Annotated in this window: 66 protein-coding genes and 1 riboswitch (2 of these 67 only partly in view); of the genes, 45 read left to right on the top strand and 21 right to left on the bottom strand. The window is 37.9% G+C overall.

Annotation, left to right across the window (positions count from 1 at the left end; all coding sequences use genetic code 11):
• The 4 genes from ACSKT4_RS14465 to ACSKT4_RS14450 all read left to right on the top strand — a co-directional run.
• Window positions 1-559, top strand: the 3' portion of a protein-coding gene (locus tag ACSKT4_RS14465) for a DUF4430 domain-containing protein (protein WP_186869474.1). The gene continues 290 nt to the left of window position 1, outside the view; 559 of the gene's 849 nt are visible here — the last part of the coding sequence; its start codon lies beyond the left edge, outside the window; it ends in the stop codon at window positions 557-559.
• Between the two features lie 99 nt (window positions 560-658).
• Window positions 659-1,537, top strand: a complete 879-nt coding sequence (locus ACSKT4_RS14460; protein WP_186869475.1) for an energy-coupling factor transporter transmembrane component T — start codon at window positions 659-661, stop codon at window positions 1,535-1,537.
• Entirely contained in the window at window positions 1,519-3,207 is a 1,689-nt protein-coding gene (locus tag ACSKT4_RS14455) for an ABC transporter ATP-binding protein (RefSeq protein ID WP_186869476.1), read from the top strand. Before ACSKT4_RS14460 ends, ACSKT4_RS14455 begins: the two co-directional genes overlap by 19 nt.
• Entirely contained in the window at window positions 3,177-3,884 is a 708-nt protein-coding gene (locus ACSKT4_RS14450) for an ECF transporter S component (protein ID WP_246521588.1), read from the top strand. Before ACSKT4_RS14455 ends, ACSKT4_RS14450 begins: the two co-directional genes overlap by 31 nt.
• Before the next feature lie 81 nt (window positions 3,885-3,965).
• On the opposite strand, the gene ACSKT4_RS14445 is transcribed toward ACSKT4_RS14450, so the two are convergent.
• Complete coding sequence (locus ACSKT4_RS14445) at window positions 3,966-4,178, bottom strand: hypothetical protein (protein ID WP_186869477.1); 213 nt, start codon at window positions 4,176-4,178, stop codon at window positions 3,966-3,968.
• A 120-nt stretch (window positions 4,179-4,298) separates the two neighbouring features.
• Here ACSKT4_RS14445 and ACSKT4_RS14440 point away from each other — a divergent pair, with 120 nt between their 5' ends.
• Window positions 4,299-5,369 carry a C45 family autoproteolytic acyltransferase/hydolase gene (locus ACSKT4_RS14440; protein WP_186869478.1) on the top strand — a complete coding sequence of 357 codons (1,071 nt, stop codon included), beginning with the start codon at window positions 4,299-4,301 and terminating at the stop codon, window positions 5,367-5,369.
• 44 nt (window positions 5,370-5,413) lie between these two features.
• Here ACSKT4_RS14440 and ACSKT4_RS14435 read toward each other — a convergent pair whose 3' ends face one another.
• Complete coding sequence (locus ACSKT4_RS14435) at window positions 5,414-5,845, bottom strand: YugN family protein (protein ID WP_186869479.1); 432 nt, start codon at window positions 5,843-5,845, stop codon at window positions 5,414-5,416.
• A 128-nt stretch (window positions 5,846-5,973) separates the two neighbouring features.
• On the opposite strand from ACSKT4_RS14435, the gene ACSKT4_RS14430 reads away from it, so the two are divergent.
• The 7 genes from ACSKT4_RS14430 to ACSKT4_RS14400 all read left to right on the top strand — a co-directional run bounded on the left by ACSKT4_RS14430 (window position 5,974) and on the right by ACSKT4_RS14400 (window position 11,886).
• Window positions 5,974-6,591, top strand: coding sequence for a class I SAM-dependent methyltransferase (locus tag ACSKT4_RS14430; protein ID WP_186869480.1), 618 nt, complete (start codon window positions 5,974-5,976; stop codon window positions 6,589-6,591).
• A gap of 225 nt (window positions 6,592-6,816) precedes the next feature.
• The gene (locus ACSKT4_RS14425) at window positions 6,817-7,119 is read left to right on the top strand and encodes a metal-sensing transcriptional repressor (protein WP_186869481.1); all 303 of its coding nucleotides are present in this window, start codon (window positions 6,817-6,819) and stop codon (window positions 7,117-7,119) included.
• A gap of 14 nt (window positions 7,120-7,133) precedes the next feature.
• Complete coding sequence (locus ACSKT4_RS14420) at window positions 7,134-9,521, top strand: heavy metal translocating P-type ATPase (protein WP_186869482.1); 2,388 nt, start codon at window positions 7,134-7,136, stop codon at window positions 9,519-9,521.
• 71 nt (window positions 9,522-9,592) lie between these two features.
• A complete protein-coding gene (gene copZ, locus ACSKT4_RS14415; RefSeq protein ID WP_186869483.1) occupies window positions 9,593-9,799 on the top strand; it encodes a copper chaperone CopZ in 207 nt (68 codons plus the stop codon).
• A gap of 283 nt (window positions 9,800-10,082) precedes the next feature.
• Window positions 10,083-10,691 (top strand): SAM-dependent methyltransferase, encoded by a 609-nt coding sequence (locus ACSKT4_RS14410; protein WP_465823631.1) that lies wholly within the window; start codon window positions 10,083-10,085, stop codon window positions 10,689-10,691.
• A gap of 51 nt (window positions 10,692-10,742) precedes the next feature.
• On the top strand, window positions 10,743-11,117 hold the full coding sequence (locus tag ACSKT4_RS14405; protein WP_186869485.1) for a VOC family protein: 375 nt from the start codon (window positions 10,743-10,745) through the stop codon (window positions 11,115-11,117).
• A 16-nt stretch (window positions 11,118-11,133) separates the two neighbouring features.
• Window positions 11,134-11,886, top strand: coding sequence for a GNAT family N-acetyltransferase (locus tag ACSKT4_RS14400; RefSeq protein ID WP_186869486.1), 753 nt, complete (start codon window positions 11,134-11,136; stop codon window positions 11,884-11,886).
• 124 nt (window positions 11,887-12,010) lie between these two features.
• Here the strand turns inward: ACSKT4_RS14400 and ACSKT4_RS14395 are convergent, their stop codons facing one another.
• Window positions 12,011-13,045 (bottom strand): flavin-containing monooxygenase, encoded by a 1,035-nt coding sequence (locus tag ACSKT4_RS14395; protein ID WP_186869487.1) that lies wholly within the window; start codon window positions 13,043-13,045, stop codon window positions 12,011-12,013.
• 113 nt (window positions 13,046-13,158) lie between these two features.
• Between ACSKT4_RS14395 and ACSKT4_RS14390 the strand changes: the two genes are divergently transcribed.
• From ACSKT4_RS14390 to ACSKT4_RS14375, 4 genes are all read left to right on the top strand, one after another.
• Window positions 13,159-13,548: an ArsR/SmtB family transcription factor gene (locus tag ACSKT4_RS14390; protein ID WP_186869488.1), complete on the top strand. Its 390-nt coding sequence runs from the start codon at window positions 13,159-13,161 to the stop codon at window positions 13,546-13,548.
• Window positions 13,535-15,631, top strand: a complete 2,097-nt coding sequence (locus ACSKT4_RS14385) for a heavy metal translocating P-type ATPase (RefSeq protein WP_465823630.1) — start codon at window positions 13,535-13,537, stop codon at window positions 15,629-15,631. Before ACSKT4_RS14390 ends, ACSKT4_RS14385 begins: the two co-directional genes overlap by 14 nt.
• 138 nt (window positions 15,632-15,769) lie before the next feature.
• Entirely contained in the window at window positions 15,770-16,399 is a 630-nt protein-coding gene (locus ACSKT4_RS14380; protein WP_186869490.1) for a Type 1 glutamine amidotransferase-like domain-containing protein, read from the top strand.
• A gap of 239 nt (window positions 16,400-16,638) precedes the next feature.
• Window positions 16,639-17,097 carry a MarR family winged helix-turn-helix transcriptional regulator gene (locus ACSKT4_RS14375; RefSeq protein ID WP_186869491.1) on the top strand — a complete coding sequence of 153 codons (459 nt, stop codon included), beginning with the start codon at window positions 16,639-16,641 and terminating at the stop codon, window positions 17,095-17,097.
• A gap of 231 nt (window positions 17,098-17,328) precedes the next feature.
• Here ACSKT4_RS14375 and ACSKT4_RS14370 read toward each other — a convergent pair whose 3' ends face one another.
• From ACSKT4_RS14370 to ACSKT4_RS14360, 3 genes are read right to left on the bottom strand one after another with little or no spacing between them, the layout of a single operon-like run.
• Entirely contained in the window at window positions 17,329-17,910 is a 582-nt protein-coding gene (locus tag ACSKT4_RS14370; protein WP_186869492.1) for a 5' nucleotidase, NT5C type, read from the bottom strand.
• Window positions 17,911-17,918: 8 nt separating this feature from the next.
• The gene (gene ribD, locus ACSKT4_RS14365; RefSeq protein ID WP_186869493.1) at window positions 17,919-19,013 is read right to left on the bottom strand and encodes a bifunctional diaminohydroxyphosphoribosylaminopyrimidine deaminase/5-amino-6-(5-phosphoribosylamino)uracil reductase RibD; all 1,095 of its coding nucleotides are present in this window, start codon (window positions 19,011-19,013) and stop codon (window positions 17,919-17,921) included.
• On the bottom strand, window positions 19,006-19,761 hold the full coding sequence (locus tag ACSKT4_RS14360; RefSeq protein WP_186869494.1) for a GTP cyclohydrolase II: 756 nt from the start codon (window positions 19,759-19,761) through the stop codon (window positions 19,006-19,008). The genes ribD and ACSKT4_RS14360 overlap by 8 nt, the downstream gene beginning before the upstream one ends.
• 242 nt (window positions 19,762-20,003) lie before the next feature.
• Between ACSKT4_RS14360 and ACSKT4_RS14355 the strand changes: the two genes are divergently transcribed.
• From ACSKT4_RS14355 to ACSKT4_RS14330, 6 genes are all read left to right on the top strand, one after another.
• Window positions 20,004-20,339 carry a PadR family transcriptional regulator gene (locus ACSKT4_RS14355; protein WP_186869495.1) on the top strand — a complete coding sequence of 112 codons (336 nt, stop codon included), beginning with the start codon at window positions 20,004-20,006 and terminating at the stop codon, window positions 20,337-20,339.
• A 1-nt stretch (window position 20,340) separates the two neighbouring features.
• Window positions 20,341-20,853, top strand: a complete 513-nt coding sequence (locus ACSKT4_RS14350) for a DUF2812 domain-containing protein (protein WP_186869496.1) — start codon at window positions 20,341-20,343, stop codon at window positions 20,851-20,853.
• Window positions 20,854-21,117: 264 nt separating this feature from the next.
• A complete protein-coding gene (locus ACSKT4_RS14345) occupies window positions 21,118-21,990 on the top strand; it encodes a CPBP family intramembrane glutamic endopeptidase (RefSeq protein WP_186869497.1) in 873 nt (290 codons plus the stop codon).
• Window positions 21,991-22,213: 223 nt separating this feature from the next.
• Window positions 22,214-22,537: a PadR family transcriptional regulator gene (locus tag ACSKT4_RS14340; RefSeq protein WP_186869498.1), complete on the top strand. Its 324-nt coding sequence runs from the start codon at window positions 22,214-22,216 to the stop codon at window positions 22,535-22,537.
• Window positions 22,530-23,090: an HAAS signaling domain-containing protein gene (locus ACSKT4_RS14335; protein ID WP_186869499.1), complete on the top strand. Its 561-nt coding sequence runs from the start codon at window positions 22,530-22,532 to the stop codon at window positions 23,088-23,090. The genes ACSKT4_RS14340 and ACSKT4_RS14335 overlap by 8 nt, the downstream gene beginning before the upstream one ends.
• Window positions 23,083-23,892 (top strand): DUF4097 family beta strand repeat-containing protein, encoded by an 810-nt coding sequence (locus ACSKT4_RS14330; RefSeq protein WP_186869500.1) that lies wholly within the window; start codon window positions 23,083-23,085, stop codon window positions 23,890-23,892. Before ACSKT4_RS14335 ends, ACSKT4_RS14330 begins: the two co-directional genes overlap by 8 nt.
• A 52-nt stretch (window positions 23,893-23,944) precedes the next feature.
• Here ACSKT4_RS14330 and ACSKT4_RS14325 read toward each other — a convergent pair whose 3' ends face one another.
• Window positions 23,945-24,535 (bottom strand): TetR/AcrR family transcriptional regulator, encoded by a 591-nt coding sequence (locus ACSKT4_RS14325; protein ID WP_186869501.1) that lies wholly within the window; start codon window positions 24,533-24,535, stop codon window positions 23,945-23,947.
• 168 nt (window positions 24,536-24,703) lie between these two features.
• Between ACSKT4_RS14325 and ACSKT4_RS14320 the strand changes: the two genes are divergently transcribed.
• The 9 genes from ACSKT4_RS14320 (at window position 24,704) to brnQ (ending at window position 34,925) form a co-directional block, all read left to right on the top strand.
• The gene (locus ACSKT4_RS14320; protein ID WP_186869502.1) at window positions 24,704-25,612 is read left to right on the top strand and encodes an ABC transporter ATP-binding protein; all 909 of its coding nucleotides are present in this window, start codon (window positions 24,704-24,706) and stop codon (window positions 25,610-25,612) included.
• Entirely contained in the window at window positions 25,613-27,214 is a 1,602-nt protein-coding gene (locus ACSKT4_RS14315; protein ID WP_186869503.1) for an ABC transporter permease, read from the top strand.
• Window positions 27,215-27,347: 133 nt separating this feature from the next.
• Entirely contained in the window at window positions 27,348-28,472 is a 1,125-nt protein-coding gene (gene yfkAB / locus ACSKT4_RS14310) for a radical SAM/CxCxxxxC motif protein YfkAB (protein ID WP_186869504.1), read from the top strand.
• 620 nt (window positions 28,473-29,092) lie between these two features.
• Window positions 29,093-30,019: a metal ABC transporter solute-binding protein, Zn/Mn family gene (locus tag ACSKT4_RS14305; RefSeq protein ID WP_255488106.1), complete on the top strand. Its 927-nt coding sequence runs from the start codon at window positions 29,093-29,095 to the stop codon at window positions 30,017-30,019.
• Entirely contained in the window at window positions 30,020-30,775 is a 756-nt protein-coding gene (locus tag ACSKT4_RS14300) for a metal ABC transporter ATP-binding protein (protein ID WP_186869506.1), read from the top strand. It abuts the gene before it with no gap.
• A complete protein-coding gene (locus tag ACSKT4_RS14295; RefSeq protein ID WP_186869507.1) occupies window positions 30,759-31,682 on the top strand; it encodes a metal ABC transporter permease in 924 nt (307 codons plus the stop codon). Before ACSKT4_RS14300 ends, ACSKT4_RS14295 begins: the two co-directional genes overlap by 17 nt.
• Window position 31,683: 1 nt before the next feature.
• Entirely contained in the window at window positions 31,684-32,559 is an 876-nt protein-coding gene (locus tag ACSKT4_RS14290) for a metal ABC transporter permease (protein ID WP_186869508.1), read from the top strand.
• Window positions 32,560-32,650: 91 nt separating this feature from the next.
• Window positions 32,651-33,373 carry an EcsC family protein gene (locus ACSKT4_RS14285; RefSeq protein WP_465823629.1) on the top strand — a complete coding sequence of 241 codons (723 nt, stop codon included), beginning with the start codon at window positions 32,651-32,653 and terminating at the stop codon, window positions 33,371-33,373.
• Between the two features lie 202 nt (window positions 33,374-33,575).
• Entirely contained in the window at window positions 33,576-34,925 is a 1,350-nt protein-coding gene (gene brnQ / locus ACSKT4_RS14280; RefSeq protein WP_186869510.1) for a branched-chain amino acid transport system II carrier protein, read from the top strand.
• 38 nt (window positions 34,926-34,963) lie between these two features.
• Here brnQ and ACSKT4_RS14275 read toward each other — a convergent pair whose 3' ends face one another.
• Window positions 34,964-35,635 (bottom strand): GntR family transcriptional regulator, encoded by a 672-nt coding sequence (locus tag ACSKT4_RS14275; RefSeq protein ID WP_186869511.1) that lies wholly within the window; start codon window positions 35,633-35,635, stop codon window positions 34,964-34,966.
• A 156-nt stretch (window positions 35,636-35,791) separates the two neighbouring features.
• Here ACSKT4_RS14275 and ACSKT4_RS14270 point away from each other — a divergent pair, with 156 nt between their 5' ends.
• Window positions 35,792-36,088 (top strand): iron-sulfur cluster assembly accessory protein, encoded by a 297-nt coding sequence (locus tag ACSKT4_RS14270; RefSeq protein ID WP_186869512.1) that lies wholly within the window; start codon window positions 35,792-35,794, stop codon window positions 36,086-36,088.
• Window positions 36,089-36,143: 55 nt separating this feature from the next.
• Complete coding sequence (locus tag ACSKT4_RS14265; RefSeq protein WP_186869513.1) at window positions 36,144-36,368, top strand: hypothetical protein; 225 nt, start codon at window positions 36,144-36,146, stop codon at window positions 36,366-36,368.
• Window positions 36,369-36,389: 21 nt separating this feature from the next.
• On the opposite strand, the gene ACSKT4_RS14260 is transcribed toward ACSKT4_RS14265, so the two are convergent.
• Entirely contained in the window at window positions 36,390-38,009 is a 1,620-nt protein-coding gene (locus tag ACSKT4_RS14260; RefSeq protein WP_186869514.1) for a catalase, read from the bottom strand.
• 172 nt (window positions 38,010-38,181) lie between these two features.
• Between ACSKT4_RS14260 and aac(6') the strand changes: the two genes are divergently transcribed.
• The gene (aac(6'), locus tag ACSKT4_RS14255) at window positions 38,182-38,622 is read left to right on the top strand and encodes an aminoglycoside 6'-N-acetyltransferase (protein WP_186869515.1); all 441 of its coding nucleotides are present in this window, start codon (window positions 38,182-38,184) and stop codon (window positions 38,620-38,622) included.
• A 104-nt stretch (window positions 38,623-38,726) separates the two neighbouring features.
• Window positions 38,727-39,314: a lysophospholipid acyltransferase family protein gene (locus ACSKT4_RS14250; protein WP_186869516.1), complete on the top strand. Its 588-nt coding sequence runs from the start codon at window positions 38,727-38,729 to the stop codon at window positions 39,312-39,314.
• A gap of 43 nt (window positions 39,315-39,357) precedes the next feature.
• Here ACSKT4_RS14250 and ACSKT4_RS14245 read toward each other — a convergent pair whose 3' ends face one another.
• Complete coding sequence (locus ACSKT4_RS14245) at window positions 39,358-39,843, bottom strand: QueT transporter family protein (protein ID WP_186869517.1); 486 nt, start codon at window positions 39,841-39,843, stop codon at window positions 39,358-39,360.
• Between the two features lie 7 nt (window positions 39,844-39,850).
• A riboswitch (PreQ1 riboswitch) is annotated at window positions 39,851-39,895 on the bottom strand.
• A 193-nt stretch (window positions 39,896-40,088) separates the two neighbouring features.
• On the opposite strand from ACSKT4_RS14245, the gene ACSKT4_RS14240 reads away from it, so the two are divergent.
• Window positions 40,089-40,952 carry a VOC family protein gene (locus ACSKT4_RS14240; RefSeq protein ID WP_186869518.1) on the top strand — a complete coding sequence of 288 codons (864 nt, stop codon included), beginning with the start codon at window positions 40,089-40,091 and terminating at the stop codon, window positions 40,950-40,952.
• Window positions 40,953-41,003: 51 nt separating this feature from the next.
• Here ACSKT4_RS14240 and ACSKT4_RS14235 read toward each other — a convergent pair whose 3' ends face one another.
• The 8 genes from ACSKT4_RS14235 to ACSKT4_RS14200 form a co-directional block, all read right to left on the bottom strand.
• Entirely contained in the window at window positions 41,004-41,606 is a 603-nt protein-coding gene (locus tag ACSKT4_RS14235) for an alpha/beta hydrolase (RefSeq protein WP_186869519.1), read from the bottom strand.
• 15 nt (window positions 41,607-41,621) lie between these two features.
• Window positions 41,622-42,233 carry a flavin reductase family protein gene (locus ACSKT4_RS14230; protein ID WP_186869520.1) on the bottom strand — a complete coding sequence of 204 codons (612 nt, stop codon included), beginning with the start codon at window positions 42,231-42,233 and terminating at the stop codon, window positions 41,622-41,624.
• Window positions 42,234-42,251: 18 nt separating this feature from the next.
• On the bottom strand, window positions 42,252-43,190 hold the full coding sequence (locus ACSKT4_RS14225; RefSeq protein ID WP_186869521.1) for a ring-cleaving dioxygenase: 939 nt from the start codon (window positions 43,188-43,190) through the stop codon (window positions 42,252-42,254).
• 17 nt (window positions 43,191-43,207) lie between these two features.
• Window positions 43,208-43,636, bottom strand: coding sequence for a MarR family winged helix-turn-helix transcriptional regulator (locus ACSKT4_RS14220; RefSeq protein ID WP_186869522.1), 429 nt, complete (start codon window positions 43,634-43,636; stop codon window positions 43,208-43,210).
• Between the two features lie 286 nt (window positions 43,637-43,922).
• Complete coding sequence (locus tag ACSKT4_RS14215; protein WP_186869523.1) at window positions 43,923-44,855, bottom strand: aldo/keto reductase; 933 nt, start codon at window positions 44,853-44,855, stop codon at window positions 43,923-43,925.
• Window positions 44,856-44,955: 100 nt separating this feature from the next.
• Window positions 44,956-45,711, bottom strand: coding sequence for an ABC transporter permease (locus tag ACSKT4_RS14210; protein WP_186869524.1), 756 nt, complete (start codon window positions 45,709-45,711; stop codon window positions 44,956-44,958).
• A complete protein-coding gene (locus ACSKT4_RS14205; protein ID WP_186869525.1) occupies window positions 45,708-46,430 on the bottom strand; it encodes an ABC transporter ATP-binding protein in 723 nt (240 codons plus the stop codon). Before ACSKT4_RS14205 ends, ACSKT4_RS14210 begins: the two co-directional genes overlap by 4 nt.
• 198 nt (window positions 46,431-46,628) lie before the next feature.
• Window positions 46,629-47,045: a universal stress protein gene (locus tag ACSKT4_RS14200; RefSeq protein ID WP_186869526.1), complete on the bottom strand. Its 417-nt coding sequence runs from the start codon at window positions 47,043-47,045 to the stop codon at window positions 46,629-46,631.
• Between the two features lie 266 nt (window positions 47,046-47,311).
• On the opposite strand from ACSKT4_RS14200, the gene ACSKT4_RS14195 reads away from it, so the two are divergent.
• From ACSKT4_RS14195 to ACSKT4_RS14160, 8 genes are all read left to right on the top strand, one after another.
• The gene (locus tag ACSKT4_RS14195; protein WP_186869527.1) at window positions 47,312-48,790 is read left to right on the top strand and encodes a SulP family inorganic anion transporter; all 1,479 of its coding nucleotides are present in this window, start codon (window positions 47,312-47,314) and stop codon (window positions 48,788-48,790) included.
• 146 nt (window positions 48,791-48,936) lie between these two features.
• Window positions 48,937-49,329 (top strand): VOC family protein, encoded by a 393-nt coding sequence (locus tag ACSKT4_RS14190; protein ID WP_186869528.1) that lies wholly within the window; start codon window positions 48,937-48,939, stop codon window positions 49,327-49,329.
• 18 nt (window positions 49,330-49,347) lie between these two features.
• A complete protein-coding gene (locus ACSKT4_RS14185) occupies window positions 49,348-50,193 on the top strand; it encodes a DUF2785 domain-containing protein (protein WP_186869529.1) in 846 nt (281 codons plus the stop codon).
• 12 nt (window positions 50,194-50,205) lie between these two features.
• Window positions 50,206-50,766, top strand: coding sequence for a GNAT family N-acetyltransferase (locus tag ACSKT4_RS14180; RefSeq protein WP_186869530.1), 561 nt, complete (start codon window positions 50,206-50,208; stop codon window positions 50,764-50,766).
• 75 nt (window positions 50,767-50,841) lie between these two features.
• The gene (locus tag ACSKT4_RS14175; protein ID WP_186869531.1) at window positions 50,842-51,174 is read left to right on the top strand and encodes a PadR family transcriptional regulator; all 333 of its coding nucleotides are present in this window, start codon (window positions 50,842-50,844) and stop codon (window positions 51,172-51,174) included.
• Entirely contained in the window at window positions 51,171-51,803 is a 633-nt protein-coding gene (locus ACSKT4_RS14170; protein ID WP_186869532.1) for an HAAS signaling domain-containing protein, read from the top strand. Before ACSKT4_RS14175 ends, ACSKT4_RS14170 begins: the two co-directional genes overlap by 4 nt.
• A gap of 94 nt (window positions 51,804-51,897) precedes the next feature.
• The gene (locus ACSKT4_RS14165; protein WP_186869533.1) at window positions 51,898-53,361 is read left to right on the top strand and encodes a DUF4153 domain-containing protein; all 1,464 of its coding nucleotides are present in this window, start codon (window positions 51,898-51,900) and stop codon (window positions 53,359-53,361) included.
• Between the two features lie 11 nt (window positions 53,362-53,372).
• On the top strand, window positions 53,373-54,083 hold the full coding sequence (locus ACSKT4_RS14160; RefSeq protein ID WP_186869534.1) for an isoprenyl transferase: 711 nt from the start codon (window positions 53,373-53,375) through the stop codon (window positions 54,081-54,083).
• An 83-nt stretch (window positions 54,084-54,166) separates the two neighbouring features.
• Here ACSKT4_RS14160 and ACSKT4_RS14155 read toward each other — a convergent pair whose 3' ends face one another.
• The gene (locus ACSKT4_RS14155; protein ID WP_186869535.1) at window positions 54,167-54,505 is read right to left on the bottom strand and encodes a YqzG/YhdC family protein; all 339 of its coding nucleotides are present in this window, start codon (window positions 54,503-54,505) and stop codon (window positions 54,167-54,169) included.
• 190 nt (window positions 54,506-54,695) lie between these two features.
• A complete protein-coding gene (locus ACSKT4_RS14150) occupies window positions 54,696-55,238 on the bottom strand; it encodes a 2TM domain-containing protein (protein ID WP_186869536.1) in 543 nt (180 codons plus the stop codon).
• Window positions 55,239-55,331: 93 nt separating this feature from the next.
• Between ACSKT4_RS14150 and ACSKT4_RS14145 the strand changes: the two genes are divergently transcribed.
• Complete coding sequence (locus ACSKT4_RS14145) at window positions 55,332-55,928, top strand: TetR/AcrR family transcriptional regulator (protein WP_186869537.1); 597 nt, start codon at window positions 55,332-55,334, stop codon at window positions 55,926-55,928.
• A 240-nt stretch (window positions 55,929-56,168) separates the two neighbouring features.
• Here the strand turns inward: ACSKT4_RS14145 and ACSKT4_RS14140 are convergent, their stop codons facing one another.
• Window positions 56,169-56,535, bottom strand: the 3' portion of a protein-coding gene (locus ACSKT4_RS14140; protein ID WP_186869538.1) for a GNAT family N-acetyltransferase. 134 nt of this gene lie beyond the right edge of the window; only the last 367 of its 501 coding nucleotides appear in the window; its start codon lies beyond the right edge, outside the window — the gene reads right to left on this strand; the stop codon is at window positions 56,169-56,171.

The raw sequence follows: 56,535 nt of genomic DNA, 5'->3' as shown, positions 1-56,535 counted from the left end.
TAATAAGCCTACCGTATCAGGTGGAAATACAAAAGTCAGTGAATCTAAGTCTTCGTCTGATGAAAAAAGTCAGCAGAAAAACTCTACAACTAATGAACATAAAAGTAAATCTGGGAAACAGAGTAATTCGAATCGTGAAAGCAAATCTAATGATGAGAAAGAAAAAACAGAAGATAGTTCAAAATCGAATCCACCACCAATAGATACAATCGTTTATTCTATTGTAATCTCTGAAACGGAAGTCCCATTACCACCTACAGAAATGGAAGTAATGGATGGGGATACAGTATTACAAGCACTAATTAGAATAACAAGAGAAAAAAGCATTCAAATGGATTATCGTGGGGGACAAGGAGCTACTGCATACGTGGAAGGCATTGATAATGTTTACGAGTTTGACCGAGGATCAGGAAGCGGTTGGATGTATCGGGTAAATGGGGTTTTTCCTGATCGTGGAGCTGGGGTTGTTCCGTTACTTCCTGGTGATCGTGTCGAATGGTTATATACGACCAATTTAGGTGAAGATTTAGGTGCAGACCTGAAACCATTCCGAAGATGAGTATAAAAGTCGACCTGTTTGAGTGGTATAAACAGGTCGACTTTCTTCACAGGTATGTAATGTACAACTATTATAAGTGGAAATGGAAGTGTTGATATAGTGGGAAATGGGTTTCGCAGTTACCATCCTTATGTCCAGTTTTGCTATTACCTATTTGTTGGTTTCTTAATCATGTATTTTAACCACCCAATATTCCTAATAGTTATATGCCTATTACTAGTCTTTGTTAATCTTTCCCATGATCATGGAAAAGCACTACGAAAATGGATTCCTGTTCTGATTCTGATGAGCTTAATGATTATCATACTAAATCCCTTTTTAGTTTCACGTGGGACTAATATCTTGTTTTACTTTCGTGGGAAACAAGTAACCATTGAAGCAGCTATTTATGGTATAACGCTGGCATTATTTATTGTGAATATCTTAGTAATGTTTGTTTCTTTTAATATCATTTTAAATGGAAATCGCTTTTTATATATCTTCTCAAGGATTCTCCCTCGGACTGCTTTTTTAATAACGGTCTCTATTCGGTTCGTTCCATTATTAAAGAGGAGGTTAGAGGAAATTAGTGAGGTGCACCAAACTCGAGGTTTAAATATGACAAGTGGAAGTTTGAAAGAGCGAATCAAAATAGGGATGTTGAGGATCCAACTTTTATTAACATGGTCGTTAGAAGAGGCGGTTCAAACAGCGGATTCCATGAAAGCTAGAGGATATGGCTTGGGGGAAAAAACTTCTTATATTCCTTACAGGATGCTAAAACGAGATTGGTATTGGCTGATTGTACTATTTCTATTATTGGCAATCTGTATTAGTGGAGGTTCTTTAGGGTATGGAAAACTAATCATTTATCCTGAGCTAGGTCCTTCACATTTATTTACTATCGATTGGATTTTGTTACTATGTTTGATAATTCTTGTTTCATTTCCGTTGATTGTGGAAGGGAGAGAAAAACTCAAATGGAAATTTTCAATATAAAAGATTTATCATTTCAATACCCTGACACGAGTGAGTTGGTCCTTAACCGTTTAACAGTTACTATTCAAGAGGGCGAATTTGTTGTCATATGTGGCCCAACGGGGTGTGGAAAATCTACACTTCTTCGTTTATTAAAAAAGGAACTCGCTCCATATGGTGATGTTTCTGGAGAAATATTATATGCGGGGAGAACAATCCATGATTGGGATGACAGAGTGTCGGTTGAGGAGATTGGGTTTATATTTCAAAACCCAGAGAATCAAATTGTAATGGACGATGTATTACAGGAAATGGTATTTGGCCTAGAAAACTTAGGTTACTCTAATTTAGAAATGCGAAAACGAGTAGCAGAAATAGTGTATACATTTGGATATGAGCATCTTTTACATAAAAAAACTTCCGAATTATCTGGAGGGCAAAAACAAATTTTAAATCTCCTTTCTGTATTACTTTTGAAACCGAAAGTCCTACTTTTGGATGAACCGATCTCACAGCTAGACCCAATTATGGCAAAAGACTTATTACGAATATTAGAAAGAGTAAATTCGGAACTGGGCATGACAATTTTATTGGTGGAGCATCGACTGGAAGAATTGTTTGACTTGGCTGACCGGGTTGTCATGTTGGATGGCGGTAATATTAGCTATAATGGTTCAAGTAGAGAAGTGATATATTCAGTATTCCAGGATAAAGATAAACATTTTCTTTCCTATCTTCCAGCAGTTTCACGGTTTTATTTAGAAACCGAAAGTTTAGTTGAGGTAGGAAGTATTCCGTTAAATGTAAAGGATTGTAAGACATGGATTTCATCAAAGGATATAGAGTTTTCTAACCACGATAATCAATTTCGAAATCAATTGGTTATGCATGACTTAAAGCCAATTATTGAATTAAACGATATATACTACCAGTATGATAAGGATTCGCCAATGGCACTACAGAATCTTGCATTAAAGATTAATCAAGGTGAATTTTATGGAGTTGTTGGGGGAAACGGTTCAGGTAAGACTACGTTATTGAGGATATGTTTAGGACTCTTAGAACCGCAACGTGGAAAGGTAAAAGTCTTTGGAAAGCGAATGACGAAGAAAGTAAAAAAAGCGATATATAGCAAAATTGCCTATTTACCTCAGAATCCGTTGACTTACTTTATTCATGATTCTATTGAACAAGAGATGCGTCAGTCTGTTCAGTTACTTGATCCTGCCCAAGCAGCCGAACGTATAGAAGAACAATTACAACTATTTGGGATTGAGTACTTAAGGGATAGGCACCCTAATGACTGTTCGGGAGGAGAAATTCAGAAGGCTGCACTTGCTTGTATGTTGCTGAAAAATCCAGATATTCTATTGATTGATGAACCGACTAAAGGCTTAGACCCAATTTCAAAAAGGCAATTAGCATCCACCCTAAAACGAATACATCAGGAAGGGTTGACTATAGTCATGGTGACACATGATATTGAATTCGCCGTTCATCATACTACGAAGAGCGCTATGATGTTTAATGGTAACATTACAATCGATGCGGTGCCAGAAGAACTCTTTAAAGGCAATTACTTTTATACAACAACCATGAACCGCGTAACGCAGAATACTTCAGTTCCAGAGGTATTAACATTGGAGGAGGCTATATCTATATGGAAAGAAAGCAAACTTCGCACCTCTTAAAGGTATTTCTGTTGTTTATCATATTTGTTATTTCAAATATGATTTTTTCGCGTCAACATTACTTAATTTTTAGTTTGATTATTATTGTAATTGTTTTATTTTTTTTCTTTAATCGTTTTGAAATGAGACAGGTCAGGACTAGAGAGATCGTTATATTGGCCATGTTATCAGCTATAGCGGCTATTTCCCGTGTACCTTTCGCAGGATTACCAAGCGTCCAACCAACTTCATTTGTGATTATTACAGCAGGTTTAGTCTTCGGGGCTGAATCGGGTTTTTTGGTGGGGGCGGTTGCGGCTATTGTCTCTAATCTGTTTTTAGGGCAGGGTCCCTGGACTCCATGGCAAATGTTTTCTTGGGGAATCATGGGCTTCAGCGCAGGAGTGTTGAGGGATTTAGGTTGGATGGGTAAAGTTTGGATTCAATCTATATTCGGATTCCTTTGGGGCTTTCTCTTTGGTTGGTTAATGAATTTATGGATCGTTATTAACAATCTTCAAAATTTCTCCTTAGAGTTTATTATGGGTATCTATATATCTAGCTTTTCCCACGATTTAGCCCATGCTATATCGAATACCTTATTAATAGCTATTCTCAGCACTAGATGGGTGAAGGTACTATTTCGATTTAAGAGAAAATACGGGTTACTTGAGAAAGGTACTGGTAATAGCTCCTGATAACGCAATTATTATAATAGATTCCTACTCTTTTCCAAGTAAATAGGGCAACATTGCTAATGATATTGCCCTACAAAAAAATTAAGAGTTATGAAAGGTCTGCCCAATTTCCTTCTTTGCAATTATTTCGTTACCAGCTTCGAGAGATTTATGTTCTTTAACAGAGTCTCCGACCATTTTATTTAAAGAATCAAATGGATAATTCTGTCTCAGTCCATTTTGCGCACTTATTTTCCCATCTACGTTTGCTTCGGTTGGCAGATTGAATTTACGTTTTCCAGTTTCGTTTGCCATGACCATCACCTCTTAGTAATATCCTCTCTTATAGGATAAGTTTTATTCCAAGAGCATATTTTTTTCGTTCAACTTGAAAATAATTTAGACTGGGAATACGACTGAAAATGAGGGGATCTTATGTTACCTGTATATAGCGATGTTATTCAGTTTCGAGGAAGCCATTATGATTTTGGTTATTATCAAGGAGAATTACTAAAGGATTCTCCTATACTTGAGAATAGAGAAAAGCAGTGGGGTTCAAAAAGGAAATATCACTTTTCGATAGATGAAAAAGAGGTACAAACTGCGATAAAGCGTTTGGCCCCAGGAATTTGGGATGAAATAGAAGGATTAGCAGATGCATTGAAATGGAATATGCATGATGCAATTCGTGAGTTTGGTGGGTATTATTTAGAATATGGGAGAAGCGGATGCTCTATTTTCACTGGGAAGGACTATTTGATAAGGAATTATGATAATCATCCTGCTTCTTATGAAGGACGATATGTGTTCTACCAACCTACAGACCAAGGGTATTCCATGGTTGGACCATCTATGCAAATAACTGGTCGGATTGATGGAATAAACGAAAAAGGGCTTGCTATGGGATATAATTTTGTTAACCGTAAGAAATCTGGAAGTGGTTTTATTTGTAATATGGTTGGTAGGATCATTCTGGAGGCATGCGCAACGGTGGAAGAAGCGGTAGATGTGCTAAAAGCAATTCCCCATCGGCATTCATTCAGTTACGTCCTATTAGACCAAAAGGGTAAAACTTATGTAATTGAGGCATCCCCGAGAAGAGTTGATGTGCACCATGGGAATGCTTGTACGAATCATTTTGAATTGCTTTCAGGGGAGAACCGATACCGAATGGATGAATCGGTAGCAAGGCAACGTGCCATAATGAATCAAGGGGAGAATCTGATCAACCCATATCAAGCTTTTCAAATGATGAATGATACAGATAAGGGAGTTTTTTCTACTAAATATGGTGCATGGGCAGGTACGTTACATACGGCAGCGTACTTTCCCCATGAATTAAAAGCATGGTTCTCATTAGGTGGAGACCAGCACCCGATTCTATTTGATTTTAAAAAGTGGTTAGCTGGCGATAAAATGATGGTAAGAAAAGTAAAAGGAAAACTTGATGTAAAAACACCTTTTGTTAATATGGCGCACTTTACTGAGCCGGAATTCTTGATATAAGAAAACAAACAACCAATCGCCTAATTTGATTGGTTGTTTGTTTATTAAGAAATCGATTTACCACGGCTAGCGATAGCACTGGCGAATTGATTAGCGATTGTTTCGCCAATATCCTCCCACTTCGTTTTGTTACGTATTTGCCCATCCTTATCAAGAGGCTCCTGGAATTGATTAATGCCAGTAGCAGCAAGTAATGAATTCTCGTTCCTGTCAAGCCCAATATGTACAATATGCTTAATAACGAATGGTTTGCCGAATTCAATAAAGGCTCCATCACGATCCAATTCCCCTTCTAAAACATGAAATGGCATTCTTAAATAGATGGTTTCTCCTCCTTCGCGGTGAAGTGTTGCATCGAGGAACGCCCCATCATATTCCCAACTACCACACAGGCTTAGCCCGAACTGCTTTGCTATGATACGAGCTTGTCCGAAATAGGCAGTTTTCCCTTCTATTTCTGATTGAAGTTCAATCATCTAATCACTCCTTCTTCTATATTTGCTTATAGCATTTACAAAAAATGGTATAAAATACCTTCTTATTGTTGATTCCTTGTTTTTTGCGGTAAAATATTGATAATACTAATGGACAAGCGGTGAACAGAATGTTGAAGGATACAGGAGAACGAGTTATCCCGGAGAAAATGAAAGTATTAAATGGTTTATTAATTGAGCATATTGCAAGATATCACTTTGCTACGGAATATGTATATGGTCGAGTGTTAGACTTCGCAAGTGGTTCTGGATATGGAAGTCATATTATGGCCAAGATGTGTAAGAATAGAGTGCAGGAAGTAATCGGAGTCGATATTGATCAAGAAACAGTGAAGTATGCAAGGGGTACATATTATCATCCACTAACGAAGTTTAGAATAGGGAATGTAGTGGACCCAAGGTTACCAGACGAGTTAGGACAATTTGATTGCATCGTAAGCTTTGAGACCATAGAACATATTCGAGAAGAAGAACAGTTTATGACTAATATCTATACGATGTTAAAGCCTGGTGGCACGTTGATGTTGTCCACCCCATTTGGAGAAGGTAGAGGGATACCGAGTGGGCAGGAGTATCATGTACATCAATTAACAGTAGACGAGTTTAAGGGGTTATTTAAGGAATACCAATCTACGGAATATTATTACCAAAAGGGAGCATTGATTCAGCCTGCATTTGCAGCGGAGGAGAGGGAATTTCCTCTTGGAATAGCGATTTGTAAGAAATAGTCAACTGGAATTGCCGCGCTAATTAGCGTGGTTTTTTTGTAGGAATTTATTACCTAGTAGGGGTATTTTTAGAGGGAAGGGTACTTGTTTAAGAAAGGAAAGTAACGAGTATAAGAAACTCTTTGGGGGTATCCTTATAATGAATGCAAGGAAAAAGTAAAGTTGTTGACAATTATACTGTAGGGGGGTATAGTATAATTAAAGCGAAGGAAAGAAGGTGTTCGAATGGATCAATTTTTACATGATCACCCAATTACCCCTAGAACAGATGCAGAGAAGCAAGGGGTAGTTAATCGTTTAAAGCGAATTGAAGGACAGGTTCGGGGTATTCAGAAAATGGTTGAAGAAGACCGTTACTGTGTCGATATTTTAGTACAAATAAGTGCGATAAATGCAGCTTTGAAAAAGGTTGGATTCCAAGTTGCCGAACGACATGTAAAGCATTGTGTAAGCCATGCCGTGAAGTCTGGTGAAGGGGAAGCATCAATTGATGAATTAATGGAAGTGTTAAAACGACTTTCTAAATGAGGGGGGTATCCGATATGAGTGAGTCCAGACAAATTACGGTTGGTGTCACTGGGATGACCTGTGCAGCGTGTTCTAATCGAATTGAAAAGGTTCTGAATAAAATGGATGGCGTGAAAGCCCAAGTTAATTTAACAACAGAAAAGGCCAGTGTGCATTATAATCCAGATGCAGTCACAGTAGAGGACATTACAACCAAGATTGAAAAACTTGGTTACGGTGTTCAGCTTGAAAGGTTAGAGCTTGATGTCTTCGGGATGACCTGTGCTGCTTGTTCAACTAGGATTGAAAAGGTGTTAAATAAAGAAGAGGGAGTTAAACAAGCTACCGTAAACCTAGCAACCGAAAGTGCCTCCATTGAATTTAATCCTGCACTTGTTAAAGAATTAGATTTGATTGGAAGAATTAAAAAGCTAGGGTACGATGCGAAGGTGAAGGCAGATAAAGAAGATAAACAAACTGAGAAAGAAAAACAACTGCAAAAAATGAAAACGAAATTAATCATTTCTGCAATCCTATCTGCACCATTATTATTAACCATGCTCGTTCATTTAGCTGGAGTTTCCATTCCAGATATCTTTATGAATCCGTGGTTCCAGTTCACACTTGCGACACCAGTACAGTTCATTATCGGTTGGCGGTTCTATGTTGGAGCATATAAGAATCTGCGTAATGGTGGTGCCAATATGGACGTGCTTGTCGCGCTTGGTACTAGTGCAGCATATTTTTATAGTCTTTATGAGGCATTTAATACGCTTCGTCATCCAGGACATATGCCACATTTATATTTTGAGACTAGTGCCATTTTAATTACCTTAATTTTATTTGGAAAATATTTAGAAACAAGCGCAAAAAGTCGGACGACCGTTGCTATTTCTAAGCTACTAAACTTACAAGCAAAACAAGCAAGAGTAGTGCGTGATGGCTCGGAAATGATGATTCCTATGGAGGATGTTGTGGTTGGCGATCGTCTCGTAGTAAAACCCGGTGAGAAAATACCCGTGGATGGTATTGTTGTGAAAGGTAGAACATCGGTTGATGAATCCATGATTACCGGAGAATCTATACCGATTGAAAAAGATATCGATGCAAGTGTCATTGGTTCTACTATTAATAAAAATGGAACGATTGAAATGGAAGCGAAGAAAGTTGGGAAGGATACCGCTCTTGCATCCATCATTAAAGTGGTAGAGGATGCCCAAGGCTCAAAAGCCCCAATTCAACGATTAGCAGATGTCATTTCAGGTTACTTTGTACCGATAGTAGTGGGAATTGCGTTCGTAACCTTTGGCGTATGGATTTTGTTTGTTACTCCAGGTGAATTAGAAACAGCGTTAGTAACGGCAATTGCAGTATTAGTAATTGCCTGTCCATGTGCGTTAGGTCTCGCAACTCCAACCTCGATTATGGTTGGTTCTGGTAGAGCTGCTGAAAGTGGAATCCTTTTTAAAGGTGGGGAGCACCTAGAGCGTACCCATCAGCTTAATGCAATTGTACTAGATAAAACCGGTACAATTACGAAGGGGAAGCCTGAGGTAACCTATTTTACAGCTGATGAGGAAACGTTATCGCTTGTAGCTAGTGCTGAAAAAGGGTCTGAGCATCCTTTGGCAGAAGCGATTGTAGCCTTTGCTACTGAAAGAAATGTACCTTTCGTTGATACGGAGTATTTTAACGCGATACCTGGACATGGTATAGAAGCTAGAATTCATGACAAGAACGTATTAGTAGGCACTAGAAAATTAATGAATGACCACAATATTACCGTTACTGGTGCGATAGAAGCTGAGTTAGTGGATTATGAAATGAAGGGCAATACAGCGATGTTAATTACAGTAAATGGCGAGTTAAAAGGGATTTTAGCGGTAGCTGATACGGTGAAGGACACTGCTAAAGATGCTATAAAAGAGCTAAAAGAGCAGGGACTTGAAGTGATTATGCTTACCGGTGATAATGAACGCACCGCTAAAGCTATTGCTGAACAAGTGGGAATCGACCGTGTCATTGCCCAAGTATTACCAGAGGAAAAGGCTAACCGAGTAAAAGAGATTCAATTACAAGGGAAAAAGGTTGCGATGGTTGGAGATGGCGTAAATGATGCTCCGGCTCTTGCAGTAGCTGATATTGGTATTGCAATTGGTACTGGTACAGAAGTTGCTATTGAAGCTGCCGATGTAACCATCTTAGGTGGAGAATTACTATTAATACCAAAAGCTATTAAAATTAGCAAAGCAACGATAAAAAATATTCGTCAAAACTTATTCTGGGCATTTGCTTATAATAGTGCGGGTATTCCAATAGCAGCACTTGGGTTACTTGCTCCTTGGATAGCAGGAGCTGCCATGGCATTTAGCTCGGTAAGTGTGGTAACCAATTCACTTCGCTTAAAACGAGTAAAAATATAAATAATATTTGGGGACGGTAGATAGTCCTGTCCCCAATACTTACTTTTCATAGTTGAAAGGAGATATATAGGATGCAATCTTTAACACTAGATGTAAGAGGAATGACTTGCGGGCATTGCAAAATGTCAGTAGAAGGTGCACTGAACGAATTAGATGGTGTATCTAATGTAGAGGTGGATTTAGCTACTGGCAAAGTTACTGTGACTTACGATGAGTCAAAAGTAACCTTAGAAGCAATGCAAGAGGCAGTAGAAGAACAAGGCTATGATGTAGCTTAACAAGAAAAAGCAGGCACTTCAAACATGTGTCTGCTTTTTCTTGTGTGTCAGAATGGTCTATCCAGCAGTGGTTGTGGCTTTAACACTAGATACATGAAATATGGAGATTTGTTAAATCCTGAAGCTAGTAGCTGAAATCCTGAAACACCCCCTTCAAATCCTGAAGTACCCCTCTCAGATCCTGAAGAATATGTCAACTATGGCTATAAGGTATCTTTCGGACCCTTGCAGCACTAGTCAAACTTGCGTAAGATTACCATATAAACCAACAAGGAGAATGATAATGAAAGAATACTACTATGATAAGCTCCTTAACATACATACAACTGGCAAACGTGTAGCTAGTAATCATATCAATCACTACTATCCGTATGAACCTACCCCATATCAAGCATTAGAGGTGCTGTTTGGCCAATATGAGGTGAAGAGTGCCGATCAATTTGTAGACTTTGGATGTGGGTTAGGGCGGATGAATTTCTTTATCCATCACCATTATCATACTAAGGCTACAGGAATCGAAATGAATGAGGCTTTCTATCATAAAGCAATCGAAAATCTAGAAAGCTATAGAAAAAAGGCGAGGAAATCTACAGATAATATATCGTTTAAACATTGCCTGGCCGAAGACTATGAAATTAGCGAAGCAGATAATCGATTCTACTTCTTTAATCCATTTTCTATTCACATTTTCCAGCGTGTCATTAACCGGATTCTTCTATCCGTAGAGGCATTTCCAAGGAAAGTGGATATTATCTTGTACTATCCTTCAAAGGAATATATCTTCTATTTGGAGAATCAGACCGTGTTTCAATTGGAGCAAGAAATAGGACTACCTTATGAAAATAATCCGAATGAGCGATTTTTAGTATACCGATGGAATAATGAAGAATAAGGAAGGGTTTTGCGTGTTACTGTCGAATATGGTAAGAAGGAGTGTGAGAAGATGAAGAGCCCAATTCAAAACAAAGTCAACACCATCTTTATCCATGTGCGTGATTTGAAGCGTTCTGTAAAGTGGTACAGTGAACTAATTGGTCAACCGTACGACTTATCTACCGTAGCAAGACCAGTTTACAATCTACCGGTAAATCAAGAAGTAGGTATTACATTAGATGCTGGCCCTGAAAATATGAAAAAGGGTGCCGGAGGATTAGGATATCCTCTATTTAACTTCCATACAGAGGATATAGACCAAGCATATGAATATGTGACACAACTAAATTATGATATAGCATCCGAAATTATAAGATTTGATGATTTGTCCTTTTTTACAGTTCGTGACCCGGATGAGAACGACATCATGATATGCTCAGGCTAGACAGGAGGGTGATTATATGAAGATAACATTTGATAACATTGACATCGTAGGTCATGTTATAGCAGAGAACGAGCTTTATAAGCATTATCACTATTCAGAAATACTGATTCGATATGATAGTAATTTTATCGGATTTAAACGAATGCCTACGATAGATGAGTTTAAAGAGGCAGAAGCTTATCTACGAGAATTTCATCAGAAAAAGGCTCAAGTCCATGTGAAATTTGAATTTCCTCCAGATCAGAAGCTGACGGATGAACTTTATCAATACGTACAAGAACAGAACTATACAATCGGGACTAATGAGTTGTACAGCATAAAGCCTCAAGATTTTCCTGAGGTGTCTATTAATCCAGATATTCAGGTGGAAGAGGTTAATTCTAGTACTTACAAGGACTATTTAACATTACAGTATGAGCAGGATGTACAGTTTGGTGAAAGCTATGCTGAAGCAAAGAAGATACTTCATCATGCTAATTTTCAAAGTGATAGAGTAGTTCAAATTATTGCGTACGATAAGGATATCCCTGTTGGTGCGGTGGACGTTATTCTTCAGGATCTTACGGCAGAAATGGACAATCTATTTGTGCAAGATTCGTATCAGCGGAAAGGAATTGGTAGTAGTATTCAACGATTTGTTATGGATCTTTTCCGCGATAGAATCGTTATTTTAATTGCAGATGGGGAGGATACCCCAAGAGAGATGTACCGGAAACAAAATTATCACTATGAGGGATTTCAGATAGAGGCGTTGAAGGTATATAAGTGAATGTAGATACTTTCCGAATAGGAAGAGGCTAGGACACCCAGCGCTACCTGGGATGTCCCTAATTTTCCTAGTAGTCATTTTCTCGCGAAGACGTTGCCCTGATTGTGCTAATTTACAAACTCTACTATCTTAAATAACGCATCAAGTACTCAGCATCATAGCCTACCCCTTGAAGTAACGCAGATCCCCTCCTTGACTGCCATGGCAACCCTAAGAAAAATAAACCTTCACTACTAGTAATTCCCCTATTATGGATAGGCGCCCCATTTTGATCTAGAACACCAGGTATACCTTGGATAATCCGATAATCCGATTTAAAACCAGTAGCCCAAATCACATTATGAAATTCAAGTTGACCTTGCTCTGAGAAGGAAATCGAGTTTTTATTCGCATTTATAGCCCGATTTACTAGAGTGATTCTATCATCTTGAATAGCTTTTCTTAATTCATAGCCAAAAATAGGATCTCCCTTTGATCGAATTCGTCTCCCTAGAAACGAGTTGACGCTAGCGTTTAGAATACCCAATCTACTAAACCACCAAAAGATACTTTTATTCCCAAGAGAAAGAGGCATATAGTTAAGCTTTTGACTAGTTGATAGAAATGTTTTTCTTGTTTGTGAAACTTCTACAGCAATTTGGGCACCGCTATTCCCTGCCCCAACTACAAGGACACTTCCTTCCAGTAATTGATTGGGGTTTTTATAGTCTGTTGAATGTAATTGTAGAACATCTGGTGACAAATTAGCTGCAAAGGCAGGAATAGCTGGGCTATGGAATGGACCGGTTGCTATCACAACATTCTTGGCAATGTAGTTTTGCTCTTTTGTATAGACGGAATATGCATTACCTAGTCGTACTACTTGAGTTACCTCCGTATTGAATTTAATCGGTAATGAAAAATTACGTGCATAATCCTGCAAATAATCCGCAACCTCGTCTTTAGTTGGTAGAGAATTAGGATCTCCTTCAATAGGTAGTCCGGGTAAGGAGCTAAACTGCTTAGACGTAAATAGTATTAGCGAATCATAGCGTGCCTTCCACACATGTCCCACCTGATTCCCCTTTTCTAGTATCAGGAAATTATCTGTTTTTTTTGCAAGGTAATACCCAATAGCTAATCCTGCTTGTCCGGCCCCAATGACAATCGTATGGTACATACAGACCCCTCCCGAAATTCTTCATTCAAATATTCGTTTGATTGTTGACATCACATTAATCTATAGCATAAGATGATATTATAATCAAACAATTATTTGAATGAGGCGATAAAATGGCAGGAAGTACTGTGAAAAAGGTTAACCACGATACTTGTGAGGTATTTTGTTTTGAAGAAGAAAAAGTGAATCGAATAAAACCACAGATAGAAGAAGTTAGTGGGGTAGAAATGATATTTAAGGCATTATCAGATTTAACACGGTTAAAAATCGCCTATGCGTTAACAATTGAAGATGAACTGTGTGTTTGTGATGTTGCAAATATTATCGGTTCTACGACAGCAACAGCATCCCATCATTTACGACTGCTCCGTAATATGGGGCTCGCAAAGTATCGTAAAGAAGGGAAGTTAGTATTCTATTCACTAAAGGATGAGCATGTTCATCAGTTAGTATCGATTGCTATGGAACATTCGAGAGAAGGTGCTGGACTTGGAGGAAAATAAACAAGTCTATCGATTACAAGGCTTGTCTTGTACGAACTGTGCTGCAAAATTTGAAGAAAACATCCGTAATATTAAAACAGTAGAGGATGTTCAATTGAACTTTGGTGCTGCTAAGTTAACCGTACATGGTGTAGCATCCGTTGATCAGTTGGAAGCAGCAGGTGCTTTTGATGGTATTAAGGTACAACCGGAATGGAGTAATGAACCAGAAAGATGGAAAAAGCGTGAGACTATAACTACTTTTATATCGTTGCTTTTCACCATAGTAGGGTACGTATTCTACTTTAAGATGGGTGAAAGCCACCCTATTACAATAGGAGCCTTTCTTACTGCAATATTGGTAGGAGGACTTTCCTTATTTAAGGTCGGATTGAATAATTTAATGAAGTTTGAATTTGATATGAAGACATTAATGACAATTGCCATTATTGGAGCAGCGATTATTGGAGAATGGGCAGAAGGTGCTGTCGTGGTGTTCTTGTTTGCGTTAAGTGAAGCACTTGAAAGTTACTCTATGAATAAGGCGCGGCAATCAATCAAATCACTCATGAATATCGCACCAAAGAAGGCCACTATTCGTCATGGCTCGCAAACAATGGAAATCGATGTAGAAGATGTACAAATTGGTGATATTTTAATCATTAAGCCTGGACAGAAAATTGCTATGGACGGGGAAATTGTAAAAGGGCAATCCTCTGTCAATCAAGCAGCGATAACTGGTGAATCAATCCCAGTTCATAAGGCGAGCGGTGATGAGGTATATGCGGGAACGATAAATGAAGAAGGTTCATTAGAGGTACGAGTTACTACGCGAGTAGCAGATACAACGATTGCTAAAATCATTCATCTAGTGGAGGAAGCACAAGCCGAACGAGCACCCTCCCAACAGTTTGTAGATAAATTTGCCAAATATTATACGCCTGCGATTCTGTTTCTTTCTTTCCTTGTCGTAGTTATCCCACCTCTATTTTTCGATGGGGAATGGTCTAATTGGATCTACAGTGGTCTAGCGGTGTTAGTAGTTGGTTGCCCATGTGCATTAGTTGTATCGACACCTGTTGCAATTGTGACCGCTATCGGTAATGCTGCAAGAAATGGTGTTCTAATTAAGGGTGGCATTCATCTGGAGGAAGCGGGCCATATTGATGTGGTAGCCTTTGATAAGACCGGTACCTTAACGAATGGAAAGCCGGAAGTAACAGACATTATCCCACTTGCAGATAAAGATGAAGCCGACTTAATCCGTATTGCTTCAGCTATTGAAGAATATTCACAGCATCCACTTGCATCAGCTATTAAAAGAAAGGCAATCCGTCTTCAAGCTGTAGATTATAAAGCGGAGAATTTTCTATCCTATACAGGTAAAGGAGCTAAAGCCACGGTACAAGGGACAGAATACTTCATTGGTAACCCAGCACTGTTTTCAGAGATGCTGCCCATACATGCTGAGCTACTGGAGAGAACTAGCCAGCTACAAGCGGAAGGGAAAACGGTAATGCTAGTAGGTACGGCTCAAGAAGTAATAGGAATTATCGGAGTAGCTGATCAAATCCGTTCAGTAAGTAGATCCATTATTCAGAAGCTCCATCAGTTAGGTATGAAGCGGACCATTATGCTAACTGGAGACAACCAATTAACCGGAGAGGCAATAGGTTCAAGCCTCGGGTTAACAGAAGTAAAAGCGGAGTTATTACCTGAGGATAAATTAACCGTTATAAGTCGATTAAAGGATAGGTATGGTCGTGTGGCCATGGTTGGTGATGGAATTAATGATGCGCCGGCACTTGCTTCTGCTAATGTTGGAATTGCCATGGGAGGCGCAGGAACCGATGTAGCCTTAGAAACGGCAGACATAGCATTAATGGCTGATGACTTGGAGAAATTACCATATATGATTTCTCTAAGCCGTAAAACCTTAACAATTATCAAGCAAAATATCATCTTCGCTCTAGCGCTAAAAGTGTTAGCTTTGCTATTAGTTATTCCAGGATGGCTAACATTATGGATCGCTATTTTTGCGGATATGGGAGCGACACTTATTGTCGTATTGAACTCGATGCGACTAATGAAAAAAGATTTATAGAATGAGGAAAACGTGGCATATCAACTAATTGTTGGTATGCTTTTTGGTTTGGAGAGTAGTAGGAAGAATGGATGCTCACCTATGTTAAGATATAGCTAGAAATTGGAAGACTACTTGGAATAAGTAAGGGGGACGCTTATGAAACTCTGTTTTATTGGAGGAGGAAATCCATTAACGGGAGAGCTTAATGATGTAATAAAATTTTTAAGCCATCACGTAAAGAAGGATAGTAAACTTTTAATCATTCCTTTCGCTACAGAAGAAAAAAGACTGAATAGTTGGTATAATTCTGCCAAAAAAACTTTTGAGTCTATTGGAGTTAGTCATCTCGACATTCTCAACCGAGGACTAACGAGTCAAGAGATGCAATCAAAAATCAAGGAACATGAAGTGCTATACTTTACTGGTGGTAGGCCGGAAAAATTGATGGAAAGGTTGATAGATAAAGAATTAGTTTCATCTATTAAGGGACATTCGGGGTTGTTGGTAGGTGTGAGCGCAGGGGCTTTAGCTTTCTGTAAGGACTGTATTATTACCAAAGATGAGGATTATCCAGAAACCTTGGTAATAAAAGGGTTAGATCTAGTGGATTTTAGTGTAGAGGTTCATTATCGGGATAGAACGGATGAGGAATTAATCCATTTGTCGGAAAAACGAGATATTTATGCCATGCCAAATGGTAGCGGATTGTTTTGGGATGGAGAAGTAATGACTCCTATTAAAAGTATCATTCATTTTCAAAAAGGGAATAAGAAAGTGATAGATTGAACGGAAGTATAGTGTGTAGAGGTAATATAAAGATGATACCAGACACTATTAGAAAAGCAATGCGGGAGCTTCATCTATATAGGCTCCTTCGATATACTTCAATGTTAGTAAGCCATGATATTTACAACCCTCCATAAATGGCAATTTTAGTAAATACTGCCCATTATTAATAGAAAATCTTGGAATTTTGCGATATACTAAATTAAACTTAATAACTATTACTTAAAGGATTGATATTCATGGATAATACGAATCATTTCGACGAAAACCAAGTCGCCTCACTTAAACTTTTTGTCGTACTGTCTAGAGCAATTCAAGCAATTGAGAAACAGATTACCCAAAATGTGAAGGGGTATGGATTGAATCTAACGGAATTTGCTGTTTTAGAATTGTTATATCATAAAGGAGAACAACCAATACAGAAAATTGGTCAGAAGGTTTTACTGGCAAGCAGCAGTATTACTTATGTTGTGGATAAATTAGAAGAAAAAAACTACTTAACTCGTAAAGCATGCCCAACTGATAGAAGGGTTACATTTGCTGTTATTTCCGAATCTGGTAAGGAATTAATGGATGAGATTTTCCCACATCATGCAAAAGCTATACGTGATATTATGGGTGGGTTAACTGTTGAAGAGAAGAAAATTGTTATTGATTTAGTGAAGCGGTTAGGTCTTTATGCAAATAATCTAGAATAGCGGTAGAAGTTTATTTCATAAATTAAGCAGCAACTATTAGCGCCGAAAATATACGTAAATTCCGAAATAGGACAAGTACTGTAATCCCTAGGAATCCCCTGTTCCTTGCGTATCGCACACAGGGGCATCCTAGGGTTAAGGATAGTAGTAGCCTTGCTATCCAGTAGCTGGTGGGAAGTAACGTCTATTTCCGGTGCAAGAGAGTAGTCTATTGTTACTGTAGGTTTTAAATTACTTTTTTACTTCGGTGTGGTTATTTATTTTCCCCAAAAACTCTTCCCAATCTAAAATTCGGTTATATGTCGCAGCTCGATTATAAGACTGATCCTTTAAGAACAGCTCAATCGGTTCTTTTGATAGCGTATCTAAAATGGCCGGTTTATCGTCTATATAATAATCTAGCTTTAGCTCTTTTATAATATGGATTTTCTCATGATCTTGCATACCATAGAAAAAATGTTCATCGATTACTGGGAAACCTTGCTGCTTTATCCAGTTTTTTGTCCGCTCACCGTGTTCTTTTGGTCTAGCAGTAATATAAAAGATTTCATGTCCTGACTCTATTAGTTTATTTAATACTTCCACGGCACCTTGGTATGGTGGACAGTCCGTGTAATAAATATCTTCAAGTGAACTATTCCACATAGTGCTTCCCTCTTCGTCTGTTAATCCAAAAGGTTCGTGGATTTCCACACGCTTTAAAGCATGGAATTCTTCGATTGGAACATGCTTTTTTAGTTTCATCCTATAGATATGAAAGGCATGCTCACGCAAATTTATTAATGTGTCATCGATATCAAAACCAAATCTCATATAATCCCTCAATTTTTATAAACTGGGTAACCCGTAAACTTAAAGTCTTTGCCAATCTTTTCGATGTCTGTATTCGTTAAATCTATGGCATCTTGCATGTCTACTATTCCAGTTCCCTCTAGAAATGTGGGTGCTTCTTTCCCACCAACTAATTTTGGAGCGAAATAAAGTACAACTTTATCAACTAATTGATGCTCTAAGAAAGAAGCATGGATATTTCCGCCGCCCTCTAAGAATAGGGAGGAGACAAGATGTTCGCCAAGAATCTCAACTACCTCTTTTGGATTAACAGATGTTTCACCTGATGTTACAAATACACGAATGCCGCGCTCCTCAAGCCGAAGCTTTTTTGTTTCATCATGGTTTTTACTAGTGAAAATCCATGTTTCTGCTTGGTTATCAGTTATAACGTTAACATCCATTGGAATCTTTAAGGTGGAATCCATTATAACTCGAACCGGATTACGTCCATTAGGAATCCGAGCTGTTAACGATGGATTATCTGTTAATACAGTATTTATTCCAACGAGAATAGCCATATTTTCACTCCGTAGCTGATGTACATCTCGTCGTGCTTCTTCTGAAGTAATCCATTTACTACTAAACGTATGGGTTGCAACTTTACCATCTAATGAAGCCCCCGCCTTAAGCGTGACAAATGGTTTTTTCTCCACAATAAATTTATTAAAAACTTCATTCATTTGTATAGATTCTTGTTCTAAAACGCCAATGATGACCTCGATGCCGGCATCTTGTAGTAGTTTCACACCGTTTCCTGCCACAATTGGATTCGGATCTAATGTTGCAATGACAGCCTTCTTGATTCCTGCTTGAATAATAGCTTCCGCGCACGGTCCGGTTCTTCCGTGGTGGGAGCATGGTTCTAATGTTACATATATTGTCCCACCCTTGGCTTTCTCACCTGCCATACGTAATGCATGGATCTCTGCATGCGGTTCCCCTGCTTTTAGGTGTGTGCCGACACCAACTATCCGATTGTCATTGACAATAACAGATCCTACAAGCGGATTTGGATCCGTCTGTCCTTTCATAGCCTTAGCGTTTTGTATGGCAAGTCCCATATAGAACTCATGATTACTCATTGGAACAGGTTCCTTCCTCTTGCAGGTGACCAGATTTCTCTACCTTTGTTTTAAGGTAGCGTTCGTTATATTCAGACACATCGCCCCACAGTGGCACGCGCCCTGTTAAGGTTAATCCGGCTTTCTTCATTGCTTCAAGCTTTAATGGATTATTCGTAATTAATGTTACAGGCTTTGTACGTAATTGCTTCAAGACACGAATAGCATCGTCATAATTTCTAGAGTCATTCACAAATCCAAGTGCTTCATTGGCTTGAACGGTATCAAGACCATTCTCCTGTAAAATATAGGCCATTGCTTTAGAAAATAAACCAATACCCCGACCCTCATGGTTAGCAAGGTAGAAAATAGCTCCAGTACCATGCTCCGTAATTTTGTGCATGGATTCTTTCAGTTGGAAGCCACAATCACAACGTTTACTTCCAAAGATATCACCAGTATGACAAATGGAATGCATTCGGATTAATGCATCGTCATCATTTTCAAAATCACCATAAACCAAGACACTAGATTGTTGATAGTCTGCTAAGTTTTGTGACGATAAATTATCGATAATGGTCTGATAATCATTATTTGCTTCCGTTGAATTTATCCAGCTATACCATTTGAATTCAACGGTTTCTCCATATAGATTAACAGGAAGGCGAATGGGCCCAACTAAATAGATAGCGCCTTCTGTTGTTGGTATTGTTTGTATTTTATCCTTAAGTACGGATATTACTTTCGATTCTAATTTTGTTTGTTCCATGGTACATACCCCTTTCACTGCCACTAGTATAATGAAAAATCATAATTGCTTCAATTTATCTTTCTCGGAAATCATCATAATTAATCTTTTATTACTAAATTATGATGAAGTCACTCTCCCGGTTGTATGTTGTTAAAAAATAATTCATGTATTGTCAAAAGAAAGTAATCATGTTATTATATCGACATATGATATATCGCATAACGATACATCGATAGGTGATATATAATGGTGGTGAAATAATGACGAAAAAAGCAGAAACTTTTCTCCCTTTGTCACAGGCTACCTACTATATTCTATTATCTTTACGGGAAGTCCGACATGGATACGGAATTATGCAGGATGTAGAAGCGGTTAGTAAGGATGAAGTGACAATGGGTCCAGGAACATTGTATGGGGCGCTCAGTAAATTGGAAAAACAACAAGTTATTGAGAAAGCAGTTGTGCAAGATGATGACCGAAGGAAGTATTACCAGTTAACTAGTTTAGGTAAAGAAGTCTTACGTTTAGAGTATAAAAGGTTGAAATCGTTAGTGGAAAATGCAAAAGATATCATGACAGAACTGGAGGTAGAGTAGGATGACAATGAGAAAACTCAGGATATCATTATCATTTAACATTGAAAAGGAAGAGCAGTGGTTGACGGAAATGTCTCAAAAGGGACTACATTTTCAACATCATAAATTACTATGGTATGAATTTGAGGAAGACTCAAGCAAATCGTATGTGTATCAAATCGATTTTCGCCAAAATGCTCAGATGGATTATTTCAATCTATATGAAGATGCAGGGTGGGAATATGTCATTGGATCGATGGGAGTCTTTCACTATTTCCGTACAGATGCTTCCAATCCTTCTATCCGAAAATTGTACTCTGATAATGAGTCCATACAAGATTCTTATAAAAGAATGATTGGCTTTTATTTACTCATTTTCTTCCTTTTCCTTGTATCTCAAATAGGAATAGTTGTAACTTGGAACGACTTTTGGTTACAGTATTTACTAATCGGAATCGATGGGGTTGTAATCGTGCTATATTTATATATGTTTTATATGTTTAATAGGAGAATTAATTATTACAGAAGGCGGTAGTAGTTGTTTTAGAAGAGCGAGATCGGAATTAGTTTGGGTAAAAAGTACATGATAAAAACAGGAGGCTAACAGTGGTAGCCTCCTGTTTTAGTTAAGGAATAACCAATTTCGTTTCTGAGTTGAATTTGGAATAGTTAAAAATCTTTGTGTTTAATGTTAGTATAAATGTTATAGCATTAGGAGGTATATCGTGTAAATTTATGGACATTAAGCACAGAGATTTAGTGCACATACATTCTCAAGCTTAAATTACGAGATATAGTAATGGATAAAATAGAAGGAGATGTGCCTTGTATTATGGGGGAAAAGTTTGGTGAACTAGAGATATGGAATGTTCTAGTGCAATTATTCGTCTTAGGTTTAATATGCCACATTCTACATAATATCATGCAAAATATACTCGGAATGGACTTGAATGTTGTATGGATCGCAACGTTTTATATTTTTGCTCCTTTTATTATGATACGCTCTTTACGCATGAATGGTGTAGATGCTGAAGTGATTGGAGAGCCATCCGTTCAACATGTACCGTGGATCTTATTGATAAGTATAAAATTTCTATTGATTCTATTTTCCTGGCTCTCACAAAGTGTAGGTGTACCACTGGCTTCATTAGTTTACCCGAAAATATATACAGAAGTGTTGTCGTTACTTTCAGAGCATACCCATGTAAGTGCTGACGTTAATAGTATTCTGATGTTGATCATTAGTTTTACATTCGTACCTATTTTTGAAGAATTGTTATTTAGAGGATATCTATTAAATAAATGGAGGGATAAAATAGGGCTTGGGAAAGCGATAATTATGAGCTCCTTGTTATTTGCATGTGTTCATTTTGATATTATGCTATTTCTAGGTTATTTTGCTAGTGGAATATTTTATAGTTTGGTTTATTTAAGAACGAAGAGGTTAATCGTTCCAATCATTTTACATTCGTTAACGAATCTAGTTTCTAGTTTTACAACCTTTTTACCTAGCTTGCCCCTTACGTCTATAGAAGAATTACAGTCGGCCTTGCTAGTAGCATTAATTGTATATCTTATGTTAATCCCAATAATTGCTTTTATTTTGTATCGGTTCTACAAACACACCGCTAAGATGTCCCCACACCAACTTAATATGAAGAAGTCTTCTTGAATTTTCGAAGCAAACTATCACAGGGATGAACGAAGACAGCAGGGATCACCAAGCTGTCTTCGTTCATCCCTGTATTTCATTGATAACCATAATTTTACCTTGTTAAGTATTTTATTTAAATAGTACCTTGTATTGAACAGTAGTATGTGTTAAATTATAGCTAAAGGAATTAATCATAAATTGGTACTATACAATGTATAGTAGTAGAGCAGAGGTGGAAGTATTGAACGTACAGTTTAAAAAAGGTGTATTAGAGCTATGTGTGCTCGTCTTATTAGATAAACAAGATCGATATGGTTATGAATTGGTTCAGAAAATCTCCGATCAGATTGCCATTTCAGAAGGGTCTGTTTATCCATTATTAAGAAGATTAACGAAGGAAGGATATTTTACTACGTATTTAAAAGAATCTACAGAGGGACCATCTAGAAAATATTATGCGCTAACAGAAGAGGGTAGAATTTACTTGCAAGAACTATTAGCGGATTGGCAGAAGTTCACCGATGGTGTGAATCAATTAATCAAGGAAGGTGTTCGAAATGAATAAGGAACAGTTTTTAACACAGTTGGAGGGTGCTTTAAAGCGTCTACCTTCTTCTGAACGAGAAGATATTATACAAGACTTTAGGGAACATTTTGAAGTTGGAGTTAGTGAAGGAAAATCAGAAGAAGAAATTGCGAAAGGGCTTGGAACCCCACAGCAAATAGCCAAGGAAATAACAGCTTCTTTCCATTTGGAACAGGTCCAGGAAACGGCAACTACGGGAAATGTACTTCGTGCCGTATGGGCAGTAATTGGACTTGGTTTTTTTAACTTAGTTATCGTACTAGGGCCATTTATCGCCTTAGCAGGAATTGTATTATCTGGTTGGGCAGTTGGATTATCCGGAATAGTAAGTCCAGTTTTGTATTTAGTTAATGTGGCTATTTACCCAGAAATATTTGAACTCTATCAATTATTCATATCAATTACGTTTGCTGGAATCGGAATCTTTGTGATTATTGGGATGTATTATGTGACAAGATGGTTAAGTAAAGGTTTTATACGCTATTTACAATTTAATGTTCGTATGGTTAAAGGAGGAATAGGAAATGCCTAAGCAAAAGTTATTGATAATCATTGCTTCTTGTCTATTCGTCGTCGGCGTCATTGGTAGTCTCCTAACGTATAAAACGGCAGGTGCATCTTCTGAAGATGTAATAGAAACAGAAGTCATTGATAATCAAGGTATCACGAAACTGAATGTTAAAACAGACAATGCAAGAGTCGAAGTCCTACCCACATCGGAGGAGGAAATTACAGTAGAATTTACATCACCAGCTACTAGTAAAAGCAAGTATAAGTTTACTGTAGAAGAAGATGGCGACACGCTTGCAGTAGAAGTAAAGGAAAAACGAATTCTTCAATTTATATCGTTTGACTTTAGCTTCCAGGGTCCAAGTTTAGTCATCTATTTACCTGAAAAGCAATATGATGAACTAAAAGTTGATGTAATAAACGGAAGAGTTAATGTAGAAAGTCTGGAAGTAGAACATGCCAATGTGCAAACTGTTAATGGCCGAATTGAATTGGAGGACTTAACCACTACTACTACCTATGTTTCGTCTGAAAATGGTAGGGTGGACTTAACGTATGTTGATGGTGAAATAACTAGTAATGCTGTTAATGGTCGAACGACACTTATTACCAATGATTTAGACCGTTCAATTGACCTGGAAACAGTGAATGGGAAGATTGAAATTCAAACAATGCAAGAACCTACCAACGCGGCGTTTGAGGTTAGTGTTGTAAATGGAAAGGTAGACATATTAGGCGATAACTCTAAGAATTCTGTATTTGGCGAAGGCGAGCATAAAATTAAACTAAAAACAGTGAATGGTAGTATTACGGTAAGTAAATAATTATTGGGGGGTAGAGACATGGATAGTCTCTACCCCTTTTGACGAATAGGCATTACTTTTCCTTATAACCAACAATCCCATAAAAGAACATTTTCGTTAATTCCTCCGTATATGGGAGAACCTGTTCATAAACATGTTTTTGCTGTAAATATTCCCGGAACATTTGGATATAGATTAATATGGCTTCATTCGAGATGGTGGAATCGATATACCCCTGTTCCTTTCCCTCATCAAATAAATTAATTAATTCTGGGAGTGCTTTATTCGTATAAAATTCTTCGATATAACTTCCTGTACCAGAAGAAAAGTCCTTTATAATATAGTTATAAATCTCCTCGTTTATAGAACTCGCGGATGTTGTCTTGTTAAAGATGATTTGCTTAATTTTCTCCGAGATGTGGATATCACTATCTATAATTTTCTGGAATTCACTCCAAATTTCTTCAATATAATAAACAACTACTTCATCTACTAATTTATCCTTACTACCGAAGTAATTATATATGGTCACTTGTGATACATTTGCATTCTTTGCGATTTCAGCTACGGATACTTTACTTATTCCAAATTTCATAAAAAGATCTAGTGCTGATTGTAGAATATTAGTCCTTTTCAATTCACTTCTTCGTTTAAATCCATCCAATATATTTCACCTCACTATTAGTTTAATAGAAATTTTGAAACATAACAATAAAAATAGTTCAAAAATCATTGCAATAATGAATAATTTTTTATATTATGAACTCATAAGGATAAAATATTTCAAAATTAATGTTTCCATTTTTATGGGGTGGAAAAGGGAGGAAGAAACATGGCAGTTTTGGAAATAACGAATTTGACGAAGAGGTTTGGCAAATTTACTGCTTTAAATGGTGTCAATATGGAGTTAAATGAGGGAGAGGTCTTTGGGTTTATCGGTCCTAATGGGGCGGGTAAATCAACAACCATTCGTATTCTACTAGGAATATTAAAGGCAACTAATGGTAAGGCAACGATATTTGGTAAAAATGTATGGTCTGATGCTGTAGAGATTCATAAAAGTCTAGCGTATGTCCCGGGAGATGTAAATCTATGGCCAAATCTTACCGGGGGAGAAGTAATTGACTTATTTGGTTCTCTTCGTGGTGGGATTGATAAACAAAAACGGGAGGAATTAATTAAGCGATTCGATTTAGACCCAACAAAAAAATGTCGGACATACTCGAAAGGAAATCGACAAAAGGTAGCTTTAGTTGCAGCGTTTGCTTCTGATGCGGATTTGTATATATTAGACGAACCTACTTCAGGGCTGGATCCATTGATGGAACAGATTTTTCAACAATGTGTACTAGAGGCTAAGCAAAATGGCAAAAGCGTATTGTTATCGAGTCATATTCTATCAGAAGTGGAGAAGCTGTGTGATCGAGTAGGGATTATTAGGCAGGGGGAAATAATTGAAACTGGTACACTAGATGAATTACGCCATTTAACAAGAACGAACTTGAGAGTCGAAACGAAAAAGCCAATTATTAATCTTCATGACATACCTGGTGTACACGAACTAGAAGGAACGGATTATGCTGTATCGTTCCAGGTAGATTCGGAACAATTGGAATTAGTCATAAAACATATAAGTCAATTTGGAATTGTAAAGCTAGAAAGCACACCTCCTACATTAGAGGATTTATTTATGCGTCATTATGAAACACAAGGGGAAAAAGGAGTAGGGGGGAGATCATAAATGACATCAACTACTTTTCGTAAATCAGGTCGATTAGCTCGATTTATTTTAAGAAGGGATCGGGTGCGCCTTCCATTATGGTTTATCGGGATAGTTTTTTTTACATTATTAATTCCAGCAGCTTTTACAGACTTATACCCATCACAGGCAGAACGAGATATGATGGCAGAAACAATGAAAAATCCGGCTATGGTTGCTATGGTAGGTTCAGCTGACTTTGAAAACTACACAATCGGTGTCATGACGGCCCATCAAATGTTAATCTTTACTGCAATTGTTGTCGGGTTAATGAGTATACTGCTTGTATCCAGACATACACGGGCAGATGAAGAGGACGGGCGAGTAGAGTTAATACGTTCGTTACCTGTTGGAAGATTGTCTCAATTAAATGCAACGATGATGGTATATGTTGTCATAAATATTATTCTTGCGTTATGTGTAGGCTTTGGATTATACGCGTTAAATATAGCGAGTATAGATTTGGAAGGGTCACTATTATACGGGGCGGTGTTAGGTGCAACTGGAATTTTCTTTACTGGTTTAACAGCGGTGTTTGCACAAATATCAGAAGGTTCTAGAGGAACGATTGGATTATCCATTGCCGTATTAATCATTGCCTATTTAATTCGTGCCATCGGGGATGTAAGTAATGAAGTGCTAAGTTGGTTATCTCCGCTTGGCTGGGTAACACAGGCTGATGTTTATTCCTCGAATAATTGGTTGCCGGTCCTAATCATGCTAGGCATCTCGATTATATTAATAGTAATCGCAAACTATCTGAACGCTATCCGAGATATGGGAGCAGGATTCTTACCTTCAAAGCCAGGTAGAAAAGAAGCTAGTGTATTTTTACAATCTCCGCTTGGATTAGGACTACGGCTACAACGAACAGGTTTGATTGCTTGGGCAATTGGGATGTTCGTAATGGGAGCCTCTTATGGTTCTGTATTAGGTGATTTAGAGGCATTCTTTGCTGGGAGCGAAGAAATGCAGAATATGCTAGTGGCGGCGGAAGGATATACTTTAACAGAGCAATTTATCCCAATGTTAATGATGGTCATGGCTATTCTAGCTACAGTTCCTGCTGTTATGTCGATGAATAAACTATATGGAGAAGAGAAAAAGCAGCGAATTGACCATGTACTAAGTCGCGCTGTTTCCCGTACGAAACTTATGGCGAGCTATCTCATCATATCTATCGTTAATGGTTTTGTCATGTTATCTCTTGCTGGCATAGGGTTATGGATTGCTGGAGATGCAGTAGTTGAAGGTGGTTTAGACTTTGGTACGATCTACGGGGCAGCAATCGTCTACTATCCAGCCATTCTAGTAATGATTAGTGTGGCAGTATTCCTAATTGGTTGGTTACCAAGAAGAACGAGTCTAATTTGGTTGTATGTATTTTATTCCTTTTTTGTACTATATCTAGGGAATCTATTTCAGTTTTCTGAATGGGTAGGGAAGCTATCTCCATTTGGATATATTCCACAATTACCTATTGAGGAGATGGATTGGGTATCTAGTATTCTATTAATCGTTATAGCTGTTGGAATCATGATTATAGGCTTTATTGGATATCGTAAACGAGATATACAAGGTTAAATAGTAAAAAGCCCTGTTGCGAAATTGATTTGCTACAGGGCTTCGTACTTTTTCGCAGAAAGTGATAGAATAATAGTCGTCATAAAAGGATAAATGGAATGAACTAGCAGGAATAACCGAGAGGAGTTTCTTTATGAATGACACAAAGCAAAAACAGATTACACCAAAGTATGATCCGTGGGAAGCTTATTATGATGTAGAAGAACATGGAAAAATGACACTATCGAATATAGAATTTACTACTACTTATATGTGCAATATGCGTTGTGCACATTGTGCAGTTGGATATATGCTTCAGAATAAGGACCCAGACGCCCTCCCAATTGATTTATTAATCCAACGATTAGAGGAGATTCCTCACCTAAGAACAATGAGTATTACTGGTGGCGAACCGATGATGAATAAAAAGTCAGTCCGGAGCTATGTTGTTCCGCTACTGAAATATGCTCATGAGCGTGGCGTACGAACACAGATTAATTCTAATTTAACATTACCATATGAACGCTATGAAGAGATCATCCCATATTTAGATGTTTTACATATTTCCCACAATTGGGGAACCGAGGATGAATTTGCTGAAGTAGGCTTTGCACATATGGAGCGGAAGCCTACAGCAGAAAATCGGAAAAAGTACTTTGCAAGAATGGTAGAAAATGCACAAGCTCTATCTAAACAAGGTGTAATGGTCTCAGCGGAAACGATGTTAAATAAGCGTACCTACCCATACTTAGAGAAGATACATGATCATATTATTGAAATGGGATGTACACGCCATGAGGTTCACCCAATGTACCCAGTAGATTTTGCTAGTAAGCTAGAAACCTTAACACTTGATGAGATACGCAATGGGATTACAAGGTTACTAGATCATCGAAATCATGACATTTGGATGCTATTTGGTACGTTACCTTTTTATGCATGTAGTTCCTCACAGGATGAATTGGCATTAATCAAACGGTTATATCAAGAGAAGAATGTAACCGTTCGGAATGATCCGGACGGGAGGTCGCGCCTAAATGTTAATATTTTCACCGGGGATATTATCGTTACGGATTTTGGTGATGAAGAGCCATCCTTAGGAAATATACAAGATACAACACTTGTAAGTGCCTATGACAAGTGGATGGGCTCCAAGACTGCTAAAAGTTTAAACTGCCATTGTCCAGCTGTAAAGTGCTTAGGACCAAATCTCCTAGTTAAGAACGCTTATTACAAGGACGTTGATTTTCAAAAGCGTAAGGCTACTATTCAAATATAATATTGCAGAGGTTGGGACATAATAAAAGAAATGAATGTAAAACCGAATGATACAGGATACTAGCTCCGGAAATATACGAAGACTCCTGCGGAAGATAGGCTAAGGCAGCCGCCCGGCGGCAAGGTAGACACTGCGATGGTTTTTTCGAGCAGATGTCGCCCCTGTACTGAAGTGAAAGCGAAGTATATTTCCGGAGCGGGGTCCTTGCTCATCATTCGGTTTTTGAGTTAAGTTAAATTCTTTTGTCCCAGCCTCTTTTCCAAAGTAAAATCGATAAAAGTAAAAGCTTACCACAGTGAACGTCACTGTGGTGTTTTTGTATTGGGCTTTAAACGGTAACTTATGATGGAAATGAGTTCAATCAAATCAAGTAGTGATTCAGTATGATTTAAACAATAGAGGGTTTTAATCTGCAATCGAGTACTAGAGTTATAGTTTAAATGAACAAATTAACTCCTTTTACATACTATCCTAATAACACCTAAAAAGTTTCCCTTAGGAAAAATTTAAGTTTATATAAAAAACACTTGACTTATACAAACTATACTTATTATATTGTTAGTAACTAATAAAGTTTCCTTAGGGAAAAATAAAAGGGAGAGGTAAAAATGGGGATTTTTATGAAAAGGTGGTTTTGGTTTGTACTTAGCATTAGCTTTGTTTTAGGAGCTTGTTCGGCAGATGACAAAACTTCTGCAAATCCTGATGGGAAAATTAAGATTGTCACGACGATTGCTCAAATAGCAGAACCGTTATCCGTTATTGGTGGGGAGCATGTTGAAGTAGAGAGTTTAATGGGGCCATCGGTAGACCCGCATTTGTATAACGCAACACATGGTGATATCACGAAGATTACGAATGCAGATGTGGTATTTTATAACGGACTGAATCTAGAGGCAAATATGGTGGATATTTTTGATGAAATATCAGCGTCAAAGCCTGTGCTTGCGATAGGGGAAGTACTACCAGAGAATCAGCTACTTGAAGATGAAACAGGTGCAGTCGATCCACATGTTTGGTTTGATCTTGATCTTTGGAAGCAAGGACTAGAAGCTGCTGTTGAAGAATTAAAGGAGTATGCTCCAGATTTTGCGGATGATTTTGAAGCGAGTAAGCAAGCATACTTTGCTGAGATGGACGAAGTAAAAGATGAGGCTATGAAGCTTTCCGAGATTCCATCAAACAAAAGATACTTAGTAACAGCTCATGATGCGTTTGGTTACTTTGGAAGAATGCATAACTTAGAGGTTGTTGGTCTACAAGGTTTAAGTACGGATGATGAGATTGGTGTATCAGATATTCAAGAAACCATTCAAATTATAAAGGAATACAATGTGCCAGCTGTCTTCATCGAAAGTAGTATTAATGACAGCTCGATAACTGCTGTAATCGAAGGGGCAAAGGGTGAAGGAGTTATTGTTGCACTAGGTGGTGAGCTCTTTTCAGATGCAATGGGGGAAGCAGGAACGGTAGAAGGGACATACTTAGGAATGTATCGACATAATGTAGAAACTATTTTCGAAGCATTAATGGGGGATGGAAATTAGATGGTTAAGACAGTACTTACAGTAAAAGATTTATCTGCATCCTATCGTAAAAATACCGTTCTAGAGAATGTGAGTTTCACAGTAGAGCAAGGCTCATTAACAGGAATTGTTGGCCCGAATGGTGCAGGGAAGTCTACTTTAATTAAATCCCTATTAAATTTACATCCTACTTTATCGGGAACGGTAGATTTCTTTGGTCAACCATTTAAGAAAGCTCAGCAGGCGATTGGCTATGTACCGCAGCGTGGTTCGGTGGATTGGGATTTCCCAACGAATGCATTAGATGTAGTGTTAATGGGACTGTATGGGAAAATCGGATGGCTAAAATTGCCATCCCGTTCCCATAAAAAACTCGCATATGAAGCGTTAGACAAAATGGGAATGATCGATTATGCTGAACGACAAATTAGTCAATTATCAGGAGGGCAACAGCAGCGTGTTTTCCTTGCTCGTGCCCTCGTACAAGATGCTGATTTTTACTTTATGGATGAGCCACTTGCTGGAGTAGATGCGGCAACGGAACAAGCGATAATGGCGATCTTAAAGGAGTTGAAAGGAAAAGGAAAGACGGTAATGGTTGTGCACCATGATTTACAAACTGTGGCAGATTATTTTGACCATGTACTATTTCTAAATCGAAGAGTGCTGGAGTACGGGAAAACATCAACGGTGTTTACGAAGGAAAATATCGCACGAACCTATGGTGGGAATATGCGTTGGACATTAGAGGAGGGGTCTCATGTGGTCCATCCTTAGTAGTAGTAACTTTCAATGGGTTTTGGCTAGTACGATGATTCTAGGGATAGCAGCTGGGTTGGTTGGATGTTTAGCCTACTGGAAAAAACAGAGTCTGATGAGTGATGCACTTGGTCATGCTTCTTTACCTGGAGTCATTATTGCCTTTCTCTTAATTGGTGAGAAAAATGTAATCGTTCTAATTATTGGTGCTGCAATCAGTGCACTGATTGGTGCTTTCTTTATTCAATGGATCCAGTCTACAACAAGAATAACAGAAGACACAGCGATGGGGATGGTGTTATCCATTTTTTTCGGGTTGGGAATTATGCTTCTTACGGTGGTAAACCGTTCGGTTGGAGGAAATCAAAGTGGGTTAGATAGCTTTATCTTTGGGCAGGCAGCTTCCATGGTGAAATCCGATGTGTTTACCGTGTTAGCATTAGCAATAGTGGTTATAGCAATCGTTTTTGTGGCATTCAAAGAATGGAAGCTTTATTTATTTGATCCGCAATTTGCTAAAGGAATCGGATTATCGATTACAGGGATGCATGTAATGTATACGCTAGTATTAGTAACTACGATTGTTGTAGGCATTCAAGCTGTTGGTGTTATTCTTATTGCGGCATTATTAATTATCCCTTCTGTCAGTGCTAGGTATTGGACGAATTCCTTTCGAAAGATGTTAGTCTTGTCTGCCTGTTTTGGTGGGCTCTCTGGTGTACTTGGAACGTATATAAGTGCTATCGGTAGTGGGTGGCCAACTGGTCCGTTTATCGTTATTTTTGCAGCTATATTTTTTATAGTTTCATTAGTATTTGGTAAAGAAAAAGGTATATTAGTCCTACGTCTCGAGTTACATGCTGAGCGTAAGAAAATGAAGCCCCGGCACAATCCAACTAAACTGGATACAAAAGGGGTGAACTAGTATGACCTATACAGCATGGATTATCCTGACTGCTGCTCTTGTAGGGCTTTCATGTAGTCTTATTGGTGTATTTCTTATTTTAAGAAAGATGGCGATGATGGCAGATGCTATCAGTCATACGGTTTTATTGGGTATTGTTGTAGCATTTATGATGACAAGGGAGTTAAATGGTCCCCATATGTTAATTGGTGCGATTATTGCAGGACTACTAACAGCTTTATTCGTGCAATGGTTGAATCAATTAAATATTGAACAGCATGCTTCAATTGGGATTGTTTTTACAACTTTATTTGCTATCGGTGTCATTTTGATTTCGACATCTGTTGGCAATGCTCACCTAGATGTTCAGCATGCATTAATGGGAGAAATAACCTTTATCCCCTGGAATACGATGACACTTCCTATAGTTGGTCAGGTCCCGGAAGCCACCGCTATTTTAGCACTAGTGCTGATAATTGTTTTGATTTGTATAATTTTCTTTTATAAAGAATGGAAGATTACCTCCTTCGATCCAGCACTGGCTGCTAGCTTAGGAATACCGGTAGTGTTTTTACACTATCTCTTTATGAGCCTTGTATCGATTACTACAGTTGCCTCTTTTGATGCTGTTGGGGCTATTATGGTTGTTGCAATGCTTATTACACCTGCCGCATCAGCCTATTTATGGACAGATAAATTGTCGATGATGTTAGTGATTAGTGCACTATTTGGCGTAGTTTCTGCAGTCGGTGGCTATTATATCGCTGCCTGGATAGATACTTCTATCTCGGCATCGATGGCATTTGCAACAGGAATCGTATTCTTATGTAGCTTTATAGGCTCACCGAAGCATGGTTTACTATCCAAGCTAAACAGGCCAACTCGTGTAGTTTCTTGAATAAATTAGTATCGTTTTTCGTAAGTTAGTAAGGTATGATAGTAATAAGATGAAATCGAGAACCTATAGATGGGTGTGCTATATATAGATTATGAAAGAATATGAAAGCAAGGTTTATCATGATTTACAAAAATGGCGGATAAAGCTACTGAAGTCACCGAGTTTTGTAAACCGAATGGGGAAGAAAGCCCAAAATAAAATCAATGGATTGATTCCAGAAAAAGCACATCTAGTTATGACGGAAGCAATTAAAAATATGGTGAAGGCCACCTTAGTTGGATCAGATATGACGACGAAGAAGCCTAAAAGTGGCATGACTTTATATGAAAGAGATGAACTTTTAAAAGAGAAGTTGTCGAAGTATCGGAAAACAGCGACCGTAGAAGGTGCTGGGACTGGAGCAGGTGGTATTTTCTTAGGTCTTGCTGACTTCCCATTATTGTTATCAATCAAGATAAAATTTCTATTTGAAGCAGCATCCATTTATGGTTTTGATACGAAAGAATATGAAGAAAGACTTTTTCTATTACATGTGTTTCAGTTAGCTTTTTCAAGTGATGATAAAAAGAAGGAAACCTTTTTTGTGATTGATCATTGGGACGAACAGAAAGAAAAGTTAGTGGATATGGATTGGAGAGTATTTCAGCAAGAATATCGGGATTATATTGATTTAGTAAAAATGTTACAGTTAATTCCGGGCTTCGGAGCTATTGTTGGGGCGTATGCAAATTATAACCTCTTAGATCACTTAGGAGAGACAGCTATGAATGCGTACCGGCTAAGAAGGTTGACAGAAGTACCAAAGGATTACTAGGCTGAACAGGGGAAGGTAAAAGCCTTTCTTTGTTTAGCTTTTTTATTTGGGAAGTAACTATTATTTTAAAATTGTCTAAAAAATTATTGCAATATATTGCATATTGTCCGGAAAGATAGTATGATGAATTCTCGTGCAAAATGAAGCACAGTAAAAAAAATATAGTCTGATAATTATGATTTTATAACGAGGAGAGAGAGAATTGAAGGATAAGTTACCGAATTCTTCATATATAATAATAGGAGTCATGCTGTTTGCTCTATTTTTTGGAGCGGGCAATTTAATCTTTCCTGCTCAACTTGGACAAGCAGCAGGAACGAATATGTGGCCAGCTGCCGTAGGGTTTCTCCTTACAGGTGTTGGGTTGCCTTTATTGGGAATTATTGCGATGGGATTTTCAGGGAGTAAAGACCTACAGGACCTTGCAAGTAGGGTCAGTCCTATTTATGGTGTATTGTTTACAACCGTATTATATTTAACAATCGGTCCTTTCTTTGCCGCACCTAGAACGGGAGCAGTGGCCTTTGATATAGCAATAGCACCTCATTTGGAGAACAAATCTTCGCTTGCCCTGTTCCTATTTACGGTCCTTTTCTTTGCTATATCCCTTTGGTTTTCATTAAATCCAGCGAAGATTGTAGATCGGGTTGGAAAGTTATTAGCGCCAGGAATAGTAGTGCTACTGGCAATCCTTTTAATAATGGTTATTGTCAATCCAATGGGGAATGCACAAGCACCATTAGAGTCCTATCAAAGCAATGCCTTTGTCACAGGTTTCCTAGAGGGATATAATACGATGGACGCACTTGCCTCGTTAGTATTCGGGATTATCGTAATAAATGCGATAAAGGCTTTAGGCGTATCATCTAGGAAAGAAATTGTATCCGCAACCTTTAAAACGGGCTTTGTGGCGATTATACTTTTAGGCTTAATCTATGTTGGTATTGCATATCTGGGCGCTGTCGGTGTAGAGGAATTCGGGCTATTGGACACTGGGGGATTGATCCTGAGTAGTACTGCAAAATATTATTTTGGTACAGTGGGGACGGTTTTACTTGGTGTAGTGATTATTTTAGCTTGTTTAACTACCAATATCGGTCTAATGACGGCGTGTGCAGAATATTTTCAACGATTGATACCAAGGGTTAGTTATAAAACTCTTGTGATGTTCTTTACGGTTATAACTTTTACCATTGCTAATTTTGGTTTAACGAATATTATTACGTACTCTGTACCAGTGTTGATGTTGTTATATCCACTTGCCATTGTTTTGATGATCTTGGTATTTTTATCACCATTATTTAATCATTCAAGAATCGTATACATGTCTACCATTTCCATAACATTTTTAATCAGTATTTTTGATGGTTGGAAAGTACTACAGGAATCTCTTGGAATAGATGGCTTTAGCCTATTAGAACCGGTTGTATCTTTCTATGAAAAATGGTTACCTTTTTATGATGAAGGACTAGGATGGCTTGTCCCTGCTATCATAGTCATTCTCATAACAGGAATCATTACAAGAATGAGAAAAGTAGCTGTAAATCTATAAAAGAAAGTCGGTTTCCTTACTTAGGAGACCGACTTTCTTTATTGTTGATTAATTGTATTGGATAAATTGAAATCCTTTGAAATATCGAGCCAGTTTTGTTTCATTAAGGCAGAGGCTTTCTCTTTATCCCCATTCTCTATATGATGAATGATAGTGTCATGAACCTCAATGGAGCTTTCGGAAAGTATAATGGAGTTATGGAAGAACAATCTTCGCACATGTGCTTGTAGATTCTCTACTATCCCACTTATGTAAGTGTTATTGGCAGTATCAACAATTAGTTGATGAAAGTGCTCGTCAATGTTTAACGCGGCGTGGTAGTCTTTTTGATAGAGAGCATTGGCAAATTCTTGATTAATATTCTTTAAAGAAGATATCGTTTTATCTGATATATGATCGATGGCAAGCTCTGTTGATAAAGCTTGTAATACGGCTAAAGGAGGTAGTAAATCTTTAATGGACTCTTTCTCTACCTCGGTAACTTGAGTAGCTTTACCGGGATACATTTTAACCAATCCTTGTGATTCAAGTAATTGTAAAGACTCCCGTATCGGTGTTCTACTAACGCCGAGTGCTTCTGCTAGCTCTGTATCATTTAACTTTTCCCCAGGATATAAAGTTCCATCAATTATCCAATGAAGGATTTGCTTGTACGCGCTTTCCTTTGCTGTTGTTCGAACTGGCTTAGAATGATTTGCAGGTACCGGCAAATTATTCCCCTCCTCTAAAAAAACTGTTTATTTCCAGTATACATGAAAACTACTTTTATGAATATGTTGATTTATCACCAAGATGTTTAATTTGTCTTTTTTCGAGAAAACTGAAACAATATAGTAGTAAACATTAAATAAAAGGGGCCACATATTATGCAATGTAAAATAAATCGCAATGCAGCAAAGTATTTGAAGAAAATGCTTGAAACAGAAGAAGCACAAGGAAAAATGATTCGAGTGCTCGTAACCCATCTACATGGTGATCATGCTCATTACGATATTCGATTAGACACACCTTCAGAAAATGATGAAGTAGTGAAAACGGATAAAGATATTGATATCATTTTGGAAAAAGATAATGAGTGGTTAGATGGTGTATGGATTCAGTATTTCTATGTTCCACAGGAAGAATTAGTAATCACTAATCCTAAAAAAGGACATCATCATTAATATTTCTTAAGGCAAGGGCATTAGATCCTTGTCTTTTTTGTTTGGGGAGGGGGGAGTGTTTGGATTGTGGGGAGATGCGCCCAAAATGGGAAAGGATGATCCTGAGGCAAAGGTAGATGTGCCAAAAGTGAGGGAAGATAAGCCCGAAGTGATGGATGATGCTCCCAATGGAAGGAAGATGGTCCCAAAGCTTGGGAAGATAAGCCCGAGTGAAAGTAGGATGCGCCCAAACCGAGTAAAGGATGCCTCCCTAACCTCCCAAACAAAAAAGAGGCACTAGCTAAACTAGTACCTCAAAAGATTAATATGGATCAGCATCGTGGGATTTCTTCATGGCATCATCTACTGCTTCTGGAGCGCTTGCTTTACCTAAAGGACGGAATTCCTCGCCGGCTTCCATTTTCATATCGCCCATTTCTTTTGTTTTAGCAGCGATTCCTTCACGAAGGCGACGTCCATATTCTTCATCAGCCTCTTCTGCTAAAGCAATCATCTTATCTTGGATTCGTTTATCACAAATAGCTAAATCATTCACTAGATTATTGATTAACTCATCTTTTTCCCATTGTTCGAAACGGCGGTATGTTTCACCAGCCTGTTTAGTATTATCTTGTCTTTCGATAGATTCTCTTACAAGATTTCCTTCTACATGTGGGGTGTGCTCGGTTCCAACCTGCTCGGCTTCCTTTAACCCACCTAAGATGGACGGTTCATAGTTAACATGTGGGTTTTGACCTGGTGCCTTATCATTGTGGTAACGAAGCTGGCCACCCTCTTGGTTTGTCGCTACACGTTTTTTAGCTGCGTTAATTGGTAGTTGTAAATAATTTGCTCCAACACGATAGCGCTGGGTATCTGAGTAGGAGAAGGTTCTACCTTGAAGCATCTTGTCATCAGAGAAGTCCAGACCATCTACGAGTACCCCGGTACCGAAAGCAGCCTGTTCTACCTCCATAAAATAGTTCTCTGGGTTCTTATTTAAGACCATTTTCCCAACCGGTAGCCAAGGGAATTGGTCTTCAGGCCAAAGCTTTGTGTCATCCAGCGGATCAAAGTCTAGCTCAGGATGTGGGCCATCCTCCATGATTTGAACAAATAGTTCCCATTCTGGGTAATCGCCACGTTCGATCGCTTCATATAAATCCTGGGTAGCGTGGTTAACGCTCTTTGCCTGGATTTCTGCTGCTTCCTTGACGGTTAAATTTTTGATGCCTTGCTTTGGTTCCCAGTGGTATTTAACCAATACAGCTTTTCCCTCGCTGTTGACCCATTTATACGTGTTAACCCCAGACCCCTGCATCATCCGGTAATTAGCTGGGATACCCCAAGGTGAATAAACAAAGGTCACCATATGGAAGGTTTCTGGAGAATTAGCGCAAAAGTCGAAAAATCTTCGTGGATCCTGCATGTTCGTTACCGGATCAGCACGGAAGGCATGAATCATATCAGGGAATTTCATCGCATCTCGGATGAAAAAGATCTTTAGATTATTTCCAACTAAATCCCAGTTCCCATCCTCTGTGTAGAATTTAATGGCAAATCCTCTTGGGTCACGTGCTGTTTCAGGAGAGTCATTCCCACCAACAACTGTGGAAAAACGAGCAAATACCGGTGTGCGTTTTCCTTTTCCTTGGAACACTTTTGCACGTGTGTACTTAGACACAGGCTCATCACCAACTGTTCCATATGTTTCAAAGTACCCATGAGCACCAGCCCCGCGAGCGTGTACGATTCTTTCTGGAACCTTTTCGCGGTCAAAGTGACTAATCTTCTCGATAAAGTCATAGTTTTCTAATGTAGCTGGTCCACGATTACCGACTGTACGAATGTTTTGATTATTGGTGACAGGATGTCCTTGTCTGGTAGTCAGTGTGTCATCGTGCTCAATATTCGTTTCTGGTGTTTCATTGGATTTATCCATTCTATCGCCTCTTTCATATGTACTTTATTCACAGTAATTATGCTTACCAAGTATGCAATAAAATAATCCAGTTTTTGATAGATATTACAAATAAAACATAGAGGATGGATTAACTAACGATAAAAAGCTATTCTTAGCTTAAATAATATGATTAATAGAGGGGTGAAAAAGCATGGGAACCATAATAGAAGCTACAACGGAACAACTGAAAGACCTTACCAATCTAGCGTCAGAACTATATAACGGAAATAATTCTGAGGCACTTGAAAATGAGTTAAAGCAAATATTAGAAAATTCTAATCATAGATTTCTATTGTATGTAGAGGATGAGCAACCAATTGCGTTTATGCATTTGTCCATACGTACTGATTATGTTCAAGGTTCGGAAACCAGCCCTACAGGTTATATAGAGGGAGTCTATGTGAAGCAAGAGTACAGAAGAAAGGGAATATCAACTAAGCTTTTTCATGAAGGGAAGAAATGGTTTAAAAGAAATGGTTGTACGCAAGTAGGCTCTGATATGGAAGTTGATAATCAAGATAGTTATCCATTTCATATGAGCCTTGGCTTTAAAGAAGCTGGACGATTGATTACGTTTATTAAAGACTTGTAAAGTTGGAAATTCACCATTCAAATTTAATGAAATTAGTATCAGGTAATATGAGTTTGTGGTAAAATATAATAAAAGTAAGTTGATTGAGAATAGAGGATGAAGAAATGTATAAATTTGCTGCAAATGTTGTAAAGGGGTTTCTGAGCCTTTTCGGAAGAATAAAAGTATATCAAAAAGAAAATCTCCCGAAGTCGGGTAGTTATGTTATTGCATGTACACATACTGGATTTGTCGATATTTTATGGCTTGGAATTGCGACATTGCCAACAGAAATTCATTATATGGCAAAGAAAGAGCTTTTTCAAACGAAATTTACAAAGTGGTTAATGGAGAACTTACACGCATTCCCAGTCGATCGTGAGAATCCGGGTCCGAGTGCCATTAAAACACCACGTAAGCTATTAAAGGAAGGGAAGGTTGTTGGGATTTTTCCGAGTGGTACACGATCTAGTGAGGATGTACCTTTGAAACGTGGTGCAGTGACTATCGCTGCGCATTCTGATGTACCAATTGTACCTGCTGCTTATGTTGGACCAAATAATTTTAAAGATTTGTTCAAAAGAATTAAACCGAGATTAATTTACGGGGAACCAATTCAGCTTCCAGAAGGTATGTCCAAAAAAGAAGGTATGGAAGTTTTAATGCAACAATTAGACAAAGAAATGCGAGCATTACAAGATAAGATTAAATAAAAAAGACCTTCACAGTCTAGGATTGTGAAGGTCTTTCTCTATATTATATAAGCTTATTGAAATTTATTCGCTTATTAAGTGCATAAATAATTGGTATACCTATAGCTAGTACTGCGAACTCTCCTACTGCGGTTGTTAACCATGTAAATAGGAATGGTAGCTCTAATGCTAAATTGAGTTCAAATGCAATAATAAACATATTAAATGTAAATACCAATGTATTTGCTATTAATAATGCTAAGATGTTTTTCACATATTTCCCTAATAGGATGATGATACCAAGTGATATGGCAGAATGGGCAACACCAAATACTAAATCATACCAACCTAGCGGTGAGAATAATAGGTTGTATAAAAGTACCCCTATCACAATCCCGAAGAAATATTTCTTATTGAAAACAATAAGATGGTTGAACACCTCGGAAATACGAAACTGTACATTCGTAAATCCGAATGGAACGATTAGCGCTGAAACAGCAATGTACAATGCTGCAATCAGAGCATTTACAACTAATGTTCTTGCTTTCATATTAATCTCTCCCTTAGTTTTTTTACGTGGGATGGTTTCGAACCACGTCTTTCAAGCAACTTATCTAGTATAGTACAACTCCGCAAAAATAGAAAGTTAATTTTACTTTTTCTATAGTATGGAAGTGTTCCAGTAGTAGAACTAATAATAGCGATGACATGGTTTTATTGACAACCGGCAGAAATAGATATTATACTTACATAAAGTAACCTTATTCTAAAAAGTAATATAAGGAGGTTGAGATGATGGAACGAAAATACTTTCAAAAGCCAACCACATTCGTTGGGGAAGTAAACATATATGTTAGTGACCTGCAAAAGTCTTTGGACTTCTATCAGCGTGTCTTTGGATTTCAAATCATGCAGAAAACGGAAAGTAAGGTAATCTTATCCCCAGATGGTGTTCGTCCTATTCTTATCTTGGAACAACCAGAAGAGGTAAGGGAAAAGCAAGCTCGTACAACAGGACTATATCACTTTGCCATATTATTACCAAGAAGGAAGGATTTAGCCAACTTTCTTAAACATTTAGTACAAACAGAGGGGAACTATATCAGACTTGGGGCTTCTGATCACTATGTAAGTGAGGCGCTATACTTTGATGACCCTGATGGTAATGGTATTGAGGTAGCTAGTGATAGACCTTCTGTTTCCTGGAACTGGAATGATGGGACAGTGGACATGGGTACGGTTGCTTTAGATGCGGAGAGTCTGTTGGCGGAGAGTGATAAGGAGTGGGCTGGAATACCGGAGGATTCTGTAATGGGGCACATCCATTTACATGTTGCTGACTTGGAGGCTACAGAAAACTTCTATGTGAACGGGCTTGGATTTGATATCGTGACAAGATACCCGGGAGCATTATTTGCTTCTACTGGTGGTTACCATCATCATATCGGATTAAATGTGTGGAATGGTGTGGAAGCATCAGCACCTAGCGATAATAGTGTTGGGCTACATTACTTTACCTTAATGCTACCAGATGAAGAAACAAGACAGAAGAGAATCGACAGTCTGCGGAACATCGGGGCAGAGGTTGTTCTTATAGAAGATTACTATAGGGTGAAAGACCCTGCGTCTAACACAATTCACTTATGCATTAGTGAATAACCTGTGGATAAGAAAATGAGATCTACTAAAAGCGTAGATCTCATTTTTTTCTTATAAATTATGATACCAATCTGTCGATGCTCTTACCTCACTGACGGTCAATTGGTGACCTTTGTCTTCCCAATGTAATGTAACATCTGCACCAGCATTTTCTAATAATGATTTAAGATCTTCTGATTCTTGGGCCGGACAAATAGGATCATTCGTACCTGCAGAAATAAACACCTTTTTACTAGCTAAATCTGGTAATGTCATTCCTCTTCTTGGTACCATTGGGTGGTGAAGGCTCGCACCACGTAGTGCATCTTGAAAGTGGAACATGAGACTTGCAGCAATATTTGCCCCGTTAGAATAGCCGATAGCAATTATATTGTTACGAGCAAAGCCATATTTTTCAGCAGCTTCACCCAAGAATTCATTTAGTTCTTTCGTACGAAAAATTAGGTCCTCTTCATCAAAGACACCTTCTGCTAATCGTTTGAAGAAACGTGGCATACCATTCTCTAGTACGTTACCACGAACACTCAGGATATTTGCTTCTTTATCAATCATTTCTGCAAGTGGCAGAAGATCTTGTTCAGTCCCGCCAGTTCCGTGCAGTAATAATAAAGTTGGTTTATCGGAATTTGTTCCCTTTTGGAAAATATGCTTCATATGAAAAGCTCCTTTTTATTTTGGTCTTTCGATGGAAAAAATCTCCCCGACTTTAGCATAGTTAGCCCCTGCTAATCGACTAATCGCTGCTAACTTTACAGGGTTAATTTTCCCATCTTCATAAATTTCCTCGTCAATATAATACGTTATGATTTTACCAAGGATTAGGTCGGAACCCTTTTCGCCATCTGCTGCATCTAATGCGATGATTTGCTCTAGCTTACATTCGAATCTTACTTTCGCCTCCTGTACACCGGGTACAGAGATTCTTTCACTTGGGATAGGGGTAAGGCCGGCTATAGTAATTTCACTCTTATTCGATGGAAGAGTGGCGGCGGTTTTATTGATGTTATCAACATTTTGTTCGTCGACGATGTGAATAACAAACTCCCCATTTTCCGTTATATTTCGAGCTGTATCCTTCATATTGCCATTCTTACGCTGAATAGCTAATGAAACCATTGGTGGATTAGAGGATACTATATTAAAATAACTAAATGGCGCTCCATTTAGTGTCCCATCTACTGCTTTTGTTGTGACAAATGCAATAGGTCTTGGAATGATGGATCCAATTAGTAACTTATAATTCTCGCGTTCTGATTGGCTTTCTGGATAAAAGGAAAGCAACACAATCCCCCCAAAAAATTAGTTATCTAAATTTCGAACTTGAATTGGAATCAAATGATCATTTAGTTTTTCCCGATACATTTCATATTGGGAAGGGAGTTTTAACGCTGTCCCCATCGTTTCATACGATTCATCATGTGCAAAGCCTGGTGGGTCTGTTGCGATTTCGAATAAAATTTCCCCATGTTCTCTGAAATAAATGGCATTAAAGTAATTCCGATCTCGTACTGGTGTTACTCCGTAACCATTACTTTCTACATGCTTTTTCCAATCTAATTGATCTGCATCATCTGTTGCTCTCCAGGCGATATGGTGAACCGTGCCAACTCCCATCTGCCCTTTACCAGTCGTAGTCTTTTTTAGGTCAATGATATTTCCGATGGTTCCATGAGATTGGAATCGAATAAGCTCATTTTCCTCCCCGACTTTTTCAAGCCCCATGACATCAACAAGTAAACGTGCTGTATCTTCTGGTTGGGATGATAATAATGTGGCTCCAGCAAAACCTTTAATTGCAACGTCAGGAGTTATATCACCAATAGTCCAATTATTAATCTCACCATCTCCACGCTCTACTAATTCAAGTTTTAAACCGTGAACATCATCAAATGTTAAATAGGTTTCTCCAAAGCGGTTGGATTTAGTGTATATGATGTTAAATTTAGCCAGTCTCTGTTCCCAGAAATCCATGGAGCCGGTAGGAATAGCGTAAGAAGTTACACCTACTTGGCCATCACCTATCTTTCCTTGGTATGCATCTGCCCAAGGGAAGAATGTAATAATGGATCCTGGTCGACCGCCATCGTTTCCGAAATAGAGATGATAAGTGCCTGGATCATCAAAGTTTATTGTCTTTTTAACTAATCGTAAGCCAAGAACACTAGCATAAAAATCAACATTTTCTTGAGGGTGTCCTACGATTGCTGTGATATGGTGAATTCCTGCCGTTTTTTTCATCGTTCATCATCCGCCTTTCATTGGACTGCTTTTTGTCCCACTTGTTTTAATACGCTAATAAGTGTCTCTTTGTCTTCATCAGAGATGCCCTCGAATAAGCTTTCTATCACTTGCTGATGCTGTGGAAATACTTCGTCCATTAGTTTTTTTCCCTCATCTGTTATATGGATATAGACTACTCTTCGGTCGTCTTTACAATGACTTCTTTCTAGTAATCCTTTTTTCTCTAATTTATCAATGACATAGGTAATGGAACCTGTGTTTATGAGAACGGCATCGGATACTTCTTTTACGGTAAGTCTGCCTTTATGATAAAGTGCTTCAAGAATTTCAAAGTCAGAGGTACGCATTCCATGATTGCTAATATCGTGTTTAATCACCTCTTGTAGAGACTTGGAAGCCTTCATTAGAACAACAAATGCTTTTAATGAAAGATTCTCGCTCATGTTTACACCTTCTTATTTTTAATTTAATTATTATGAATTTAAATATCTTTAATTAAGTATATTTTATATGGTTATGCTGAAATTGTCAAATGACCTTGTTTGTAGTTTTCGCAAGTATGGCGATATTAAGCAGTTTTTACAGAAAAAATTTTTCTATTCAAACGGTGTCTGTGTCTTATCTGCATCGTGACTATACCTAGGGGCCAATCGTAGAACAGAGGCGCCCGATCTTTTCAAGCAATAAAGTACATAATAAGGCAAATAAAAAAAAGAGGGGGTTACCCTCTTATGAAAAAATCCGATCGATGGTTTCTATTTCTTCTTTTGATAATTGTACCTCTAATGTTTTAAGGTTTTGTATGACTTGCTCTGGTTTTTTAGCTCCTGGGATGACGGTGTCGATTGAAGGCTGTGCGAGATACCAGGCAAGTACAATGTTGGATACTTCTGTTTGCTTCGTATTGGCAATTTCCTTTAATGTTTCTACTTTTTGTAGGTTTTGTTCGAATGCTTCCCCTTGGAAATGAGGCATATTAGCACGGAAATCATTAAAGGTTGTTTCTTTAGTGTATTTTCCTGCGAGTAAGCCAGAAGCAAATGGGAAATATGGAACAAAGGAAATATTGTGTTCAAGCGTGTAAGGGAACAGGCCATTTTCAGGTTGGCGATTTAATAGATTATAATGTCCTTGTAATACATCAACATATCCATCTTGATTTGCTTCTTTTAATTGTTCTAATGAGAAGTTCGATACGCCAATGGCTCTGATTTTTCCTGCATCTTTAAGTTCTTTTAATGCACCAACCGCTTCGTACTTAGGTGTTTTTTCATCAGGAAAGTGGATGTAAAATAGATCGATATAGTCTGTTTGAAGTCTTTTTAGGCTAGCATCAACCGTTTCTCGTAGAAATTCTGGAGAATTATCTACAATCGTTTCTCCATTAACAAGCTTTTGAGTACCCTTTGTAGCGATAACCATCTGTTGACGATTACCCATTACCTTCATCACTTCACCAATTATTTCCTCGGATCGCCCCATGCCATATGTAAATGCTGTATCAATATAATCCAGACCTTCCTTAATGGCGGTTTGTAATAACTCTCTATTAATCTGTTCATCAATTCCTGGGTAAAGATTATGACCACCAATTGCATTGGCTCCTAAACCAATAGGATTTACAACTAAGTCAGTTCTACCGATTCGTACTTTATTTGACAATCTCACTACCTCCTAAAGTATGGGATAATTATATTCTATTGGAAAATCAAGTGTAGATACAAGGAAAGGGAATCGTGTTCATACAAGATTCCCGTGGTGATTACTTATGGAATTTTAGAAACTGCATTTGCTTATTAAATAGCGCTGGGTAGGATAGGTATCCTAGCATAATACTGGTTACGACTGCAGTAGTTAATAATAGGAACAAGATTAACAATTGAAATTGAACGGCTTGTACAGGATCTGCGCCTGCAATAATTTGACCACTCATCATCCCGGGCAACTGAACAAGTCCAATTGTTTTCTGGCTCTCAATTGTTGGGATTGTACTTGCTTTGATAGCCGTAATCAATTGAGTATGAATGGCTTGTTTAGGTGTACCCCCTAAGGATAGGATTAGCTCTGTTTCATCTTGTGTATTTTCGACCTCAGCTGTAAATCGATTTAAAAACAAGATACCAAGTACCATTGAATTGCCAATAACCATCCCGCTAATCGGGATAATATATTGTGGCGTTGGTGGCACAATGTGAAGACCAAGTAAGATACTTTGCGTTAATACCTCAATAAAAACGAATGTAAGAAAAAGCTTCCACGTAATCCCTTGAATAGAGGCGCCTTTTTTTCGAGCGTTCTGGGTTGCTGCACCAATCATAAGCAGAATCATCAGGAGAATAAAGAGAATGTGTTCTGCATCAAATACATATTGTAGGACATATCCTACGGCAAGTAATTGAATGATAGACCGAATGGTAGCGATCAGGGTGTCCTTTTCTAAACCGAGTTTTAATGTTCGAGATAGAATAAGTGGAATTAGAACGAAAATTAGCGTCAATGATAGTGTAAGAAAGCTCATTCTAATTCCCCCTTTACGAATTTTTGGACACGTTTATCTTGTGGATTCCTTAATAAGGAACTATCTCCTGATTCAATTAGCTCCCCGTTCATCATGACCCATGTGTAGTGGCCAATTCTTAAAGCCTGATCTAGATTATGGGTAATCCAAATCATGGTTGTCCCATATTTCTCATTAATCTTCTCAATTAGCTCTTCAATATCATGTTGCGATACTCGGTCAAGTGATGAAGTAATTTCATCGAGTAATAATACGCTTGGTTTATTTACTAAAGTACGAGCAATAGATAGCTTTTGACGTTGTCCACCGGATAAATCCTTAGCGTGTCGCTCCAATAGCTCTGCTCCTAATCCAACATCATGTAGTAATTCTTCGGCATAATTTCTGTCAATACGTTCTCCCTGTAGTGCAAGTGGTAGTTCGAGGTTTTCTAATACAGTACCTTTAATCATGGTGGCACTTTGTAAAGCAATGCCAACCTTTCTACGTAATTCTATCGGATTATATTCATTTATTGATTTTCCTTTGATTAAAATTTCCCCAGATTCAGGAGAACGTAATCCGTTACAAAGTTTAAATAGAGTAGATTTTCCTGCGCCTGATGGGCCAACAAGCGTTGTGACTTTACCATCAGGAAAGGAACCGGTTATGTTTCTTAAAATATGTAGACCATCTGTAGAATAATTTACGTTATGGAATACGATGGCAGCTTGATTCATGATTGTCACTTCCTTTTATGTGTTCCCTTATTTTAATGTTCCAACTTAATGAGAATCAATTCTTTATCATTTTAACATGTGGCGTTTTGAAAGGGTGTCGGGAGGTTTTGGTTGGGGGAAAGGGAAAGTAATCCCACACCTTTTGGCGGCGATAATCAAGGAAATCAAAAAAACTCCCAATAATGGGAGCTCGATTTATTACTTTACGATTAATACGGGGCTAGTTGCTCGTTTAGCCACTTTATGGCTAACGCTACCAAGCATCATTTCTTGGAAAGCATTTAATCCACGGCTTCCAATAATGATAATGTCATAGTTGTGTTTATTGGCATAATCAACAATGGTAGGTCCTGGTTCTCCATTTAAAAAAATGACTTCAAAGTCTACACCAGATTTTTTCACCTTCTGAATTAGTAGAGCAAGTTGTTCCTTCCGTGCGTCTTCTGTATCTTTACCCCAGTTAGTCAGAACTTCTTCTTTAGAATGCTTTGGATCGACAACATATATAATATCTACTTTAGACTCCTGACTTAATCTAGCAAGCTGAAAGGCTTTTTCACCTGCTCGTATCGAATGGTCTGATCCATCAGCTGCACAAAGAATTTTTTTAAACATCGGAACTCTCCTCTACCATTCTATTGAACTACTTAAACTAGAATTTCCTATTATTAACATAGGTTTAGCGAAATTATTTTCTATTATAGCATATAGCTACTAAATTCAAAGGTATTTGGAGTAAAACGAAGAAAAGATGAAATGTTTCCGTTTTCTTTGCTGTTTCACAAAAATGTCATATTTCGCTATAATACCCCTTGTTTGTTACGGTCCCGGCTTTCGTGAGAGTCGAAAGTCAACAATAAAAGATGAAAAAGAGGTGTAGCATGAATTTAGCAAATTTAAAAAATGAATGGTTCGGCAATATTAGAGGAGATATTCTGGCGGGTATCGTGGTTGCCATTGCATTAGTCCCTGAGGCTATTGCGTTCTCTGTTATTGCTGGGGTTGATCCAATGATTGGACTATACGCGTCGTTCGCTATTGCGGTGACGATTGCATTTGTTGGTGGGCGTCCTGGTATGATTTCTGCTGCAACAGGGGCAACGGCATTGTTGATGGTTACATTAGTGGCAGAACATGGCTTGCAATATTTGTTAGCAGCCACTATTTTAACAGGTATTCTGCAAATTGTGATGGGTGTATTGAAGTTAGGACGTTTAATGAAATTTGTCCCTCGTTCGGTCATGATTGGCTTTGTTAATGCACTTGCCATTATGATTTTCATGGCGCAATTAGAGCATTTTACAGGTGCAAATTGGGAAATGTATGCCATGCTGGCAGGAGCATTAGCCATTATTTATATTTTACCGCGATTTGTAAAGGTGATTCCAGCGCCATTAGTAGCGATTGTTGTCATTACGGCAATTGCTATGTTTACAGGAAGTGGTGTGAAAACGGTTGGAGATATGGGAGAATTAACACAATCTCTACCAATCTTCTTATTCCCAGACATTCCACTTAACTTTGAAACGCTACAAATCATTTTTCCGTATGCCCTATCAATTGCCATTGTTGGTTTAGTAGAGTCTTTACTTACAGCCTCTATTGTAGATGATATGACAGATACGAAAAGTGATAAGAATAAAGAAGCACGTGGACAGGGGATTGCGAATATTGTGTCTGGGCTGTTTGGTGGTATGGCCGGATGTGCGATGATCGGACAATCCGTTATTAACGTAAAGTCTGGCGGACGTGGAAGATTATCTGCTTTTGTTGCTGGGGCGTTTTTAATGACACTTATTCTAGTATTTAATGGTTTATTAGTTCAAATTCCGATGGCGGTCTTAGTTGGTATTATGTTCATGGTATCCATTAGTACCTTTGATTGGTCATCGATTAAGAATATTCCTAAAATACCAGTGACGGATACAATAGTTATGGTAGCTACAGTTGTCACGGTACTATTCACACATGACTTATCTAAAGGTGTTCTAGTTGGTATTATCTTAAGTGCTATTTTCTTTGCTTCGAAAATCTCCAAGGTGAACGTGACAGCACTTTCGAGTAAGGAAGCAAATGTGAAGGTATATCGTATTTCTGGACAACTTTTCTTCGCTTCTGTAACAGAGTTTGTGGACAGCTTTAACTACAAAGAGGAAGTAGAAAAAGTGAAATTAGATTTATCAAATGCCCATATATGGGATGATTCTGGTGTAGGGGCAATTGATAAGGTTGTACAGAAGTATCATCAAAATGGTGTGAACGTAGAAGTGGTCGGGTTAAATGATGAAAGTCATAAATTAGTAGAAAGACTAGCGAATTATAATAAGCCTGGTGGATTGGAAAAGGCGGCTAGTCATTAAATTCGGTTAGAGAGTTAACTTCGGTTAGCTCTCTTTTTTTTTTTTGTAAATAAGAAATCATTACCATCTATTCCAATTTAAATAAAGGAATTTCATACTCGGGAATAGAATTATATAAGATTAATACAAAACTGGGGGATTTATTCATGCGAGGCAAATTACATCATATCGAATTAAATGTTTCAAACTTGGAAAGGTCTACTGATTTTTGGGGTGAGCTTTTAGAAGAATTAGGCTATCAACCTTATCAAACCTGGGAATCAGGAAGAAGCTGGAGGTTAGGAGATACGTATATCGTTTTTGTACAGACGGAAGAGCATTTCTTAGAGGGTACATATCATCGGAAAAGAGTCGGATTAAATCATCTTGCATTTTATGCGGATTCTAGGGAGGATGTTGATGTGATTACGCTCCATTTAAAGGAAAAAGGTGTGCCAATCTTATATGAGGATAGGCATCCATATGCAGGTGGTCCTAACCATTATGCAGTGTTCTTCGAGGATCCGGATCGGATAAAAGTGGAAATCGTGGCACCATAAGAAGAGGAGGGGATACTATTGAATGAAGCTGAACTGAAATCGATACTAAGTCAATATAAGGAGAGCAACTTCCAACAACTCGGTCCTGTACCTTTACCAACCTTAGTGAAGGCAATGCTAGATTATATTGGTAGTACAGATCCGGAGTTACGGGATTCATTGATTTATCCATGCTTTACTAACCTTATAATAAATGGACATTTTCCTCCCCCAGAGCTAAACAGAATAGTGACAGTTTGTTTAGATGATCATCACTTATTTTACAAAATAAATGAGCCAGATGAGGACGCTGTCTTTACGCGTTCATTTTCTTCCTTAATCCTTGCTGTCCTGTTATTTGTTAATAGACAAAAACCCTTTATAGCCGATGAGGAAATAGATCAAATCACGAACAAAATGATACATTATGTAAAGAAGGAAGAGGATGTTCGGGGATTTGTAGAAGTGAAGGGTTGGGCGCATAGTATCGCTCATATAGCAGACGCGCTCGATGAACTAGTGAAGCAACCACAATTAAAGGAAAGTAGATTAGAAGATATTGCACTACTCATTCTGGATAAAATGTGCTTTGATAAAGCCTACTTCTTGTTTGAAGAGGACGAACGGATGGTTGTTCCTTTCATTTCCTTGTTGGAAAGGGGAATGAATCCATTATTCCTATATGAAAAAATCGATAAAATTGTAATGGAGCTGCAGCAAAACTATTCACAACATAGTTCGAAACCGTTCATTCAAAGGAACAACATCAAACAATTTTTAAGAAGTCTGCTGCTGCATTTAGAGGTGATAGGAAAAAAAGAGGAGTTCCGGGAACACTTGAAAAATGCACTAATAGCTATAAATCAGCCATACTACAACTTATAAGGGGAACGTATAATGAATCCAATATTAATTGATTTTCCGAGCGAATTTGAAACAGAAAGATTACATATCCGTATGCCAATGCCTGGTGATGGAAAAGCAGTTCACGAATCAAAACAAGCTTCCAAAAAGGAGCTTTTGCCTTGGATGCCTTGGGCACAGCATGAGGAGCAGGAAGAGGATACTGAAATAAATATCCGACAAGCCCATGTAGCCTTCTTGAATAGGGAGGATTTAAGGCTGTTAGTTTTTCACAAAGAGACAGGTGTATTGATTGCTAATTCAGGATTGCACCGAATTGACTGGGATGCGCGTAAATTTGAAATTGGATACTGGATTGATACCCGTTATAGTGGGAAAGGTTATATGACTGAGGCGGTAAAAGGGATAGCTGATTTTGCCTTCCGTGAGCTAGAGGCAAACCGTGTTGAAATCCGATGTGATGCGAAAAATGTAAAGAGTCGTGCCATTGCCGAGCGAATCGGATTTGAATTAGAAGGGATATTGCATAAAGATAGTTTAGATGTTTATGGACAAGAGCTTCGAGACACATGTATATATGCAAAAGTAAAATAATCTAAATTTGGGCTTTACATATACCTCGGAATTCTATATAGTATAGTTACCTAATAATTCTAGGTAGGTGAAAAAATGTTTGATCGAGAACTGGTAAAAGGGAGTACATCGTTACTTGTCCTACAGTTATTAAATGAGCGGGATATGTACGGTTATGAGCTTGTTAAGGAAATGGATTACCGCAGTGACCATAATTTGCAAATGAAGGAAGGTACCTTATACCCTGCCCTTCATAAGCTAGAAAAGCAAGAATATATTGAGTGCTATTGGCAAAATCAAGAAAAGGGTCCTGCACGTAAATACTATCGTATCACACTTGAAGGTAAGAAAATATTAGAAGCTAAAACAAGTGAATGGCATCGATATGTTCAGGTGATGAATAATCTAATCGGGAGAAGTGAATCGTGAAGACTGGCGATAAACGTTTTTTCCAAGAGCTTGACCAAGTTCTTGGGAAACACCCTGAAAAGCAGGAAATCATCGCAGAATACAGGTCCCATGTATATGAACTTCTTCGTGAAGAGGATATTCAGGACGCAAACGTCTATGATGAAATTGTAAAACGGTTAGGAACACCTGAAGAAATTGCAGCAATTTGGAAAGATGAGGCAAAGGTAACGCCGAAAAAAATGCAACTATTATTTGTTGTATTAAATGTTCTTATTTTCCTTGGAGGAATAGTTCTTACGATTGTTTATAACGTGTACCATATCGAATGGATTGAAGTACTATGGAAAAGAATAACTGCAGTACCTTCCATCATTATAATGGTGTATATGGCATTTTGGGGACTGCTCGGCTATGAGATTGGTAAAGAATTTGGTAGTGGCGGCTTAACGATACTTCGTAGGACATTTACATATGCCGTTATCCCAAATCTTGTGTTGATGTATTTAATTGTGTTTAAATTGATTCCTCATGAATGGTTTCAGCCTCTGTTAAGTGGGCGATTTATTCTAGTGTGTATTTTATTAACAATTATGTTGTATCCGATAAGTTGGATTGGATATCGCTGGGGGAGGAAGGCTTCGGTGTAGCACCCTACCCTACGATATCAAGTGCCGATGCGTTTCTTTGTCTATATACCTAGATAACCTATGTATATAGAATGACTAAATGGTGGTGAAATAATTGAAGCAACGTCAAAAGACTTTTGGATTTTTAGTGATTTGTTTAGTGCTTGGTATATTGGCAGAGCTTAGCTTCTTTCATGGTGTGATAGGGATATCGTACCCAATTTTTATTGCAGCATTTTATGCTGTCCTGTATTACCGATTAGGGTTTAAAGTATCTCATCGACGAATTGGCTTATTATTAATGGTCATGATCTGGATTTTATCAGCGTCGTATTTATTCTATGATAATGAGTTTTTTTATGCGTTAAATCTTTTTGTAATTCCAGCTTTAGTGTTTGTCCATATTGTGTTAATTACGACACCGAATCATGTGGATTGGATTTCACTAATCTTCTTTAAGCGAATTTTCTTTAAGATATCTCAAACATTCAGTTATGTAAAAAGATGGCTCAAGATTATTTTTAAACGAACCTTATTTCGACAGGTGAGTAAAGAAACCAGCCAAACCATAAAGAGAATTGTAAAGGGATTATTGATTGGGGGACCGTTGCTTTTCGTTATTACGGTGTTATTAATATCAGCGGATGAGAAATTTGCTGATATGATGCTGGAAATACCAGCATTTATGTTGAAGCTGAATTTCCTGGAATATTTTTTCCGAGTAGTAGCTGCATTATTATTATCGTTATTATTCTTTGGAGCCTTCCAGACCTTAAAGAAGCGGTATGTACTACCACTAGGAAGGCCAACGGTTCAAACAGAAAAGGTAACCTGGGATAGTGTGATTGCAGGGACGGTCTTAGTCTTGCTTAACATTATTTATGTCCTATTTGTCGCCATTCAATTTACGTATTTCTTTGGTGATGCACTTCATGCAGATTATACGTATGCGGAGTACGCAAGAAGAGGATTTTTCGAGCTTGTACTAGTAACCGTGATTAACTGGACCTTATTGTTAATTTGTTTGAAGCTAGTAAAGGCTGGGAAGAAAGCATACGGCAACTTTTTGAAGGCGATGTATACATTGTTAATTGTAGTTAGTGGGGTCATGCTTGCATCAGCATTTATTCGTTTAAGTGCCTATGAAGCAGCTTATGGATTTACATTGGACCGAATTCTTGCACATGTATTTATGTTGTTTTTAATGATTATTTTTGCGTATACATTGGTCCGCGTATGGATAGAGGGAATTTCTATCGCACATTTTTATATAATAGTGGGATTACTATTTTATACAGGACTGAATATGGTCAATTTAGAAGAAATCATTGTGGAGAAAAATCTAGAACGATATGAAGAAACCGGAAAAATTGATATCTATTACTTAGATTTACTTTCCTATTCTGGTATTGATGGTTTAATCACGCTATATGAAAAAGATCCAAATTATCCAGATTTATTAGCGGTGTTAGAGCAACGTAAAGAAATGATCGAACAACTTCGTTTAAACACATGGCAATCGTTTAATTTCAAGAAAGAGCAAGTAGTAGAAAGACTTCAGGAGCTTGAATTGAGATAAGGAGGAGCAATATGAATACAATTCCTAATCATGTCGCTATTATTATGGATGGAAATGGTCGTTGGGGAAAACGCAGAGGGCTTAGTAGAAGTGAAGGGCACTATGCAGGTTCCCAAACGATGGAAGAATTGATCGATGCGAGTGCGGAAATGGGAATTAAGATACTAACACTGTATGCTTTTTCTACTGAGAATTGGAAAAGGCCTAAGGATGAAGTGAATTATTTGATGAATTTACCCATTAAGTTCTTTAATCAAAAATTACCGGAGTTTATGAAACGTAATATTAAAATTCTCATTTCTGGGGATGTAGAGAATTTACCAAAAGGAACAAAGAATGCCGTGTTACGGGCCATGGATAAAACAAAGAATAATACAGGCTTAATCGTGAATTTTGCGCTGAATTATAGTAGTAGGAGTGAGATTGTTCAAGCAATTGCTCGTATTATTCAAGATGCGAAGGACAAGAAAATCTCGATGGATCAATTAGATGAGCGAATGTTTGAAAGCTATCTTTATACGAAGAACTTACCAGACCCTGATATTATCATTCGAACTGGTGGGGAGAAGCGTATTAGTAACTTTTTAATGTGGCAATCTGCTACAGCTGATTTATGCTTTGTTGATGAATTGTTTCCGGACTTTAAAAAAGAATTATATATTAATGCAATTAGAAAGGTGTATGCGAATAAAGAAGCCCCTTTGAAAGAATGGGTGGTATAAAATAAGAGAGATTTCACACATCTGTATCGGCTCCGGAAAAATACGTTGATGTTAACCGTATATTTCCGGAGCAGGCATTTATTCTAGCTTGAAACCTCTCTGAATGAAATATCAACTATTTCTTCTGTATTGTTATTAAAGGTTATATCAATAAAAACACCAAACTCATTAGTAGGCGCCTCAAGCCATAGCTTAAACGTTTCGGTTGAATTCTCAATTCCTCTTTTTTTACCAACATGAAGGTAATCCACTATGTTTGCATCAGGATACTTTTCTTTTACCTTTTGCATAGCCAGACGCCCCCACTTCGCATAGGAGGGCTCTAGTTCCTTAGTAGAAATCGCCTCTAGTGGTGTATGAAAAGCGGTTATTCCCAAGCTGAAAATAGTAACACTTAACATTATCATCATCAATTTCTTCATGGTTAAACCTCGCTTAGCATAAGAATTAGAATGGAAAAACGCCATTTTCTAAACCATTGTCCATAATGGATTTTCCAACTTCCAAAAGGACTATATAATAGTATCCTTTATTATTCGGCGGGGAACCCAACTTTATACTTCTTACTGTAATTCCTCATTATAACTTCGAGATTGCTTGTGAAATCTTGCTTTAGTTGACCTTTTCAACCCGTCGTTTAGGGAAAAACGTATAACTAAAGCTTATAATAAAATCTATGATTAAAATCAGAGACCAAAACTGAATGGTTTGTAGTAATGCTTCAGTCTGTGAATGATTATTAATATAAAGAACAATACCTATTAATATCCCCCCGCCGATTAACCAGGACAACAAATGACGGTACCACCCTTTACGCTCTTTTCTTGCGTGTTCTATTCCATATTTAATTTTCGCCGGTTTTTCACCGTTTCCAAATCGGTACTTAAAACGTACATCTGCCCATTTAATCATCTGATGGCCAAAGGCTATACTTACCCCTATATATATCGCAGCAATTCCATGCACTATAGAGGCAACAGCTCCATTTTTTAAATCGTATACGGTAACAATAAGCAATATAAGATCAACGATTGGCGTACAAATGAGCAAAAATGTACCCAGTTTTTTCTTATTCATTACATATCTAGCAGTTAGTCCTGCTAGAACAAATATCCAAAAACCTATCTCACATGCTATGATCAACCAACCAATCAAATGAAACACATCCTTCGCTTCGCTTTATTTAGTACACTCGTGTTAAATAATATCAGAACTGTTTATTTAACACAAGTGTGATATAATAAAAATATGCCAAAAATAATTGATCACCATAAACGTAAAGTTCGAATAGCAGAAGCAACATGGAAAGTTATTGTGGACGAAGGAATAGAACAAGCATCTGTCAGAAAGATTGCTAAGGCTGCAGGACTCTCTACTGGATCGCTAAGACATTATTTTTCATCGCAGTCCGAATTGCTTCGTTTTTCTATGGAAATGGTTTCTGAACGGGTTATCGAGCGTGCGAAAGCAAGGGAGTATTCAGAGGATATAAGCCCGTTAGAGTTTTTGACTGAAGGTGTATATGAAGTACTACCCGTCAATGAAGAGCGAAAAATAGAAATGGAGGTGTGGCTTGCTTTTTCGGCGAAAGTTTTAGTCGACTCAACGCTCCGTGAGCTAAGCAATAAAGTGTACAGCGACATGCATCAAGGATTGAAAAATGTCGTTCTTGCCTTACAATCATTACAATACGCAAAAGACGGGCTTGATCTCGAATTAGAAGCTAATCGACTCCATGCGATAGTCGACGGAATGGCAATGCATCATTTATTAAATCCGGAGCACTTTACACATGATGAAATGATTCAGACATTAAAATATCATCTTCAATCGCTTTGCAAATAAGGAGCACTATTAAAGGCAACAAAACAACCTGGTCATTTCAATGGAGTCTTATAATAATATGGCTCTAAACTAATAAAAAGCTAATTATGCCTAATGATAAACTTACCAAATTTGTTAGGCATAATTAGCTTTTTGATTATATTTTACGCTATTATACTTCAAAAATCCCATTATGTTCTAGTGAATAAATTTTCTAAATACCCGTAACCAATTCGTTTTCATCATAGGTTGAGGTTGATTTTACCTAAGGATTTTTGCCATGTAATATTCATTTAAATAGTCACCTTTTACATATAAAGAATCTGTTTTGGTGCCTTCGATTTCGAATCCCATTTTTTTGTAAAGGGAGACTCCAGCTTCATTATCAGTTACAACCGTTAATTCTAACCGGTGAATGTTATGCTCCAATGCCCATTCATTTAATGCGGCAAATAATAATCTACCAACACCTTTACCACGGAAGGCATGGTGAATGCCTACTACAAGATATGCTGTGTGCTTCTTTCTCTTAGCCTCACCACCAATTGCAAAAAGATAGCCGATTAGCTCTTTTTCATGTTCCGCAACAAGTATAGTGGAATTCTCCGATTTTTGTAGGCGTTCAATC

The organism is Ornithinibacillus liuyingii (assembly GCF_055550225.1).
This window is presented reverse-complemented; position numbering and strand designations above follow the sequence as displayed.

Bases quoted from the DNA above. Each gene is read 5' to 3' on its own strand.
- ACSKT4_RS14455 (WP_186869476.1), top strand. From the start codon at position 1,519: ATGGAAATTTTCAATATAAAAGATTTATCATTTCAATACCCTGACACG.
- ACSKT4_RS14450 (WP_246521588.1), top strand. From the start codon at position 3,177: ATGGAAAGAAAGCAAACTTCGCACCTCTTAAAGGTATTTCTGTTGTTT.
- ACSKT4_RS14445 (WP_186869477.1), bottom strand. From the start codon at position 4,178: ATGGCAAACGAAACTGGAAAACGTAAATTCAATCTGCCAACCGAAGCA.
- ACSKT4_RS14440 (WP_186869478.1), top strand. From the start codon at position 4,299: ATGTTACCTGTATATAGCGATGTTATTCAGTTTCGAGGAAGCCATTAT.
- ACSKT4_RS14435 (WP_186869479.1), bottom strand. From the start codon at position 5,845: ATGATTGAACTTCAATCAGAAATAGAAGGGAAAACTGCCTATTTCGGA.
- ACSKT4_RS14430 (WP_186869480.1), top strand. From the start codon at position 5,974: ATGTTGAAGGATACAGGAGAACGAGTTATCCCGGAGAAAATGAAAGTA.
- ACSKT4_RS14425 (WP_186869481.1), top strand. From the start codon at position 6,817: ATGGATCAATTTTTACATGATCACCCAATTACCCCTAGAACAGATGCA.
- ACSKT4_RS14420 (WP_186869482.1), top strand. From the start codon at position 7,134: ATGAGTGAGTCCAGACAAATTACGGTTGGTGTCACTGGGATGACCTGT.
- copZ (WP_186869483.1), top strand. From the start codon at position 9,593: ATGCAATCTTTAACACTAGATGTAAGAGGAATGACTTGCGGGCATTGC.
- ACSKT4_RS14410 (WP_465823631.1), top strand. From the start codon at position 10,083: ATGAAAGAATACTACTATGATAAGCTCCTTAACATACATACAACTGGC.
- ACSKT4_RS14405 (WP_186869485.1), top strand. From the start codon at position 10,743: ATGAAGAGCCCAATTCAAAACAAAGTCAACACCATCTTTATCCATGTG.
- ACSKT4_RS14400 (WP_186869486.1), top strand. From the start codon at position 11,134: ATGAAGATAACATTTGATAACATTGACATCGTAGGTCATGTTATAGCA.
- ACSKT4_RS14395 (WP_186869487.1), bottom strand. From the start codon at position 13,045: ATGTACCATACGATTGTCATTGGGGCCGGACAAGCAGGATTAGCTATT.
- ACSKT4_RS14390 (WP_186869488.1), top strand. From the start codon at position 13,159: ATGGCAGGAAGTACTGTGAAAAAGGTTAACCACGATACTTGTGAGGTA.
- ACSKT4_RS14380 (WP_186869490.1), top strand. From the start codon at position 15,770: ATGAAACTCTGTTTTATTGGAGGAGGAAATCCATTAACGGGAGAGCTT.
- ACSKT4_RS14375 (WP_186869491.1), top strand. From the start codon at position 16,639: ATGGATAATACGAATCATTTCGACGAAAACCAAGTCGCCTCACTTAAA.
- ACSKT4_RS14370 (WP_186869492.1), bottom strand. From the start codon at position 17,910: ATGAGATTTGGTTTTGATATCGATGACACATTAATAAATTTGCGTGAG.
- ribD (WP_186869493.1), bottom strand. From the start codon at position 19,013: ATGAGTAATCATGAGTTCTATATGGGACTTGCCATACAAAACGCTAAG.
- ACSKT4_RS14360 (WP_186869494.1), bottom strand. From the start codon at position 19,761: ATGGAACAAACAAAATTAGAATCGAAAGTAATATCCGTACTTAAGGAT.
- ACSKT4_RS14355 (WP_186869495.1), top strand. From the start codon at position 20,004: ATGACGAAAAAAGCAGAAACTTTTCTCCCTTTGTCACAGGCTACCTAC.
- ACSKT4_RS14350 (WP_186869496.1), top strand. From the start codon at position 20,341: ATGACAATGAGAAAACTCAGGATATCATTATCATTTAACATTGAAAAG.
- ACSKT4_RS14345 (WP_186869497.1), top strand. From the start codon at position 21,118: ATGGATAAAATAGAAGGAGATGTGCCTTGTATTATGGGGGAAAAGTTT.
- ACSKT4_RS14335 (WP_186869499.1), top strand. From the start codon at position 22,530: ATGAATAAGGAACAGTTTTTAACACAGTTGGAGGGTGCTTTAAAGCGT.
- ACSKT4_RS14330 (WP_186869500.1), top strand. From the start codon at position 23,083: ATGCCTAAGCAAAAGTTATTGATAATCATTGCTTCTTGTCTATTCGTC.
- ACSKT4_RS14320 (WP_186869502.1), top strand. From the start codon at position 24,704: ATGGCAGTTTTGGAAATAACGAATTTGACGAAGAGGTTTGGCAAATTT.
- ACSKT4_RS14315 (WP_186869503.1), top strand. From the start codon at position 25,613: ATGACATCAACTACTTTTCGTAAATCAGGTCGATTAGCTCGATTTATT.
- yfkAB (WP_186869504.1), top strand. From the start codon at position 27,348: ATGAATGACACAAAGCAAAAACAGATTACACCAAAGTATGATCCGTGG.
- ACSKT4_RS14305 (WP_255488106.1), top strand. From the start codon at position 29,093: ATGAAAAGGTGGTTTTGGTTTGTACTTAGCATTAGCTTTGTTTTAGGA.
- ACSKT4_RS14300 (WP_186869506.1), top strand. From the start codon at position 30,020: ATGGTTAAGACAGTACTTACAGTAAAAGATTTATCTGCATCCTATCGT.
- ACSKT4_RS14295 (WP_186869507.1), top strand. From the start codon at position 30,759: ATGTGGTCCATCCTTAGTAGTAGTAACTTTCAATGGGTTTTGGCTAGT.
- ACSKT4_RS14290 (WP_186869508.1), top strand. From the start codon at position 31,684: ATGACCTATACAGCATGGATTATCCTGACTGCTGCTCTTGTAGGGCTT.
- ACSKT4_RS14285 (WP_465823629.1), top strand. From the start codon at position 32,651: ATGAAAGAATATGAAAGCAAGGTTTATCATGATTTACAAAAATGGCGG.
- ACSKT4_RS14270 (WP_186869512.1), top strand. From the start codon at position 35,792: ATGCAATGTAAAATAAATCGCAATGCAGCAAAGTATTTGAAGAAAATG.
- ACSKT4_RS14260 (WP_186869514.1), bottom strand. From the start codon at position 38,009: ATGGATAAATCCAATGAAACACCAGAAACGAATATTGAGCACGATGAC.
- ACSKT4_RS14250 (WP_186869516.1), top strand. From the start codon at position 38,727: ATGTATAAATTTGCTGCAAATGTTGTAAAGGGGTTTCTGAGCCTTTTC.
- ACSKT4_RS14245 (WP_186869517.1), bottom strand. From the start codon at position 39,843: ATGAAAGCAAGAACATTAGTTGTAAATGCTCTGATTGCAGCATTGTAC.
- ACSKT4_RS14240 (WP_186869518.1), top strand. From the start codon at position 40,089: ATGGAACGAAAATACTTTCAAAAGCCAACCACATTCGTTGGGGAAGTA.
- ACSKT4_RS14235 (WP_186869519.1), bottom strand. From the start codon at position 41,606: ATGAAGCATATTTTCCAAAAGGGAACAAATTCCGATAAACCAACTTTA.
- ACSKT4_RS14225 (WP_186869521.1), bottom strand. From the start codon at position 43,190: ATGAAAAAAACGGCAGGAATTCACCATATCACAGCAATCGTAGGACAC.
- ACSKT4_RS14220 (WP_186869522.1), bottom strand. From the start codon at position 43,636: ATGAGCGAGAATCTTTCATTAAAAGCATTTGTTGTTCTAATGAAGGCT.
- ACSKT4_RS14210 (WP_186869524.1), bottom strand. From the start codon at position 45,711: ATGAGCTTTCTTACACTATCATTGACGCTAATTTTCGTTCTAATTCCA.
- ACSKT4_RS14205 (WP_186869525.1), bottom strand. From the start codon at position 46,430: ATGAATCAAGCTGCCATCGTATTCCATAACGTAAATTATTCTACAGAT.
- ACSKT4_RS14200 (WP_186869526.1), bottom strand. From the start codon at position 47,045: ATGTTTAAAAAAATTCTTTGTGCAGCTGATGGATCAGACCATTCGATA.
- ACSKT4_RS14195 (WP_186869527.1), top strand. From the start codon at position 47,312: ATGAATTTAGCAAATTTAAAAAATGAATGGTTCGGCAATATTAGAGGA.
- ACSKT4_RS14190 (WP_186869528.1), top strand. From the start codon at position 48,937: ATGCGAGGCAAATTACATCATATCGAATTAAATGTTTCAAACTTGGAA.
- ACSKT4_RS14180 (WP_186869530.1), top strand. From the start codon at position 50,206: ATGAATCCAATATTAATTGATTTTCCGAGCGAATTTGAAACAGAAAGA.
- ACSKT4_RS14175 (WP_186869531.1), top strand. From the start codon at position 50,842: ATGTTTGATCGAGAACTGGTAAAAGGGAGTACATCGTTACTTGTCCTA.
- ACSKT4_RS14160 (WP_186869534.1), top strand. From the start codon at position 53,373: ATGAATACAATTCCTAATCATGTCGCTATTATTATGGATGGAAATGGT.
- ACSKT4_RS14155 (WP_186869535.1), bottom strand. From the start codon at position 54,505: ATGAAGAAATTGATGATGATAATGTTAAGTGTTACTATTTTCAGCTTG.
- ACSKT4_RS14145 (WP_186869537.1), top strand. From the start codon at position 55,332: ATGCCAAAAATAATTGATCACCATAAACGTAAAGTTCGAATAGCAGAA.